Annotated in this window: 54 protein-coding genes, 1 tRNA gene, 1 other RNA gene and 3 pseudogenes (1 of these 59 only partly in view); 13 read left to right on the top strand and 46 right to left on the bottom strand. The window is 63.2% G+C overall.

The features are described from left to right. The 4 genes from NKI16_RS19050 to ssrS all read right to left on the bottom strand — a co-directional run. On the bottom strand, window positions 1-178 hold the 5' end (the start) of the coding sequence (locus tag NKI16_RS19050) for a TerC family protein (protein WP_023678035.1). The gene continues 587 nt to the left of window position 1, outside the view; only the first 178 of its 765 coding nucleotides appear in the window; its start codon is at window positions 176-178; the stop codon falls past the left edge of the window. A 70-nt stretch (window positions 179-248) separates the two neighbouring features. Beyond that, window positions 249-1,073, bottom strand: coding sequence for a TIGR00282 family metallophosphoesterase (locus tag NKI16_RS19045; protein ID WP_023678036.1), 825 nt, complete (start codon window positions 1,071-1,073; stop codon window positions 249-251). An 81-nt stretch (window positions 1,074-1,154) separates the two neighbouring features. Continuing rightward, window positions 1,155-1,742, bottom strand: a complete 588-nt coding sequence (locus NKI16_RS19040) for a 5-formyltetrahydrofolate cyclo-ligase (RefSeq protein ID WP_023678037.1) — start codon at window positions 1,740-1,742, stop codon at window positions 1,155-1,157. A 141-nt stretch (window positions 1,743-1,883) separates the two neighbouring features. Beyond that, window positions 1,884-2,039, bottom strand: a non-coding RNA gene (gene ssrS / locus NKI16_RS19035) — 6S RNA. A gap of 176 nt (window positions 2,040-2,215) precedes the next feature. Here ssrS and NKI16_RS19030 point away from each other — a divergent pair. The 5 genes from NKI16_RS19030 (at window position 2,216) to msrB (ending at window position 6,154) form a co-directional block, all read left to right on the top strand. After that, window positions 2,216-3,055, top strand: a complete 840-nt coding sequence (locus NKI16_RS19030) for an AAA family ATPase (RefSeq protein ID WP_352923599.1) — start codon at window positions 2,216-2,218, stop codon at window positions 3,053-3,055. A 117-nt stretch (window positions 3,056-3,172) separates the two neighbouring features. Continuing rightward, window positions 3,173-3,619, top strand: a complete 447-nt coding sequence (locus tag NKI16_RS19025; protein ID WP_023678039.1) for a GNAT family N-acetyltransferase — start codon at window positions 3,173-3,175, stop codon at window positions 3,617-3,619. Window positions 3,620-3,627: 8 nt separating this feature from the next. Further along, on the top strand, window positions 3,628-4,818 hold the full coding sequence (locus NKI16_RS19020; RefSeq protein ID WP_023678040.1) for a vWA domain-containing protein: 1,191 nt from the start codon (window positions 3,628-3,630) through the stop codon (window positions 4,816-4,818). Next, the gene (locus tag NKI16_RS19015) at window positions 4,819-5,640 is read left to right on the top strand and encodes an MBL fold metallo-hydrolase (RefSeq protein WP_023678041.1); all 822 of its coding nucleotides are present in this window, start codon (window positions 4,819-4,821) and stop codon (window positions 5,638-5,640) included. It abuts the gene before it with no gap. 109 nt (window positions 5,641-5,749) lie between these two features. Continuing rightward, the gene (gene msrB, locus NKI16_RS19010) at window positions 5,750-6,154 is read left to right on the top strand and encodes a peptide-methionine (R)-S-oxide reductase MsrB (RefSeq protein ID WP_352569565.1); all 405 of its coding nucleotides are present in this window, start codon (window positions 5,750-5,752) and stop codon (window positions 6,152-6,154) included. Window positions 6,155-6,157: 3 nt separating this feature from the next. On the opposite strand, the gene NKI16_RS19005 is transcribed toward msrB, so the two are convergent. The 13 genes and pseudogenes from NKI16_RS19005 to NKI16_RS18945 all read right to left on the bottom strand — a co-directional run bounded on the left by NKI16_RS19005 (window position 6,158) and on the right by NKI16_RS18945 (window position 20,780). After that, window positions 6,158-6,472 (bottom strand): hypothetical protein, encoded by a 315-nt coding sequence (locus NKI16_RS19005; protein WP_023678043.1) that lies wholly within the window; start codon window positions 6,470-6,472, stop codon window positions 6,158-6,160. A 66-nt stretch (window positions 6,473-6,538) separates the two neighbouring features. Continuing rightward, the gene (locus tag NKI16_RS19000; RefSeq protein ID WP_023678044.1) at window positions 6,539-6,979 is read right to left on the bottom strand and encodes a hypothetical protein; all 441 of its coding nucleotides are present in this window, start codon (window positions 6,977-6,979) and stop codon (window positions 6,539-6,541) included. 61 nt (window positions 6,980-7,040) lie between these two features. Beyond that, the gene (locus NKI16_RS18995) at window positions 7,041-7,301 is read right to left on the bottom strand and encodes a DUF2312 domain-containing protein (RefSeq protein WP_023678045.1); all 261 of its coding nucleotides are present in this window, start codon (window positions 7,299-7,301) and stop codon (window positions 7,041-7,043) included. A gap of 164 nt (window positions 7,302-7,465) precedes the next feature. After that, window positions 7,466-10,924, bottom strand: coding sequence for a pyruvate carboxylase (gene pyc / locus NKI16_RS18990; protein ID WP_023678046.1), 3,459 nt, complete (start codon window positions 10,922-10,924; stop codon window positions 7,466-7,468). A 231-nt stretch (window positions 10,925-11,155) separates the two neighbouring features. Then, the gene (locus tag NKI16_RS18985) at window positions 11,156-12,286 is read right to left on the bottom strand and encodes a branched-chain amino acid ABC transporter substrate-binding protein (protein ID WP_023678047.1); all 1,131 of its coding nucleotides are present in this window, start codon (window positions 12,284-12,286) and stop codon (window positions 11,156-11,158) included. Between the two features lie 138 nt (window positions 12,287-12,424). Next, the gene (locus NKI16_RS18980; RefSeq protein WP_352782395.1) at window positions 12,425-12,772 is read right to left on the bottom strand and encodes a DUF6867 family protein; all 348 of its coding nucleotides are present in this window, start codon (window positions 12,770-12,772) and stop codon (window positions 12,425-12,427) included. A 19-nt stretch (window positions 12,773-12,791) separates the two neighbouring features. Then, complete coding sequence (locus tag NKI16_RS18975) at window positions 12,792-13,520, bottom strand: ABC transporter ATP-binding protein (RefSeq protein WP_352455032.1); 729 nt, start codon at window positions 13,518-13,520, stop codon at window positions 12,792-12,794. 8 nt (window positions 13,521-13,528) lie between these two features. Continuing rightward, window positions 13,529-14,689: pseudogene (locus NKI16_RS18970) on the bottom strand (ABC transporter ATP-binding protein); the annotation flags it as partial. Further along, a complete protein-coding gene (gene livM, locus NKI16_RS18965; protein ID WP_352574662.1) occupies window positions 14,689-16,317 on the bottom strand; it encodes a high-affinity branched-chain amino acid ABC transporter permease LivM in 1,629 nt (542 codons plus the stop codon). The gene livM and the pseudogene NKI16_RS18970, both read right to left, overlap by 1 nt. A 4-nt stretch (window positions 16,318-16,321) precedes the next feature. Further along, a complete protein-coding gene (locus tag NKI16_RS18960; protein WP_023678052.1) occupies window positions 16,322-17,224 on the bottom strand; it encodes a branched-chain amino acid ABC transporter permease in 903 nt (300 codons plus the stop codon). A gap of 333 nt (window positions 17,225-17,557) precedes the next feature. Beyond that, entirely contained in the window at window positions 17,558-18,559 is a 1,002-nt protein-coding gene (locus NKI16_RS18955; protein WP_352634258.1) for a 4-hydroxyproline epimerase, read from the bottom strand. A 28-nt stretch (window positions 18,560-18,587) separates the two neighbouring features. Further along, complete coding sequence (locus tag NKI16_RS18950; RefSeq protein ID WP_352923596.1) at window positions 18,588-19,838, bottom strand: NAD(P)/FAD-dependent oxidoreductase; 1,251 nt, start codon at window positions 19,836-19,838, stop codon at window positions 18,588-18,590. A 48-nt stretch (window positions 19,839-19,886) separates the two neighbouring features. Beyond that, window positions 19,887-20,780, bottom strand: coding sequence for a dihydrodipicolinate synthase family protein (locus tag NKI16_RS18945; protein ID WP_352569559.1), 894 nt, complete (start codon window positions 20,778-20,780; stop codon window positions 19,887-19,889). 166 nt (window positions 20,781-20,946) lie between these two features. On the opposite strand from NKI16_RS18945, the gene NKI16_RS18940 reads away from it, so the two are divergent. Then, on the top strand, window positions 20,947-21,537 hold the full coding sequence (locus NKI16_RS18940; protein ID WP_502894516.1) for a GntR family transcriptional regulator: 591 nt from the start codon (window positions 20,947-20,949) through the stop codon (window positions 21,535-21,537). Between the two features lie 13 nt (window positions 21,538-21,550). Here NKI16_RS18940 and NKI16_RS18935 read toward each other — a convergent pair whose 3' ends face one another. From NKI16_RS18935 to NKI16_RS18925, 3 genes are all read right to left on the bottom strand, one after another. Further along, complete coding sequence (locus NKI16_RS18935) at window positions 21,551-21,865, bottom strand: hypothetical protein (RefSeq protein WP_023678057.1); 315 nt, start codon at window positions 21,863-21,865, stop codon at window positions 21,551-21,553. 303 nt (window positions 21,866-22,168) lie between these two features. Continuing rightward, window positions 22,169-22,465: a hypothetical protein gene (locus NKI16_RS18930; RefSeq protein WP_352574655.1), complete on the bottom strand. Its 297-nt coding sequence runs from the start codon at window positions 22,463-22,465 to the stop codon at window positions 22,169-22,171. Window positions 22,466-22,714: 249 nt separating this feature from the next. Next, a complete protein-coding gene (locus NKI16_RS18925; protein WP_352471248.1) occupies window positions 22,715-24,211 on the bottom strand; it encodes a CoA-acylating methylmalonate-semialdehyde dehydrogenase in 1,497 nt (498 codons plus the stop codon). 378 nt (window positions 24,212-24,589) lie between these two features. On the opposite strand from NKI16_RS18925, the gene NKI16_RS18920 reads away from it, so the two are divergent. Beyond that, the gene (locus NKI16_RS18920) at window positions 24,590-25,471 is read left to right on the top strand and encodes a LysR family transcriptional regulator (protein WP_023678060.1); all 882 of its coding nucleotides are present in this window, start codon (window positions 24,590-24,592) and stop codon (window positions 25,469-25,471) included. Between the two features lie 37 nt (window positions 25,472-25,508). Here NKI16_RS18920 and NKI16_RS18915 read toward each other — a convergent pair. The 8 genes and pseudogenes from NKI16_RS18915 to rsfS form a co-directional block, all read right to left on the bottom strand. Next, window positions 25,509-26,786: pseudogene (locus NKI16_RS18915) on the bottom strand (D-amino acid dehydrogenase); the annotation flags it as partial. A gap of 117 nt (window positions 26,787-26,903) precedes the next feature. Continuing rightward, the gene (alr, locus tag NKI16_RS18910) at window positions 26,904-28,055 is read right to left on the bottom strand and encodes an alanine racemase (RefSeq protein ID WP_352923593.1); all 1,152 of its coding nucleotides are present in this window, start codon (window positions 28,053-28,055) and stop codon (window positions 26,904-26,906) included. A gap of 29 nt (window positions 28,056-28,084) precedes the next feature. Next, entirely contained in the window at window positions 28,085-28,606 is a 522-nt protein-coding gene (locus NKI16_RS18905; RefSeq protein WP_023678063.1) for an RNA pyrophosphohydrolase, read from the bottom strand. 1 nt (window position 28,607) lies between these two features. Continuing rightward, window positions 28,608-29,804: a divergent polysaccharide deacetylase family protein gene (locus tag NKI16_RS18900; protein ID WP_023678064.1), complete on the bottom strand. Its 1,197-nt coding sequence runs from the start codon at window positions 29,802-29,804 to the stop codon at window positions 28,608-28,610. A gap of 202 nt (window positions 29,805-30,006) precedes the next feature. Continuing rightward, window positions 30,007-31,332: a S41 family peptidase gene (locus NKI16_RS18895; protein WP_023678065.1), complete on the bottom strand. Its 1,326-nt coding sequence runs from the start codon at window positions 31,330-31,332 to the stop codon at window positions 30,007-30,009. Continuing rightward, window positions 31,333-32,676, bottom strand: coding sequence for a murein hydrolase activator EnvC family protein (locus NKI16_RS18890; protein ID WP_023678066.1), 1,344 nt, complete (start codon window positions 32,674-32,676; stop codon window positions 31,333-31,335). Between the two features lie 151 nt (window positions 32,677-32,827). Continuing rightward, window positions 32,828-33,310 carry a 23S rRNA (pseudouridine(1915)-N(3))-methyltransferase RlmH gene (gene rlmH, locus NKI16_RS18885; protein WP_023678067.1) on the bottom strand — a complete coding sequence of 161 codons (483 nt, stop codon included), beginning with the start codon at window positions 33,308-33,310 and terminating at the stop codon, window positions 32,828-32,830. Window positions 33,311-33,371: 61 nt separating this feature from the next. Then, the gene (gene rsfS / locus NKI16_RS18880) at window positions 33,372-33,749 is read right to left on the bottom strand and encodes a ribosome silencing factor (RefSeq protein WP_023678068.1); all 378 of its coding nucleotides are present in this window, start codon (window positions 33,747-33,749) and stop codon (window positions 33,372-33,374) included. A gap of 239 nt (window positions 33,750-33,988) precedes the next feature. Here rsfS and NKI16_RS18875 point away from each other — a divergent pair, with 239 nt between their 5' ends. Further along, the gene (locus NKI16_RS18875; RefSeq protein WP_023678069.1) at window positions 33,989-34,846 is read left to right on the top strand and encodes a mechanosensitive ion channel family protein; all 858 of its coding nucleotides are present in this window, start codon (window positions 33,989-33,991) and stop codon (window positions 34,844-34,846) included. 29 nt (window positions 34,847-34,875) lie between these two features. Here NKI16_RS18875 and NKI16_RS18870 read toward each other — a convergent pair. The 3 genes and pseudogenes from NKI16_RS18870 to NKI16_RS18860 all read right to left on the bottom strand — a co-directional run. After that, window positions 34,876-36,021: pseudogene (locus NKI16_RS18870) on the bottom strand (MFS transporter); the annotation flags it as partial. Between the two features lie 332 nt (window positions 36,022-36,353). Next, on the bottom strand, window positions 36,354-36,941 hold the full coding sequence (locus NKI16_RS18865) for a nicotinate-nucleotide adenylyltransferase (protein ID WP_031212055.1): 588 nt from the start codon (window positions 36,939-36,941) through the stop codon (window positions 36,354-36,356). Between the two features lie 249 nt (window positions 36,942-37,190). Next, a complete protein-coding gene (locus NKI16_RS18860) occupies window positions 37,191-38,471 on the bottom strand; it encodes a glutamate-5-semialdehyde dehydrogenase (protein WP_352621477.1) in 1,281 nt (426 codons plus the stop codon). Between the two features lie 78 nt (window positions 38,472-38,549). Between NKI16_RS18860 and NKI16_RS18855 the strand changes: the two genes are divergently transcribed. After that, on the top strand, window positions 38,550-39,038 hold the full coding sequence (locus NKI16_RS18855) for a hypothetical protein (protein ID WP_352621475.1): 489 nt from the start codon (window positions 38,550-38,552) through the stop codon (window positions 39,036-39,038). Window positions 39,039-39,056: 18 nt separating this feature from the next. Here the strand turns inward: NKI16_RS18855 and proB are convergent, their stop codons facing one another. Together proB and obgE are read right to left on the bottom strand one after the other, a co-directional pair. Next, window positions 39,057-40,184, bottom strand: coding sequence for a glutamate 5-kinase (gene proB / locus NKI16_RS18850; RefSeq protein WP_352621473.1), 1,128 nt, complete (start codon window positions 40,182-40,184; stop codon window positions 39,057-39,059). Between the two features lie 2 nt (window positions 40,185-40,186). Further along, a complete protein-coding gene (gene obgE, locus NKI16_RS18845; RefSeq protein WP_352621471.1) occupies window positions 40,187-41,218 on the bottom strand; it encodes a GTPase ObgE in 1,032 nt (343 codons plus the stop codon). Between the two features lie 172 nt (window positions 41,219-41,390). Between obgE and NKI16_RS18840 the strand changes: the two genes are divergently transcribed. Next, window positions 41,391-42,260: an endonuclease/exonuclease/phosphatase family protein gene (locus NKI16_RS18840; RefSeq protein WP_352621469.1), complete on the top strand. Its 870-nt coding sequence runs from the start codon at window positions 41,391-41,393 to the stop codon at window positions 42,258-42,260. Between the two features lie 10 nt (window positions 42,261-42,270). On the opposite strand, the gene NKI16_RS18835 is transcribed toward NKI16_RS18840, so the two are convergent. From NKI16_RS18835 to NKI16_RS18825, 3 genes are all read right to left on the bottom strand, one after another. Further along, window positions 42,271-42,858 carry a GNAT family N-acetyltransferase gene (locus tag NKI16_RS18835; RefSeq protein WP_023678076.1) on the bottom strand — a complete coding sequence of 196 codons (588 nt, stop codon included), beginning with the start codon at window positions 42,856-42,858 and terminating at the stop codon, window positions 42,271-42,273. A gap of 120 nt (window positions 42,859-42,978) precedes the next feature. Next, window positions 42,979-43,248 carry a 50S ribosomal protein L27 gene (gene rpmA, locus NKI16_RS18830; RefSeq protein ID WP_023678077.1) on the bottom strand — a complete coding sequence of 90 codons (270 nt, stop codon included), beginning with the start codon at window positions 43,246-43,248 and terminating at the stop codon, window positions 42,979-42,981. A 98-nt stretch (window positions 43,249-43,346) separates the two neighbouring features. Beyond that, a complete protein-coding gene (locus tag NKI16_RS18825; RefSeq protein ID WP_352621467.1) occupies window positions 43,347-44,054 on the bottom strand; it encodes a 50S ribosomal protein L21 in 708 nt (235 codons plus the stop codon). Window positions 44,055-44,392: 338 nt separating this feature from the next. Here NKI16_RS18825 and NKI16_RS18820 point away from each other — a divergent pair. Beyond that, window positions 44,393-44,482 (top strand) — tRNA-Ser (locus NKI16_RS18820). A gap of 76 nt (window positions 44,483-44,558) precedes the next feature. On the opposite strand, the gene NKI16_RS18815 is transcribed toward NKI16_RS18820, so the two are convergent. Beyond that, window positions 44,559-45,134, bottom strand: coding sequence for a DUF308 domain-containing protein (locus NKI16_RS18815; protein ID WP_352621465.1), 576 nt, complete (start codon window positions 45,132-45,134; stop codon window positions 44,559-44,561). Between the two features lie 77 nt (window positions 45,135-45,211). Continuing rightward, complete coding sequence (locus NKI16_RS18810) at window positions 45,212-45,808, bottom strand: TetR/AcrR family transcriptional regulator (RefSeq protein WP_352923590.1); 597 nt, start codon at window positions 45,806-45,808, stop codon at window positions 45,212-45,214. A gap of 724 nt (window positions 45,809-46,532) precedes the next feature. Here NKI16_RS18810 and NKI16_RS18805 point away from each other — a divergent pair. Both NKI16_RS18805 and NKI16_RS18800 read left to right on the top strand, forming a co-directional pair. Beyond that, the gene (locus tag NKI16_RS18805; protein WP_352923587.1) at window positions 46,533-47,450 is read left to right on the top strand and encodes an alpha/beta fold hydrolase; all 918 of its coding nucleotides are present in this window, start codon (window positions 46,533-46,535) and stop codon (window positions 47,448-47,450) included. A gap of 174 nt (window positions 47,451-47,624) precedes the next feature. Then, window positions 47,625-47,879, top strand: coding sequence for a hypothetical protein (locus NKI16_RS18800; RefSeq protein ID WP_352594357.1), 255 nt, complete (start codon window positions 47,625-47,627; stop codon window positions 47,877-47,879). Window positions 47,880-47,900: 21 nt separating this feature from the next. On the opposite strand, the gene recQ is transcribed toward NKI16_RS18800, so the two are convergent. The 8 genes from recQ to NKI16_RS18760 form a co-directional block, all read right to left on the bottom strand. Further along, a complete protein-coding gene (recQ, locus tag NKI16_RS18795) occupies window positions 47,901-49,736 on the bottom strand; it encodes a DNA helicase RecQ (protein ID WP_352782390.1) in 1,836 nt (611 codons plus the stop codon). Between the two features lie 360 nt (window positions 49,737-50,096). Further along, window positions 50,097-50,435 carry a cupin domain-containing protein gene (locus NKI16_RS18790; RefSeq protein ID WP_352636897.1) on the bottom strand — a complete coding sequence of 113 codons (339 nt, stop codon included), beginning with the start codon at window positions 50,433-50,435 and terminating at the stop codon, window positions 50,097-50,099. A 24-nt stretch (window positions 50,436-50,459) separates the two neighbouring features. Next, window positions 50,460-51,227 (bottom strand): 2-dehydro-3-deoxy-D-gluconate 5-dehydrogenase KduD, encoded by a 768-nt coding sequence (gene kduD / locus NKI16_RS18785; RefSeq protein ID WP_352644661.1) that lies wholly within the window; start codon window positions 51,225-51,227, stop codon window positions 50,460-50,462. Continuing rightward, window positions 51,224-52,081, bottom strand: coding sequence for a 5-dehydro-4-deoxy-D-glucuronate isomerase (gene kduI, locus NKI16_RS18780; protein WP_352644659.1), 858 nt, complete (start codon window positions 52,079-52,081; stop codon window positions 51,224-51,226). The genes kduD and kduI overlap by 4 nt, the downstream gene beginning before the upstream one ends. A gap of 28 nt (window positions 52,082-52,109) precedes the next feature. Continuing rightward, complete coding sequence (locus NKI16_RS18775) at window positions 52,110-52,886, bottom strand: FadR/GntR family transcriptional regulator (RefSeq protein ID WP_352618125.1); 777 nt, start codon at window positions 52,884-52,886, stop codon at window positions 52,110-52,112. Window positions 52,887-52,896: 10 nt separating this feature from the next. Beyond that, on the bottom strand, window positions 52,897-54,177 hold the full coding sequence (locus NKI16_RS18770; RefSeq protein WP_352782389.1) for a TRAP transporter large permease: 1,281 nt from the start codon (window positions 54,175-54,177) through the stop codon (window positions 52,897-52,899). Window positions 54,178-54,181: 4 nt separating this feature from the next. After that, a complete protein-coding gene (locus tag NKI16_RS18765; RefSeq protein WP_352782417.1) occupies window positions 54,182-54,709 on the bottom strand; it encodes a TRAP transporter small permease in 528 nt (175 codons plus the stop codon). A 103-nt stretch (window positions 54,710-54,812) separates the two neighbouring features. Next, window positions 54,813-55,790 (bottom strand): TRAP transporter substrate-binding protein, encoded by a 978-nt coding sequence (locus NKI16_RS18760; protein ID WP_023678091.1) that lies wholly within the window; start codon window positions 55,788-55,790, stop codon window positions 54,813-54,815. Between the last annotated feature and the right edge of the window lie 238 nt (window positions 55,791-56,028).

Here is a 56,028-nt window from a genome sequence, read left to right as displayed (position 1 = left end):
CGAGCCGCCGGGCGCGGGCCCGCTGCGCTACCGGCAATTTGTTGGTCAGGATCGAGATGAAGATCAGATTATCGATGCCGAGCACGACCTCCAGCACGATCAGCGTCAGCAGCGCGACCCATGCCGTCGGGTCGGAGACAAAGGCGAAATGCGGCGCCAGGAATTCGACTAGCTGCATGGAGGTCGTCCCCTCTACGATCTAGAGCAGTTTCGCCGGCAATTGGGTATTGCAAGCGTCTATATCAATGTCACGACCAGAAGGATGGAGCCGTTTCCTCCAGCCGCGGGCCGCGGCGAAACGGCGCGATCCGTTCGGTCAGGCCGCTACGGTCGGAAATGTCGACGCCGACGCCGCACAATGTCGCCGGTCCGGTCGACGCCTCGAAGCGGCCTTTCGGCACCTTGGACAAGAACCGGTTGAGCGGCTCCTCCTTGTCCATGCCGAGCGAGGAATCGTAATCGCCGCACATGCCGGCATCGGAAATATAACCGGTGCCGCCATTGAGGATCTGGTGATCGCCGGTCGGCTGATGCGTATGGGTGCCGACAACAAGGCTGGCACGGCCGTCGACGAAATGAGCGAAGCACATTTTTTCCGAGGTCGCCTCGGCATGGAAATCGATGACGATCGCATCGGCCTGCTCGCCAAGCGGGCAAGCGGCAAGTTCGCGCTCGCCGGCCTGGAACGGATCGTCGAGCTCGGGATGCATGAACACCCGGCCCATGATGTTGGCGACCAGCACGCGCGCGCCGTTCCTGGCGATGTAGACGCCTGAGCCGCGCCCCGGCGTACCCTTGGGGAAATTAGACGGACGCAGGAAGCGCTCTTCGCGCGGCGCGAAAATCAGCGCATCGCGCTGGTCCCAGACATGGTTGCCGGTGGTGACGACATCGGCGCCGGCCGAGATCGTCTCGCGAAAAATTTCCTCGGTGATGCCGAAGCCGCCGGCGGCGTTCTCGCCATTGACGATGACGAAGTCGAGCTTGAAATCCGAGATCAGGCCAGGCAGTTGTTCCCACACCGCCGTACGTCCTGTCTTGCCGACCATGTCGCCGAGAAAGAGAAGTCTCATATAAGCGTGATCCCGAACCGAAGGTCAGCGAAGCAACAAGCTGCATGACTTTCGGAAAAGACCATGCGTCCAGGAACTTATCTACAATTTCGGCGCGAAGCGACGCAACCCGCTCTCGGTGAGTATTTCCGGAATGATCACGTCATGCGGCTCGTCAGGCACCACGGCCACCTCCTGGCAGTCGAAGGCAATGCCGATCAGCCGCGGCTGCTGCCCCTTGTCGACCAGCCGCGCGATCGCCCGGTCGTAATAGCCGGCGCCGTAGCCGATGCGGTGGCCGCGCGCATCGAAGGCGGCAAGCGGCACCAGCATCAGCTGGGGATCGAGCACCTCGGCTTCCTCGTGTGGCCCGACGGTGCCGAAGCCCATGTCGACCATCGGCGCGCCGCGCACCAGTTCGCGAAAGACGATGATGGTTTTGTCGAGAATGGCCGGCAGGCAGAGCCTTGCCCCCTTTTCGCGCAAGGCAAACATCAGCGGCCGGACGTCGACTTCCGAGCGCATCGGCCAGAAGCCTGAGACGATCTGGCCCGGCGCGACGGTGATCCGGTCGCGCGCCGTCTCGGCCATTTCGAGTGCTGCCTCCACCCGCCAGAAAGGATCGAGCGCGTCGCGGCGCCCGAGGGCTTGGTTGCGGAGATTTTTTTTCAGGTCTTTTGGGGATGTCATGCGCCGACGTTAGAAAAGGTCAGATTTGGATGGAGTTTTACGAGCGACGTTTTGGAGGAGCGGGGCGAACTTTTCGTTCGTGAGAGCACCGCACAAAGCGGCGCGACGACAAGATCCGCCAGACATGGCCTTTTCGATAGGTGACGATCCACACAACCGGTGGAGAGAGCGATCCCGGGAACCTACAAAGTAGGTGGGCGCCGTATGAGAAAACCCACGGGTCTTCCCAGGGACAGCTCCCTAGGGATCATTAAGGCCCCGGGGAAAATGTTCTCCTGCCGGGAAGCGCAGACCGTCTCCGCCAATATAGGCAGACGGCAGACCAAGCGCCAGAGAGACGACATGTTTCGAGTCTTAAATCGACGCAGAACCGCTCGACGAGGGTCGCGCCGGCAAGATCCCCGCTTTGCCAGCAGCGCCTTGCACAGCGAAGGCCGCGTCCTTAGGGTCGCGCGATGAACCCGGGAGCAAAAATGCGTTTCGAAGGCACGGCAGCCTATGTTGCCGACAAGGATCTGATGGTGGCGGTCAACGCGGCGATCGCGCTGGAGCGGCCGTTGCTGGTCAAGGGCGAGCCCGGTACCGGCAAGACCGAACTTGCCCGCCAGATGGCGGCGGCGCTCGGCCTGGATCTGATCGAATGGCACGTCAAGTCGACCACGCGGGCGCAGCAGGGCCTCTATGAATATGATGCCGTCTCGCGGCTGCGCGACAGCCAGCTCGGCGACGAGCGCTTCAACGACATCCGCAATTACATCAAGCGCGGCAAGCTGTGGGACGCCTTTGCTGCCGGCAAGAAAGTCGTGCTTCTGATCGACGAGATCGACAAGGCCGATATCGAGTTCCCCAACGATCTGTTGCAGGAACTGGACCGGATGGAGTTCTTCGTCTACAAGACCGGCGAGACCATCCGCGCCACCGTCCGGCCGATCGTCATCATCACCTCCAACAACGAAAAAGAGCTGCCGGACGCCTTCCTGCGCCGCTGCTTCTTCCACTACATCCGCTTTCCCGACGTCGAGACGCTGCACAAAATTGTCGACGTGCACTATCCCGGCATCAAGCAGAACCTGGTGCGCGCCGCACTCACGCAATTCTATGAAATCCGTGACGTGCCGGGCCTCAAGAAGAAGCCGTCGACCTCCGAGGCACTCGACTGGATCCGCCTGCTGGTCGCCGACGACATCGCGCCCGAAGACCTGCGCGCCGACCCGAAGAACGCGCTGCCGAAACTGCACGGCGCCTTGCTGAAGAACGAACAGGACGTGCATCTGTTCGAGCGCCTGGCCTTCATGGCGAGACGGCAGGGGTGAGGGGCCGGTCGGCCGGAAGCCCACGAAGTCACCGGACAGCGCTTTCCCGGTGCTGGACCGTTGCCTCTAGCCGGGCACGGAGGCAGCTTCAGGTTGCCGACTTCAGAGGGAAACGAAATGACCGAGATCACCGTCCGCCCATTGGCGCAATCTGACCATACCAATTGGCGGCGTCTGTGGACCGCCTATCTCACCTTCTACGAAACCAAGCTGCCGGAAGAGGTTTACGCCGTCACCTGGAAGCGGCTGTTCACGGCGGGCGAGTTCGAGCCGAAAGGTTTCATCGCCACCCTCGACGGCAAGGCCGTCGGCCTGACACACTATCTTTACCATCGCTCCTGCTGGTCGCAGATAAACAACTGTTATTTGCAGGACCTGTTCGCCGACCCCGATGTGCGCGGCAAGGGCGTCGGCGCCGCCCTGATCGAAGCGGTCAAGCAGGAAGCCGGCAAGATCGGCGTCAAGAACGTCTACTGGATGACCCACGAGACCAACACCACCGCACGCAAGCTCTACGACCACGTGGCGCGCAGGACCGGCTTCATCGAGTATGATCTGCTGTAGACGGTGAGATGTTCATCCCCTTCTTCCTCGAACTGAAGGCAGCGCGGGTTCCGGTCTCGCTCCGCGAATATCTGTCGCTGCTGGAGGGGCTGGAAGCCGGGCTGGTCGACTATGATGTCGAGGGCTTTTACTATCTCGCCCGCGCCGCTCTGGTGAAGGACGAGCGCCACATCGACCGCTTCGACCAGGTCTTTTCGCACATCTTCAAAGGTGTCGAGGCGCAGGCTGGCAAAAACCCGGTCGATGTCGCAAACATCCCGGAGGAATGGCTGCGGAGGCTCGCCGAAAAGCACCTGACCGATGAGGAGAAGAAGCTGATCGAGGCGCTGGGCGGCTTCGAAAAGCTGATGGAGACGCTGAAGAAGCGGTTGGAGGAGCAAAAGGGCCGGCATCAGGGTGGTTCGAAATGGATCGGCACCGGCGGCACCTCGCCCTTCGGCGCCTATGGCTACAATCCCGAAGGCGTGCGCATCGGCCAGCACGAGAGCCGCAACCGCCGCGCGGTAAAAATCTGGAACAGGCGCGAGTTCAGGAATTTCGACGATGCCGTCGAACTCGGCACCCGCAACATCAAGGTCGCGCTGAAGCGCTTGCGCCGCTGGATGCGCGAAGGCGCCGAAGAGGAGTTCGACCTGCCCGGCACCATCCACGCCACCGCCGAGCACGGTTATCTTGACGTTAAGACACAACCCGAACGTCGCAATGCCGTGAAGCTGCTGATGTTCTTCGATGTCGGCGGCTCGATGGACGACCATGTCAGGAGCGTCGAGGAGCTGTTTTCGGCCGCCCGCGCCGAGTTCCGCCAGCTCGAATATTTCTATTTCCACAACTGCCTCTACGAAGGCGTGTGGAAGGACAATCGCCGCCGCCATGCCGAGGTGATTCCGACCTTCGATCTCCTCCATAAATATGGCCCCGACTACAAGGTGATCGTCGTCGGCGACGCCTCGATGAGCCCCTATGAGATCGCCCAACCCGGCGGCTCGGTCGAGCATTGGAACAAGGAGGCCGGTGCCGTCTGGCTCGGCAGGCTGCTGCAGCAATGGCCGAACGCCATTTGGCTCAATCCGGAAGACGCGAAGAACTGGGGCTATACCCATTCGATTGCCATGATCCGCGATATCTTTGGCGGCCGCATGTTTCCGCTGACGCTCGCCGGCCTGGAAGCCGCGACGAAGCAACTTTCAAGGAAGCACTGAATGGATCCACGCAAAACAGGACGGTCGACCTGTTTCCTTTGCCTGCAATGCGGTGTCCAGTTCGCGGCGACAGCGACGCCGCCGCGATATTGCCCGATCTGCGAGGACGAGCGGCAATATGTGCGCTGGGAGGGCCAGGCCTGGACCACGCCGGAAGAGCTCGCCGCCGGGCATCGGCTCGTGATCAAGGATGATGCCGGCGTGCTCGCCTTCGGCATCGAGCCGCGCTTCGCCATCGGCCAGCGCGCATTGCTGGCGCAAACGCCGCACGGCAATGTGCTGTGGGACTGCATCTCGATGGTCAGCGACGAGGCATTGGCGGAGATCAACCGCCGGGGCGGCCTGGCCGCCATCGCCATTTCGCACTGCCATTATTATTCGGCAATGGTCGAATGGAGCGCGGCGTTTGGCGGCGTGCCGATTTATCTGCACGCCGATGATCGTCAGTGGATCATGCGGCCGCATCCGGCAATCATCAGTTGGGAGGGCGAGATGCGCGCCATAAACCCGTCGCTGACGCTCATCCGCTGCGGCGGCCACTTTGCCGGTGGCCAGGTGCTGCACTGGAAGCGCGATGCCGGCAATGCCATCCTGGCCGGCGACATCCTGCAGGTGACGCCGACCCGCCGTCATGTCAGCTTCATGTACAGCTATCCGAACTATATCCCGCTCAACGCGACGAAGGTGCACGGCATCAAGGCCGCGCTGGAGCCTTTCGCGTTCGACCATATCTACGGCGCATGGTGGAACCAGAACGTCATCGGAGATGCAAAGGCGGCATTTTCAGCATCGGTTGCGCGCTATCTCGCGGCCATCGCCTGAGGAATTCTTTGCAACGGGATAGGAAATACGGGCAAACGCCGTAACAAATGCCTATTTCAGGCGAAGTTGGGAAGGCAACCCAAATAGCGAGATAAGCTAAGAGGAAAAAATGGACAGCCACACCTACCCCGTTACCCGCACCGATGCCGAATGGCGCGCCCGGCTGACGCCCGAGCAATATGCGGTGATGCGCAACCACGGCACCGAGCGGCCGGGAAGCTGCGCCCTGCTGCACGAGAAGCGCGCCGGCACCTTCTCCTGCGTCGGCTGCGACCAGCCCTTGTTTGAATCCAAGCTGAAATTCGAGAGCGGCACCGGTTGGCCGAGCTTCAACGACCCAGTGCCGGGTTCGCTCGAGACCACCGTCGACCGCAGCTATGGCATGGTCCGCACCGAGTGCCATTGCGCCCGCTGCGGCAGCCATCTCGGCCATGTCTTCGACGACGGCCCGCCGCCGACCGGTCTGCGCTATTGCATCAACGGCGTGGCGCTCAAATTCGATCCGGCCGCCTGATCGTCAGGCCACAACCACCAGGATCAGCCACAACGTGGCGCCAAGCGTCATCAGCGAGGCCATGACGCCACTCGATTTTCCGGCAGTTCGCCAAACGGCAAAGGTCAGGAAGATATTGTAGGGCACCGGCGCGAAATGCACCGCCAGGACGAGCGCAAGCGGCAGCTTCAGCCCGAGCAGAATGAGCGCCGCCACAGATGACGCGACGTTGATCGCTGTGCCGACAACGACCAGGTCGCGCCAGAACAGCCGATCGAGCGGCACGCCGCCGAACCAGCGTGAGCGGAAGAAGGCGGCAACGCGCGACATGATCGTCATCGATCGACCGGCTCCCTCGCTCTGCTCACCAGAGCGATTCTAAGGATTGCGTCTGGAAACCCAGCTTTATTCCTGACCCAGAACTTCGGCAATCGCGCGCTCGAAACGCGAGGCTTCCGTCACCAGCCAGTCGGTCATCGCCGGCCAATTGTCCTCGGCAAAACAATTCACCCGCCACATCGAATTGATGCCGAGGCCGTCGCAACTTTGTTCTGGCCTGAGCTTCAGCCTGTCTTCGATGGCCGGCTGGAACGGCTTCAACCGCGACCAGGCTTGCGTGGCACCGAACTTCTCGTTGCGGCCGAAGAAGACGCCGACATGATTCTGCGCAGGCGCGACGTACATGGAAAGGACCAATGCGAAATCGGGCAGCCCACGCTGCCAGAACCACGGTCCGCGCCTCGCCAGCAGAGCCCTTTCATCCGGATGCCGTTCCGCGAACAGCATCCAGAAGCTGCGTTGGCGGAATTCAGAGGCGCGGCGGGCGCCAAAATCGAATTCGCTCATGGCTGGAATCCATGGTCAGAACCGCTTCTCCCGCGATCGTCTCCGGCGCCGAGGCCGGCCTTTACACCATGCCGAGCGCAGCCTTGTACAGATCGAGGATGGATTCCTCTTCCTGCCGCTCGGCCTGGTCCTTCTTGCGCAGCCGGATAATCGACCGCATCGCCTTGGTGTCGAAGCCGGTGCCCTTGGCCTCTGCGAACACTTCCTTGATGTCGTCGGCAATCGTCTTTTTCTCTTCCTCGAGCCGCTCGATGCGTTCGATGAAGGCGCGCAGCTGGCCGGCGGCAACAGTCTGGCTGGTCTCGATGATGTCGTCGGCCATAGTCTTCTCTCCGCGTCGTTTTCTCACCGCGACTCGGGGTGACCCGAGCGGCGAATTGCAGCGGTTCGATGCCCGACCGGGCGCGGCGGGTCAAGGTGCTATCGATGCGGCATGAAGGGTTGCTGCCAGGCGCCGACAAGGCCCTATCGAGATGCTGGCCTAACTCACCCGAATGCGATCAGCAGATCCTTGGCATCGATCTGGTCGCCGGCCTTGACCAGCACCTCGGCTATGGTGCCGTCGCGTTCGGCATGCAGCGCTGTTTCCATCTTCATCGCTTCGATCGACAGCAGCACGTCGCCGGCCTTCACCGCCTGGCCGGCAGCCACCGCAAGCGCCGAGACGACGCCAGGCATCGGCGCGCCGACATGCGCCTCATTGCCCGGCTCCGCCTTGCGCCGTGCCTTGGCGGCGGAGGCGCCATGCGCCCGGTCCGGCACCTTCACCCGGCGCGGCTGCCCGTTGAGCTCGAAGAACACGGTGACCATGCCCTTTTCGTCGACATCGCCGATGGCAAGGCAGCGCACCACCAGCGTCTTGCCTTTTTCGATGTCGACGAAAATCTCGTCTTCCGGCTTCATGCCGTAGAAATAGGTCGGCGTCGGCAGCACGCTGACCGGCCCGTAGGTCTCCTGCGCGGCGGCAAAATCGGAAAACACCTTCGGATACATCAGCCACGACGCGAACTCGAACTCACTGAGCTTGCGCTCGAGCTTTTCCTCGACCTCCGTGCGACTGGCCTTGAGGTCCGCCGGTTTGAGCAGCGAACCCGGCCGCACCGTGATCGGCTTTTCGCCCTTCAGCACCTTCTTCTGCAATGGCTTTGGCCAGCCGCCCGGCGACTGGCCGAGATCGCCGCGCAACATCGACACCACCGAATCCGGGAAGGCGATGTCCCTCGCCGGATTCTCGACGTCGGCGACGGTCAGGTCCTGGCTCACCATCATCAGCGCCATGTCGCCGACGACCTTGGACGACGGCGTCACCTTGACGATGTCGCCGAACATCAGATTGACGTCGTGATAGGTCTGCGCCACTTCATGCCAGCGTGTCTCCAGCCCGAGCGAGCGCGCCTGTTCCTTGAGGTTGGTGAACTGACCGCCCGGCATTTCGTGCAGATAGACCTCCGATGCCGGCCCCTTCAGGTCGCTTTCGAAGGCTGAATACTGGTTGCGCACCGCCTCCCAGTAGAACGAGATGTTCCTGATCCACTGCGGGTCGAGGCCCGGATCGCGCTCGGTGCCCTTCAGCGCCTCCACGATCGAACCGAGGCACGGCTGCGAGGTGTTGCCGGATAGCGAATCCATCGCCGCGTCGATGGCGTCGACGCCGCTCTCGACCGCCGCCAGCACGGTTGCCGCCGACAGGCCGGATGTGTCGTGGGTGTGGAAGTGGATCGGCAGGTCCGTCGCCTCGCGCAGCGCCTTGAACAGCACGCGGGCAGCGCTCGGCTTTAGAAGCCCAGCCATGTCCTTGACGGCGATGATATGGGCGCCTGCTGCCTGCAATTCCCTGGCCAGGCCGACATAGTATTTCAGATCGTATTTGGCCCGCGCCGGATCGAGTATGTCGCCGGTATAACAGATCGCCGCTTCGATCAGTCTGCCCTCGGCGCCGACCGCATCCATGGCCACGCGCATGTTCTCGACCCAGTTCAGGCAGTCGAAGACCCGGAACAGGTCGATGCCGCCGGCAGCGGCCTGGCGGACGAAATGCTGGACGACATTGTCGGGATAGTTGGTATAGCCAACGCCGTTGGCACCGCGCAGGAGCATCTGCAGCACAAGGTTGGGTGCTGCCTCGCGCACCAGCGACAGCCGCTCCCATGGGTCTTCGGTGAGAAAGCGCATGGCGACGTCGAATGTGGCGCCGCCCCAGCATTCGAGCGACAAAAGCTGTGGCAGCGCGCGCGCATAAGTGCCGGCAATGCCGGCGATGTCATAGGTGCGTACCCTTGTGGCGAGCAGCGACTGATGCCCGTCGCGCATTGTCGTGTCGGTGACCAGCACCTCTTTTTGCTCGCGCATCCACGCGGCGAATTTCTCCGGCCCGAGCACGTCGAGCTTCTGCTTGCTGCCTTGAGGCACATTGCCGTTGAGATATGGCACCACCGGTGGCGCCGCATCGGCCTTTGGCTGCGGCCGGCCGCGCGTCTCGGGATGACCATTGACCGAAACGTCGGCAAGGTAGTTGAGCAGCTTGGTCGCGCGGTCCTGCCGCTTCACACTGGCGAACAGTTCCGGCGTCGTGTCGATGAACTTGGTGGTGTAGGAATTGTCGGCGAAGCTCGAGTGATTGATGATCGCCTCGAGGAACGTGAGGTTGGTCGCCACGCCGCGGATGCGGAACTCGCGCAGCGCCCGGTTCATGCGGGCAATGGTCTCGGCCGGCGTCGGCGCCCATGCCGTCACCTTCTCCAGCAGCGGGTCGTAGAAGCGGGTGATGACCGCGCCCGAATAAGCGGTGCCGCCGTCGAGGCGGATGCCGAAGCCGGTGGCGCCGCGATAGGCGGTGATGCGGCCATAGTCCGGGATGAAATTATGCTCGGGATCTTCGGTAGTGATGCGGCACTGCAGCGCGTGGCCGTTCAGCCTGATGTCCTTTTGCGCCGGCACGCCCGATTCCGCCGTGCCGATGGCAAAGCCGTCGAGGATGTGGATCTGCGCCTTGACGATGTCGATGCCGGTCACCTGTTCGGTGACGGTGTGCTCGACCTGGATGCGCGGATTGACCTCGATGAAATAGAATTTTTCGGTATCGGCATCCTGCAGGAACTCGACTGTGCCGGCGCCGATATAGCTGGTCTCGCGCGCGATCCTCAGCGCGTAGCCGCAAAGCTCCTCGCGCTGTGACATTTCGAGGTAGGGCGCCGGCGCCCGCTCGACCACTTTCTGGTTGCGGCGCTGGATCGAACAATCGCGCTCGAACAGGTGCACGGCGTTGCCATGTGTGTCGCCCAGCACCTGCACCTCGACATGGCGCGCGCGCTCGATCAGCTTTTCGAGATAGACTTCGTCCTTGCCGAAAGCCGCCTTCGCCTCACGCTTGCCTTCCATCACCTCGCGCGCGAGATCGGCCTCGGAGCGGATGGCGCGCATGCCGCGGCCGCCGCCGCCCCAGGACGCCTTGAGCATCACGGGGTAGCCGATCGTCTTGGCGAGTTCCTTTACCGCCGCCATGTCGTCCGGCAAGGGATCGGTAGCGGGAATTACCGGCACACCGACTTCGATTGCGAGATTGCGGGCGGCGACCTTGTTGCCCAGCCTGCGCATCGTATCCGGCTTTGGCCCGATGAAGATGATGCCGGCCTTGGCGCAGGCTTCGGCGAATTCCGGGCTTTCCGACAGCAGGCCGTACCCTGGATGGATGGCATCGGCGCCCGATAGCCTGGCGACGCGGATAACCTCCTCGATCGACAGATAGCTTTCGATCGGCCCCATATCCCTGGCCAAATGCGGCCCGCGCCCGACCTGGTAGCTTTCGTCGGCCTTGAAGCGATGCAGGGAGTATTTGTCCTCCTCTGCCCAGATCGCCACGGTTTTGAGGCCGAGCTCGTTTGCCGCGCGGAAGACGCGGATGGCTATTTCGGAGCGGTTGGCGACAAGGATCTTCGAGATTGCCAAGGACAGGGCTCCGGACGCGGGGAAGGGGACTGCCGGACATGATTAGCGCGAAAATGCTGCAGTGCAAACAAAATCGAAAAGAGGATTAAACCGATTTAATTTGATCTATCGCGCTGACACATTGCGTGTCAATCCGAAGAACGCCTGGGCAGTTCCGATCCAGGCTTTCGGGAACTCTCATAAAAAATGCCCGGCGCGAGGCGCCGGGCATTCTCATGTAGCAACGTCCGGTTATTTGCCGGGTGCGTTCTCGACATAGGTGTACTTGCCGTCGTCACCCTTCTTCCAGGTGTACATGACGTAGTCAGGACGGGTGATATCGCCCTTCGCGTCGTAGCCGATCTCGCCGATCGCGGTCTTCCAGGGGCCGGCCGACTTGATGGTCTCGGCTACCTTCTGAGCGTCATCGGCTGAACCGGTCTTGGTGATGGCGGCCGCGATGATTTCCATCGCTGCGTAGGAATAGAGGGTATAGGCCTCGGGCTCGAAGCCGGCCGCACGGAACTTCTCGACGAGTTCCTTGGCGTTCGGATTCTTGCGCGGATCCGGAGCGAACGTCATCAGCGTGCCCTCGACGGCGTCGCCGGCGATGGAGGCCAATTCGTTCGACACGATGCCGTCGCCGGACATGAAGGTTGCCTTGAGGCCCTGGTCAGCGAGCTGGCGTATGATCAGGCCGGCTTCGGTGTGCAGGCCGCCATAGTAGACGACCGAGACGCCCGCGTCCTTCATCTTGGCGATGAGGGCCGAGAAATCTTTGTCGCCGACATTGATGCCTTCATACATGGCCTCAGTCACGCCGTTGGCTGCGAGCGCCTTCTTGGTTTCGTCGGCGAGGCCCTGGCCATAAGGCGTCTTGTCATGGATGACAGCGATCTTGGCATCCTTAAAGTTCGCGGCGAGATAGTCGCCAGCGACCTTGCCCTGCTGATCGTCGCGTCCGCAGGTGCGGAAGGTGTTCCACATGCCACGTTCCGTCAACTTCGGATTGGTCGCGGCCGGCGTGATCTCAAGGATGCCGTTCTCGGCGTAGACTTCCGACGCCGGGATCGAGACGCCGGAGTTGAAGTGGCCATCGACGTACTTGACGCCGTCGGCGACGAACTTGTTGGCGACCGAGATGCCTTGCTTGGGATCGGAGACGTCGTCGCCGACTTCAAGCTTGAGCTGCTGGCCAAGAACGCCGCCCGCCGCATTGATATCGGCGACTGCCTGTTCGGCACCCTTCTGAAGCTGGGCGCCGAACGCTGCGTTCGGACCGGTGATCGGACCGGCGACGCCGATCAGGATGTCAGCCCACGCGTTGCCGCTGAACGCGACAAGCGCGGTCAGGGCGACGGCAGACAAAAGTGACTTTTTCATTGAAACGCTCCCATTTACCGAGTGGGCGTGGATGTTGCTTTCATGCGATGCCCACTCTTGCTCGCAGAAAGAGTACTTTGCCGATTTTCAGGCACTTGTCACGCCGATTCATCCCTGAAACGCCGTTAATGATAAATGTCAACCTTTTGGTTTCCAGCTCAAAAGAGAGGCTCTTTCGTAAAGCCAATTATACTGCGTTACCATCTGGTTGGTGCGCGTGTATTGGTAGCCGATGAAGCCCAAGATCATCAGCACAATGGTATCGACGATGTAGTAATGCAGCGAGAACATCGTTCCGCCGAACAGCGCGTGATGAATGAACCTTATGCCGATGCCGAGCCCCGGCATGAAGGCGAACAACTGGGCGAAGCTGCGCCACGTCTGCGCACACGCCTTGCCCGTCATCCACGCCGCCCAGCCGCCGAGCAGGCAGGTGACGAAGAAGAACTGCCAGATCGAGGGTTCCTCATAGAGAATGCCCTGCATGATTGATGCCTCCTGAAACTCAGTGATGGCCGCCTTCGAGATAGGCGGCGCGCACTTCCGGATTGGCGAGCAACTCCTTGCCGGTGCCGCTCATCGTCACATTGCCGTTGACCATGACATAGCCGCGCGTGGCGAGTTTCAGCGCGCCGAAGGCGTTCTGCTCGACCAGGAACACGGTCAGGCCTTGAGTCCGGTTCAACTCGCGGATTGCGTCGAATATCTGCTTGACGATCAGCGGCGCCAGGCCGAGCGACGGCTCGTCGAGCAAAAGCAGCTTCGGCCGCGCCATCAGCGCGCGCCCGATCGACAGCATCTGCTGCTCGCCGCCGGACAGCGTGCCGCCACGCTGGGCAATGCGTTCCTTCAGGCGTGGAAACAGCGTGAACACCTTCTCGACGTCCTCGTCATAATGCTCGAGGTTGTCGAGGCTGGCGCCCATTTGCAGGTTTTCCATCACCGTCATGCGCGGGAAAATGCGGCGCCCTTCCGGCGACTGGGCGATGCGCATGCGCGCGATCTCGTGGGTCGGCAGTTGGGTGATGTCGGTACCGGCGAATGTGATGGTACCCGCGCGGGCGCGGGGAGCACCGAAGATGGTCATCATCAGCGTCGACTTGCCGGCGCCGTTGGCACCGATCAGCGCTACGATCTCACCTTGCCTGACGGTGACGTCGACACCGTTCAGCGCCCTGATGTTGCCGTAGTAGGTCTGAACGCCCTTGATATCGAGCAGCGTTGTGCCGGCCATCACTTGCGCCCTCCGCGCCGATTGGAGACGCGCGGCGTCTTCGGCTTCACCGGAGCCTTGGTGGCCGGCTTTGCTGCAGAGGATTTCGCGGCAGAAGATTTCGCCGTCGGTTTGGCTTTGGCCTGCGCTGCCGCCTTGCTTGCTGCGGCACTCGACCTCGCATCGAACTGCCCGGCTTTCGAGGCACCTTTCGACACGGTGACGCGCTCGCCCTCGCTATGGCCGACCGTGTCGGCCACCGGTCCGGCGAGATACGAAGCCGATGTGCCTGGGCCGTGGGCGGCATCCGGACCCGTATCCAATTGCTCGATGACGTCTTCGTCGCCGACTTCGGTGAGCACCGTCTCGACCTCCTCGTCGTCGACGCCAAGATAGGCGGCGATGACGCGCGGGTCGGTTCGCACCGATTGCGGGTTGCCGTCCGAGATTTTGCGCCCGTATTCGAGCACCACGACATGGTCTGAAATCTGCATCACCACCGCCATGTCGTGCTCGATCAAAAGGATCGACGTGCCGGTGTTGTCCTTGATGTCCATCAGCAGCGCATTGAGCCCCGCCGATTCTTTCGGATTGAGACCAGCGGCCGGCTCGTCGAGGCACAGAAGCTCAGGCCCGGTGCACATGGCGCGAGCGATTTCGAGCCGCCGCTGCGCGCCATAGGGCAGATCGCCGGCCGGATCGTCGGCGCGGTCGACAAGATCGGCCTTCTCCAGCCAGTGCTCGGCCAGTTCAACCGATTCCGCCGAGGCCTGTCTGTAGCCGCTAAAGCCGAACAGGCCGAGAATGGTGTAACCGGAGGCCTTCATCAGCTTGTTGTGCTGGGCGACGAGAAGGTTCTCCAGCAGCGTCATGCCCGAGAACAGGCGGATGTTCTGGAAGGTGCGCGCCACCTTGGCGCGCGCCGGGATCTCATGGTTGGGTAAGCGTTCGAGCAGGAACGTGGAGCCGTCGCGCCGGTTGAGTGTGATCATGCCTTCCGACGGCTTGTAGAAACCCGTGATGCAATTGAACACGGTGGTCTTGCCGGCGCCGTTCGGACCGATCAGTGCGGTGATCTCGCCGCGCTTGGCCTGGAAGGAAAGGTCGCCGATGGCGACGAGACCGCCGAACTTCATCGACAAATGCTCGACCTGCAGGATGGCATTGTTCACGGAGGGGCTCGCGTTCATCAGCCGTGTCCCTCCTTGGTGAAGGACCCAGACACCGCCCTGCGCACCTTGAGGAAAGCTGTCGGCTCGCGGCTGCCGACGAAGCCGCGCGGCTTCCACAGCATGACGATGACCATCGCCATACCGAACAGCAGCATGCGATACAGTTCCGGCGTGAAGCCGGACCCGAAACCGGGTATGACCGTAGTGTTGCCCCACCTGAGGCCGGTCTTGAGGAAATCCAGTTCGCGCAGGACTTCGGTGCCGCCGATCATCACCATGGCGGCGACGGCAATGCCGACCAGCGAGCCCATGCCGCCAAGCACGACGATGGCGAGGATGATCGCCGATTCCAGGAAGACGAAGGATTCCGGGCTGACGAAGCCTTGCCGCGCGGCAAAGAACGAGCCAGCGAAGCCGCCGAACATCGCGCCCGTGGCAAAGGCGGTGAGCTTGGTGGTGGTGGTGTTGATGCCGAGCGAACGGCAGGCGATCTCGTCCTCGCGCAGCGCTTCCCAGGCACGGCCGACCGGCATCCGCCTGAGCCTCACGGTGACGAAGGCCGTCAGCAGGCAGAGCCCGAGGATCAAATAGTAGAGGAATATCTTGTAGTAGGCACCCGATTGGGCGATGCCGAGCACCTTCGAGATGTAGTTCGGATCGGAGACGTTGAACGACATCAGGCCGAAGAAAGAGACCTTCGGGATGCCGGAAATCCCGGCCGAGCCGTTGGTCACCTCGCGCCAGTTGATGATCACCAGCCTTATGATTTCGCCGAAGGCGAGCGTCACGATCGCCAGATAGTCACCGCGCAAGCGCAGCACCGGGAAGCCTAGCATCACCCCCCAAAACGCAGCCATTAGGCCGGCGGCGGGCAGCAGGATCCAGAAGGAGAGGCCAAAATGCGTGCCGAGCAGCGCATAGGCGTAGGCACCGACGGCGTAGAAGGCGACATAGCCGAGATCGAGCAGGCCGGCCAAGCCGATAACGATATTCAGCCCCCAGGCCAGCATCACGTAGATCAGGATCTGGATGCCGTAATTGTCGACATATTTCAGCGAGCCCTGGAAACCGGCGGCCATCGACCCGGCATATAGCGCTAGCACCAACACCACCACGATCGGGTAGAGCGCCAGTGCAGTTATGCCCAATGCCGAGAAATGAGCATGAATGAAGGCCCGGAAATGATAAATCAGCCAGGCCAGCGCATAGATGATTGCAAGCGCCCGCACGAACCGCACGAAATCGGAAAGTTCCGGCCCTAAGGCCTCGGTCAGAAAGCCGCTGAGTGCGAGCAGAATAACGGCGACGGCGAGCGCCACGATGAACGCGGGAAAGCGGAAGAATCGCGAAGCCAGGCTGACCGGCAGCAGGCCGGTGGCGACGTCGACGATCTTCTGGTTCGCCAGGAAGGGTTGGCCATAGGCGACGTAAAGGAAGCGTCCGGCCATGGTGGCGATCACGACGCCGGCGAGCAAGCCCCAGCGCTGCACCAGGATCAGTTCGTTGGAGATGTTCTGGTCGGTCTTCAGGCCGATGAACAGCACGAACAGGCCAAGCGAAATGGCGCCGGCATAGAGCGCTTCGCGAAAGGCGCGCTGGACCGGGGTGGCGACGACGGTGCTTTCCGGAGACACGGTAACCGCCATGATCTCAGACCTTTTCGACTTCTGGCCGGCCGAGAATGCCGGAAGGCAGGAAGATCAGCACGATCGCCAGGATGGAAAAGGCGGCGACGTCCTTGTAATCGATCGAGAAATAGGCCGACCACATGCTTTCGATGAAGCCAATCATCAGCCCGCCGAGCACGGCGCCGGGCAGTGAGCCGATGCCGCCGAGCACCGCGGCAGTAAATGCCTTCACACCGGGCGTAAAGCCGTCGGAAAACACCACCACACCGTAGTACATCAGGAACAACGTGCCGGCGACGGCGGCAAGGGCGGCGCCCATGATGAAGGTGATCGAGATGGTGCGGTCGACGTCGATGCCAAGCAGTGCGGCCATCTTGCGGTCCTGCTCGCAGGCGCGCTGCGCCCGGCCGAGCGAGGTCTTGTTGACCAGGTACCAGAACAGCGCCAGCAGGACTATGGTGACCAGGACGATGATGATCTGCTTCAGCGAGACGCTGATGCCTTCGATGTTGTAGACCTTGGACACCATTGGCGGGACCGGCTTGTTGCGCGGCCCTTGGGTCACCTGGACGAAATTGGACAGCGCAATCGACATGCCAATCGCGGTGATCAGCGGCGCCAGCCGGAATGAACCGCGCAAAGGCCGGTAGGCCACCTTCTCGATCGTCCAATTATACAGGCTGGTCAGCAGCATTGCGACGATCATCATGATCAGCAGCGCAACGACGATCGGCAGCGAATAGAACAACGCACCGAGGATAAGGAAAACGATGAGCGCGGTGAAAGCGCCGATCATGAAAATGTCGCCATGGGCGAAATTGATCATGCCGATGATGCCGTAGACCATCGTATAGCCGATCGCGATCAGCCCATAGATCGATCCCAGCGTCAGCCCATTGATAAGCTGCTGGACAAAATACTGCATGCTGTCGTGGCTCCCCTGGAATGTCGCCCATGCAGACGCATTCCTTTTCGTATTTCCCCTAGTCGTAAAGTTTCGAGCCCGGATTGCAACGTGATTTTTCGATCATTATGCGTGTTTTCGCCGCACGCCGTTCGATTGCCCGTTTTGTTCCCGTCCGCCCCCTGGACCATCGCGGACCCTACCATTGGCCTAACGCAATGTCTTTGACGATTCAATCGCAGCATGCGCTCCATTTCGAAGAAATCGCCGTCAAAATAAGTTGATGAGCGGGATCGTTGCGCCGTTGACGTCAATCCGCTTGCGCTCTCTCTTTCCCTTGCGTCAGTGTTTTTTCTATTTGACGACGAAGCCGTGCGCGAACGGGTCGCGGTCGTAGATGAAGATCGTGTTCAATCCGGTCATTCGTGCCCAGCCGCCGATCGACGGAATGATTGCCGGCTTGCCGGCGACGGTGACCTCTTCCTCGACCCTGCCCTTGAACAGCGAACCAATGATCGATTCGTGGACGAAGTCGTCGCCAACCCCAAGCTTGCCCTTGGCGTGAAGCTGCGCCATACGCGCCGAGGTGCCGGTGCCGCAGGGCGACCGGTCGATTGCCTTGTCGCCGTAGAAGACGGCGTTGCGGGCATCGGCTTGCGGGTTGGTCGGCGCGCCGGTCCACAATATGTGCGACAGCGTATTGATGCCGGGATTCTCCGGATGCACGAAGGTATATTTTTCGTTGAGCCGCTGCCGCACCACCGGGCTCCAGGCGATCAGTTCGCCGGCCGAATGGTCGGCCATGTCGCGATAGGTCTTTTGCGGTTCGACGATGGCGTAGAAATTGCCGCCATAGGCGACATCGACGCTGATCTCGCCGAGCCCGGGGCATTCGACCGTCAGTGCCTCGGCATAGAGGAAGGAAGGCACATTGGTGATGCGCACCTCCTCGACATAGTCGCCGACTTGGCTGTACTCCGCTACGACCACGCCCGCCGGCGTATCCAGCCTGAGCACGCCCGGTGTCTTCGGCTTGATCAGCCCATGCTCGACGGCAAAAGTTACCGTGCCGATGGTGCCGTGGCCGCACATCGGCAAGCAGCCCGAGGTTTCGATGAACAGGATGGCGATGTCGCAATCTTCACGCGTCGGCGGATAGAGGATCGAGCCGGACATCACGTCATGGCCGCGCGGCTCGAACATCAGCCCGGTGCGGATCCAGTCATATTCGGCCAGGAAATGCGCTCGCCGCTCCATCATCGTTGAGCCCTTGAGCAAAGGCCCACCGCCGGCGACCAGCCGCACCGGATTGCCGCAGGTGTGGCCGTCTATGCAGAAGAAGGAATTCTTGGCCATGCCGGCTCCCAACTGAATGTCTTCGAACTCAAAACCGTTGCGGGCTGAACGGGCCGAGATCGAGCGATGGATTCTGCCCGAGAACGAGCGCGCGGATCAAGCGCCCGGTCGCCGCAGCCTGGGTCAGGCCGAGGTGACCGTGGCCGAAACCATACACCACCGACGGCGTTTGTTGCGACCGCCCGATCACCGGCAGCGAATCCGGCAGCGACGGCCGGAACCCCATCCATTCGCGTCCATTGGCCGGATCCAGTCCCGGCAGGAATTTCTGCGCCTTTTCGAGCAGCGCTTTCGAGCGCGCATAATTGGGCGGCCGCTCAAGGCCGCCGAGTTCGACCGCGCCGCCGACGCGCAGGCCCGTCTCGAGCGGCGTGATGACGAAGCCATGCCCGGAGAAGATCAATTGCCGCCTTACATCGAAGGCAGTCTTCGGCAACGTCGTGTTGTAGCCACGCTCGGTCTCCAGCGGGATTCCGTCGCCGAGATGTCTCGCCAGCAGATGCGACCAGGCCCCGGCAGCGATGACGACGTGCTTCGCCCGTCGCCGCGTGCCGTCGGCCGTGGTCAAGATCGCGCCGTCCTGTCCCGCCTTGACACGCTCGATCCGGGCCCTTTCGAACCCGGCGCCCAACCTCTCGGCATAGGCCCACAAGGCCTTTCCAAGCAGCTTGGGATCGGCAACGGTTTTCCACCCCGGCACGAACGTTCCCTTGACGAAGCGCGGCGACAGACCGGGCTGCAGGGCTGTGAGAGCGCTCCCCTCGACATGGCTGAAGCCGATGCCGAAGCGCTGCCTTGCCGCCCAGCCGGTCAGCGAGGCCTTGAACTCGGCCTCGCTGTCGTAGAGTTCGAGCGAGCCGTCCTCATGCAGCATCGGCCGTGTGCCGGAACGGTCGAGCAAGCCCATCCATTCCGCCTCGGCGAGCTTCATCATCCCGGCCTGCGCGGCAAGGCCGGCTTCATAGCGGTCGCTTCGGCCGGCGCGCCAGAAGCGGACCAGCCAGGGCAGCAGCTTCGGCAGATACGCGGGTGGGATGCTGAGCGGGCCGAGCGGGTCGGCGAGCCATTTCGGCAACTGCTTGATCATGCCCTTGTGGGCGAGTGGCAGCACATCGGAGAAGGCAAAGGCAGCGGCATTGCCGGAACTGGTTTCCTCACAGATCCCCGTCCGATCGAAGATCGTGACATTTTGGCCCGCCTCTGCCAGAAAGGCGGCGGCGCAGATGCCGATGATGCCGCCACCAATGATGGCGACATCGAGCGTAGCATTATCATTCATTGCCATGCGCCGCGCTGCACATCTGCAAATGCCTTCAAAGCGACTGGATCAGAATGTCGGCAGCTCTGGCCGCACCGCCAGCGCATCCCTGACGATCTTTTCGACTGCCTTGCGCCGCTCGCCCGACAATGGCTGGCGCGGCATGCGCACGCGGTCGTTGGTGTTGATCGCCAACACTTCGGCGAGCTTGATGTTCTGCACCAGATAGGTCGAGACGTCGAGGTCGAGCAGCGGCCGGAACCAGCGGTAGATCTTCAGCGCCTCCTCGCGACGGCCCTGTCTCATCAGCTGGTAGATGGCGACCGTCTCGCGCGGGAACGCGGTGACCAGGCCCGCCACCCAGCCGATGGCGCCGACCGACAGCGCCTCGAAGGCGAGATTGTCTACGCCGGTGAACAGGTCGTAGCGGTCGCCGAGGCGGTTGATGATCTCGGTCGAGCGGCGGATGTCGTCGGAGGACTCTTTTATGGCGACGAAGCGTTGGTCCTTCGCCAACTCCTCCATCTGGTCGACGGTGACGTCGACGCGGTAGGCAAGCCGGTTGGAGTAGATCATCACCGGCAGGTCGCCGGCCGCGGCGACGGCGCTGAGTGCCGCGACCGTCTCTTCGGCATTGGTATGGTAGATCGGACTCGGCACCACCATCAAACCGTTGGCGCCCGCCTTGGCGGCGCGGCGCGCGATCGCCGCCGCCTCGCGTGTACCGGCCTCGTTGACCGTCAACAGCACCGGTTTCTTGCCGGCGATCTTCTGCGCGTTCTTCAGCACCGCGATCTTCTCGTCGTGCGACAGCATCGGGCCTTCGCCGAGCGACCCGCAGACGATGATGCCGTCACAGCCGGCCTCCATCTGCAGCGCAAAGCAGCGCTCCATCTCGGCATGGTCGAGGCCGTCGTCCTCGGTGAATTTGGTCGTAACGGCGGGGAAGACTCCGGCCCACATGTCGATCGCTCCATCTGATATATCAGTCGTATATTTCTTAAGAAGCCGGCTGTCAACATTGAATCTGATATGATATATCAACAATATATCAGGAGATGTCGCATTGGTATATGACAGACCGGGCTCCGAGCCGGCGACCGCGAAGGCCTACCGCAGGCTCGAGCACATGATCGTAACTCTCGAACTGGCGCCGGCGAGCTTCATCACCGAGGGGGCGCTGATCGACAGGCTCGGCCTCGGCCGCACCCCGGTGCGCGAAGCGATCCAGCGGCTGGCCTGGGAGGGGCTGCTCGAGGTCCGGCCGCGTGCCGGCATTGCCATTGCCCCGCTTCACCCTGGCGACTGGCTGCGTGTCCTCGACGCCCGCCGTGGCATCGAGGTGGTGCTTGCCCGCTCGGCCGCCCGCTTCGTCACCCGCGAGGCCGCCGACCTGTTCCATGACGCTGCCCTTGCCATGCAAAAGGCGGTGATTTCAGAAAATGTGTTTTACTTCATCCAGGCCGACAAGGCGCTTGATGAGGCGCTGGCGCTGGCTGCCGACAACCCGTTCGCCGCGCGCCTGGCGGCGCCCTTGCAAACCCACAGCCGCCGCTTCTGGTTTCGCTACAAGGCCGATACCGGCTTGGCCGAATCAGCCGAGCACCATGTCGCGCTGATCCGCTCGATCCTCGCCGGCGACGAAGAGGCCGCGGCCAAGGACGCCAAGCGGCTGATGGCGCTTTTGCGCGGCCATGCCGAGGCGGCTGCTACGCGCTGAGCCTGCCATTTCGTCATGCGCCCTGGCCGGGCAGGGCCATCACGTTTTCCCAATTGTCGCCGGCCGCGACGATGCAGCTTCTGCCGGCGATATCGGTGACGACGATGGTCCAGGTTCCGGTCTCGGCGACAAAGACTTCCATGACCGCCTCATGACCGATCAGCCCCAAAGCAAACTGCCTTTCCTGGAACTTCTCGCTCAAATGGGCGACGATCTCGCCATGTTCAACGCAGTATTGATATTGCGCGCCTGCGGTGTTCGTACCCACCGCCAATGCGCCAGCAAGAACTAGGGTTTTCACCCATCTCAACAGCGATTTGCGTGCCATAGGGCACCTCCTTTGCCATCACGTTCCGGCAAAGGAGGGGTTTGACGGCCTCATTTTGCCGGAGCGATTCAGGCCGGTTCCGACGTCATCATCATCGCGTCGTTCCTTTCTGTGTTCCGGTCTGCCATTGGTGGGAACGATTCCAGATGTTCCCATTATGTTCTCGATATATGGTATCGGCAATGGAAAAGCGCAAGCAGGCGCCCAAGCGGGCGCCTGCAGATCCGTTTTACGGTTGTCGCCGAAAGAATGGGCCACAGGCCGCGCGGCCATGCCGAGGCGCGCAGACCCGTGATAAATCGTTCAGATGCCTGGCAGCGCCGCTGTCGTCATCGCGCTTTCCCAGCCTTCGCCGACTGAAATCACGCAGCTTTGACCTTTTGTGTCGCTGGCGAGGATGGTCCATGTGCCCTTGTCGGAAACGAAGACTTCAAGCACCACATTCGGATTGACGACGCCGACCGCGCTCGGGTTTTCATGAAACTTCTCGCCGAGCGCCTTGACCATATCGGCGCGAGCCGCGCATTGCTCGGCAGCCATTGCCGGTATCGCGGAAACTGCCACTGCAGCGCAAGCTATTGTCGCCATGAGACGTGCCATCTGACACCTCCTTTGCGCCGGACGATATCCCCCGGAGCCGTCACCAGCGCCGTTGGTTGATCTGCCAGCGTCTCCTTCGCGGCAGGACTGCAACCTAAGAAGATTGCTGCCTTCTTGGTTCCATCACATTAGTGTTCATGCCAATGAAGACGGCGACAAAAAAGCCCGGACTCAGAGCCCGGGCCTTTCTCGCGGTCTGTCTTCGCGCGCCCGCAACCGGAAGCGAGGACACGCAAACGGATCGTTCGGTCAGTTCATCGTCGGGATGACGAACTCGGCACCATCCTTCACGCCGGACGGCCAGCGCGACGTTACCGTCTTGGTCTTGGTGTAGAAGCGGAACGCGTCCGGCCCGTGCTGGTTGAGGTCGCCGAAGGAGGACGCCTTCCAGCCGCCGAAGGTGTAGTAGGCGATCGGCACCGGGATCGGCACGTTGATGCCGACCATGCCGACCTGAACCCGCGAGGCGAAGTCGCGCGCCGCATCGCCGTCGCGGGTGAAGATGGCAACGCCATTGCCCATCTCGTGCTCGTTGGCGAGCTTGATGGCGTTCTCGTAGGTCGGTGCGCGCACCACCGACAGCACCGGCCCAAAGATCTCTTCCTTGTAGATGCGCATGTCGGCGGTCACATTGTCGAACAGGCAGCCGCCCATATAGTAGCCGTTCTCGTAGCCCTGCATGGAAAAGCCGCGGCCGTCGACGACCAGCTTGGCGCCTTCCTTGACGCCGGTGTCGACATAGGATTTGACCCGTTCCAACGCCTGCGCCGTCACCAGCGGGCCGAAATCGGCGGAAGAATCCGTCGACGGACCGACCTTCAGGCTCTCGACGCGCGGCACCAGTCTTTCCATCAGCCGGTTGGCGGTGTCGTTGCCGACCGGGACGGCCACCGAGATCGCCATGCAGCGCTCGCCGGCCGAGCCGTAGCCGGCGCCGATCAGCGCGTCGACCGTCTGGTCCATGTCGGCATCGGGCATGATGATCATGTGGTTCTTGGCGCCGCCGAAGCACTGCACGCGCTTGCCGGCCGCGCAGCCGCGCGAATAGATGTACTGGGCGATCGGTGTCGAGCCTACGAAACCGATGGCCTTGATGTCGGGATCGTCGAGGATGGCGTCGACCACTTCCTTGTCGCCGTTGACGACATTAAGGATGCCCGCCGGCAGACCGGCCTCGATGAACAGTTCGGCAATGCGCATCGGCACGCCCGGGTCGCGTTCGGACGGCTTGAGAATGAAGGCATTGCCGCAGGCGATGGCCGGCGCGATCTTCCACAACGGGATCATCGCCGGAAAATTGAACGGCGTGATGCCGGCGACGACGCCGAGCGGCTGGCGCATCGAATAGACGTCGATGCCGGGGCCGGCGCCATCGGTGAACTCGCCCTTCATCATATGCGGCGCACCGATGCAGACCTCGACCACTTCGAGGCCGCGCTGGATGTCGCCCTTGGCGTCGGCGATGGTCTTGCCGTGTTCGCGCGCCAATATCTCGGCCAGCGCGTCATACTCCTTGGCGACCAGCTCGAGGAACCGCATCAGGACGCGTACGCGTCGCTGCGGATTGGTCGCCGCCCAGCCGGGCTGTGCGGCCTTGGCGTTTTCGACCGCCGCGCGCAATTCCGCCTGCGAAGCCAGCGCCACCGTGCCGCGCACCGTGCCGTCCATCGGCTGCATGACGTCCTGCTTGCGGCCGCTGGTTCCGGCGACGCGCTTGCCGCCGATGAAATGACCGTATTCGATCATGGTCTCTCTCCCTGGTTCGTGATGAGGCATTGTCCGCCTTTGCGGGAGCGATGGCAACGCGAGCGAAAACGCAACCGTTGTGCGGAGAATAGATAGCGATTGACGGCAGAGCATCAATTCTCGCAAATAGGAAGAATGCAGGTCCCCAGCAGCAAGGATTGAGATTGAGTTCCTTCACCGCCCCCCTCTGTCCTGCCGGACATCTCCCCCTCAAGGAGGGAGATTGGCTGTCACGCCCGCCTTCGGAAATCTTCACTGCGGCAAGAAAGACGCCTGCGGCGGAACTGCCAATCTCCCCCCTTGAGGGGGAGATGTCCGGCAGGACAGAGGGGGGCGCGAAGGAACGCGGTTTTGATCGTTATCGCCAAGACCACCCTCATGAACTGGGATGATGCCCGTATCTTCCTTGCCGTAGCGCGGGCCGGCCAGATCCTCGGCGCCGCCAGGCGGCTGGAGCTTAATCACGCGACCGTCTCGCGCCGCATTGCCGCCCTCGAGGATGCGCTCAGGACAAAACTGTTTCGCCGGCTTACCACCGGCAGCGAGCTGACGCCGGCGGGCGAGCGTTTCCTCGAGATTGCCGAACGCATGGAGGGCGACATGATCGCCGCGCGCTCGACCGTTTCAGGCGAAGGCGACGACGTCTCGGGCACCGTGCGCATCGGCGCGCCGGACGGCTTTGGCGTCGCCTTCCTGGCCAGGCGCCTCGGCGCGCTGACCGCTCTGCACCGTGAGCTCACCATCCAGCTGGTGCCGGTGCCACGCTCCTTCTCTTTGTCCCGGCGCGAGGCCGACATTGCCATCACCGTCGAACGGCCGACGGAAGGCCGCCTGGTGGCGGGAAAGCTGGTCGACTACACGCTCGGCCTGTTCGCGTCGCGGGCCTACGCCGACACCCATGGCCTGCCCGGAACCGCCGCCGAGCTAGGCCAGCATACGCTGATCGGCTACGTGCCGGACCTGATCGTCAGTCGCTCGCTCGACTACGCGGCCGAATTCAGCCCCGACTGGCGCACCAGCTTCGCTATTTCCTCCGCGCTCGGCCAGGCCGAAGCAGTGCGTTCCGGCGCCGGCATCGGCATCCTGCACACCTTCGTTGCCCGCTCGATGCCGGAGCTGGTGCCTCTCGATATCGTCGCACCCATACGCCGCGCCTACTGGCTGGTCTATCATGAATCGGTCAGGCCGCTGCGCCGCGTCCAGGTCGTCGCGAGCTTCATTACCAAGGCCGTCGAACGGGACAGGGGTTTGTTTGCGTGAGCCTGCCGGCCGCTGGCTGTCTTAGCTGGTGGGCGTCTTACTTGGCGTATCGTCCGGGCCCGAGATCGCCGACGTCGATGTCCGGCACCCGGCTGGAGATGATGTCGGCCAGAACTTTGGCCGAGCCGCAGGCCATGGTCCAGCCGAGTGTGCCATGGCCGGTGTTGAGATAGAGATTGGAGAAATCGGTGCGGCCGATCAGCGGCGGCCCGTCGGGTGTCATCGGCCGCAGCCCGCACCAGAAGGTCGCCGATCGCATGTCGCCGCTGCCCGGAAACAGGTCGCCGACCGAATGTTCGAGCGTGCGCCGCCGCGATTCGTGCAGCCGCAGGTCGAAGCCGGAAATCTCCGCCGTGCCGCCGACCCGGATACGGTCGCCGAGCCGGGTGATCGCTACTTTGTAGCTCTCGTCCATCACGGTCGAGACCGGTGCGGCGGCGGCGTCCTTGATCGGCAGGGTGATCGAATAGCCCTTGACCGGGTAGACCGGGATGGGCCGCTTCAGCATGCGCATGAACCGTGCCGAATAGCTGCCCATCGCCATCACATAGGCATCAGCGACCATCCAGCCCTTGCTGGTGCTGACGTTGGTGATGCGATCGCGCTTCTTGACGACGCGCCGTATCTCCGTGTCGTATTCGAAGGTGACGCCGCGTACCGCGCAAAGCTTGGCAAGCCTGTCGGTGAACATCTTGCAGTCGCCGGTTTCGTCGCCGGGCAACCGCAGGCCACCGACGAATTTTTCGCGCACGCCGGCCAGCCCAGGCTCGGCCGCAATGCAGCCGTCGGGGTCGAGGACCTCGTAGGGGACGCCATAGGCCTTCAGCACCTCGACATCGCCGCCGACGCCGTCGATCTGCTTTTGCGTTCGGAAGAGCTGCAGCGTGCCCTTGGCGCGCTCGTCATAGGCGATGCCGGTCGCCTCGCGCAGCGCCTTCAGCGTGTCGCGGCTGTACTCGGCCAGCGGCACCATGCGCGCCTTGTTCAGCGCGTAGCGTTCAGCCGTGCAATTGCGCAGCATCTTGACCAGCCACATCCACATATGCGGATCGAGGGCCGGTCGCACCACCAGTGGACCGTGCTTCATCAAAAGCCATTTGATGGCCTTCAGCGGAACGCCGGGCCCGGCCCAGGGCGAGGCATAGCCGGGCGAGATCTCGCCGGCATTGGCAAAGCTGGTTTCCAGCGCCGGGCCTTTCTGGCGATCGATCACCGTCACCTGATGACCGGCCTCGGCAAGAAAATAGGCGGTGGTGACCCCGATCACGCCGCCGCCCAGCACGAAGATCTTCATCGTTTGGTTCTCCGCGGCGGCATCTCGTCGGGATTCGAGACCGGGATCATCGCCGCCTCATGTCTGCCGGATTCTGTGGCGTCAGCCAAGTGCCGATGCTTAGGGAAAAGACATGCGTGAGGACAACAACCTTGCGTCCTAGCCATTCACATAGCGCCGGTGGAAACGGTGGCCGAGGCTGGTCAAGACCTCATAGCCGATGGTGCCGGCTTGGCCGGCTACCTGGTCCACCGTCTGCGACGACGGTCCAATGAGTTCGACGAGGTCGCCGGCCTTCAGCCTGCCGGGCGGCAATGCGGAAATGTCGAGGATGATCGAATCCATCGAAACCCGGCCGACGAAGGGCAGCCGCACATTTTCGAGCCAGGCGGAGGAAGCGGCGCGTCGATGCCAGCCATCGCCATAGCCGAGCGAAATCGTAGCCGCGGCAAGCGGAGCCTTGGTGTGGAAAGTGTGACCGTAGCCGACACCGGCGCCGGCCTCCAATATCCGCGTCTGGATGACCTTGGCTTGCAATCGCACCACCGGCAGCATCGGATTGTCCTTCGCCGGCGTCGGATTGACGCCATAGAGAGCGGCACCCGGACGAACGAGGTCGTAGTGATAGCGCTGCCCGAGAAAAATGCCTGATGAATTGGCAAAGGAAGCCGGCGCTTCCGGCAGCATCCGGCGCAGCCGTTCGAATTCCAGCCGCTGCCGCTCGTTGGCCGGCTGCTCGGGTTCATCGGCGCAGGCGAGATGGCTCATCACGAACGTCAGTTCGACACCGTCGAAAGCCTGCGGATCCTGCGCGACTGCCTTCACCTCGGATGGCGTCATGCCGAGCCGCGACATGCCGCTGTCGACCTGGACGGCGGCTGGCAATTTGCGGCCCACCCGCCCCGCCGCTTCACGCCATGCCGAGAGCTGGCTGGCGCTGTTGAGTACGGTGCAAAGCCCTGCCGCAACCGCTTCCCTTTCCGCACCCGGCGGAATGCCGTTCAGCACATAAATGGCCGGGTCTGAGCCGAGCGCCTTGCGCAGCAAGATGCCGCCGGCCAAATGCGCAACAAAGAAAGTATTACAGCCCTCACCCATCAGCGCCGCCGCCACCGGCGCCGCGCCAATCCCATAGCCGTCGGCCTTGACCACTCCAGCAGAGCCGACGCCGCCCAGCCGCGCCTTCAGCCGCCGGTAGTTCTCACGGACGGCGCCGAGATCGATGGTCAGGATCGCCCCTGCCGCGGCTTCGCTGATCGGTTCGCCCAGGGTGACGGTCGGCGGAAGAGATTTGCTGGAGATGTCGTTCATGCCGACCTGTTTTAACGGAAGGCCGGCGGCTACGCCACCAGGTGCCGGAACGCCGCCACCACGTCTTCGTAGACCTTGCGCTTGAACGGCACGATTAGGCCCGGCAATTCCAGCATCGGCCGCCACGCCCACCGGTCGAACTCGGCCTTGTGGCCACCCGGCGGCGGATTGATCGCGATCTCGGTTTCGTCGCCGTGGAAACGGAAGGCAAACCATTTCTGCGTCTGGCCGCGATATCGTCCCTTGAAGGCGACGCCGACCAGATGCGCCGGCAGATCGTATTTGATCCAGTGCGGCGCCTCGGCCAGCAGCGACACCGAGCGCATGCCGGTCTCTTCGTAAAGTTCACGCGCCGCCGCGGGCAGCGGCTCCTCGCCATCATCGATGCCGCCCTGCGGCATCTGCCAGAGCTGCGTCGTTCCAGCGAATTCGCTGTCCGGCTCGGCAATGCGACGGCCGACCCAGACCAGGCCGGCCTCATTGAGGACCATCACCCCTACGCAGGGCCGGTAGGGCAGCGTCTCGGGCTCAACGAGCTTGTTCTTTGCCATCTCAGCCTTTTTCCGGATCTATGGCCACCGCCGAAACCGGCACGATCTCGATGCCACGCTTCTTGGCCTCGGTCACCCAGGAAGACACGGTATCCACCGTCAGGTCGAAAGCCGAGCCGATGCCAACGGCAAACCCTTTCGCCCGTGCCGTCGCTTCCAGCCCATCCAGTTTCTTCAATATGGCGCCGCGGTCCTGCACCGCATCGATCGCCGTATCGCCGCCGACGAACGGCACGCCGTCCTTCAGCGCCAGTTCGGGTGCCAGGCTGCGCGCCGACGAACCGTCGTCGACATAGGCCAGACCACGCTTGCCAAGCTCGGCCATCAACGGCCCCATCGCCGTCGCGTCGGCCGAAAAGCGGGCGCCCATATAGTTCATGACGCCGGTGTAGTTGGTCGTTCGCGACAGCGCCCAGCGTAAATTCTTCAAATTCTCGTCCGGCGTTGCAGCCACGGTCAGCGTGTTACGGCCGGGATTGACGTTCGGATAGTCGAACGGCTCAAGCGGTACCTGCATGATGACCTCATGGCCGCTCTGCCGCGCCACCTGCATCCAGCGGCCGATGCTGTTGCCTTGCGGCGCGAAGGCCAGCGTCACTTCCGCCGGCAGCTTGGCGATGGCTGCCTGCGTGCCGGTCTGCGACACGGCAAGCCCGCCGATGACGAGCGCGACGCGTGCACCGCGAGCCCCGGACCACGGCCGCGCATAGACATCGAACGGGCGCCTGCCGTCGGCGGCGCGGATCGGCAACGGACCGGTTTCGCTGGCCTCGACCAGCGCCTTGTCGGGAATGTGCGCGATCCTGAGGTTCTGGCCGATCGTCGAAGGGTCGCGGATGACGATGGCCGCATTGGGTGGACCGTCGCCCTCTTCGGTCTGGACATGGATGATCTGCGGACCGCCCGTCTTCGGCCCGCTTATGTTGGCCCCCCTTGCGTTGCTTGGCGCAGCCATTTCGGGCGTCGCCTTGGCGGGCGCGGCGACGGTATCCGCCGCCGGCGTCTTCGGCGTCGAAACGGCTACTTCTTGCAGCTTCCGGAACGGCTTGTCTCGCAAGGCGATCGCGCTGGAGACGCCGACCACGGACAGCACGACAAGCGCGGCCGCGACCGCACCGGCGCTGATCCCGCTGCCTGAGCGCGGCAGCCGGATCGCCTGTCCGAGAGGTCGTTCTATGTCCTTGCCGATATCAGCCAAGCCCGCACCCCCCGGCGTGCATCCCCGAAGTAAACCTTCTCCGGAGGCGCAAAATCCAAAATGTCGGCGCGTCCCCTTGCTCCACTGGACGCGCAGCATGCCGGCCGCAGCCCCGAATCAAACTGCCGGAGCCTCGCGGCCCCGGCAGCATCGCATCGCTTCGCTCAGGCAGCCAGACCTGTTTGGCCCGGCTTGCCCGCCCTTACTGGTTCAACACGGCCTTTTGCGGATTCGGCGGGAACGCCGGATCGGTCTTCTGGCCGCGCAGCAGTTGCTCGGCATAGATGAGCTGCAAATCGTCCTTGGGTTCCGGCGGCACATAGGCGGCCGAGCCCGAACCGGTCGTGCTTTCGTCGGCGCCCTTGATATGGCCCTTGAGGTCCGATTCGCCGCGCGTCAGGTCCCTGCCCTGCAGTTCCGCCGGCAGCGGCTGGTCGACCTTGATGTCGGGCGTGATGCCCTTGCCCTGGATCGACTTGCCGGACGGCGTGTAATAGAGCGCCGTCGTCAACCGCAGTGCCCCGTTCTCGCCGAGCGGAATGATGGTCTGCACCGAACCCTTGCCGAAGGACTGCGTGCCGACCACGGTGGCGCGGCGCAGATCCTGCAGCGCGCCGGCAACGATTTCCGATGCGCTGGCCGAGCCGCCATTGACGAGCACGATCAGCGGCTTGCCGCCGATGTCGTCGCCGGCCCGCGCGTCGAAGCGGGTGACGTCCTTCGGATCGCGGCCGCGCGTCGAGACGATCTCGCCACGGTCGAGGAAGGCATCCGACACGCTCACCGCCTGGTCGAGCAAACCGCCCGGATTGAGGCGCAGGTCGAGCACGTAGCCCTTGAGCTTGTCGTTCGGCACCTGCTTCTTGATGGTGTCGATGGCATTCTCGAGGTCGTCATAGGTCTTTTCGGTAAAGGAGGTGATCTTCATGTAGCCGATGTCGTTTTCGACCCGGAACTTGACCGCCTTGACCTTGATGATATCGCGCACGACGGTCAGTTCGATCGGCTTGTCGGCGCCCTGGCGCAGGATGGTGAGCTTGATCGGCGTATTGACCAGCCCGCGCATCTTCTCGACGGCGTCGTTGAGGGTCAGGCCGCGGACCTCCTCGCCGTCGATCTTGGCGATATAGTCGCCGGCGAGCACGCCTGCCTTGGCGGCCGGCGTATCGTCGATCGGCGTGATCACCTTGACCAGGTCGTTCTCCATGGTGACCTCGATGCCGAGGCCGCCGAATTCGCCCTTGGTCTGCACGCGCATGTCCTGCGCTTCTTCGGCATTCATGTAGGAGGAGTGTGGGTCGAGCGACGACAGCATGCCGTTGATGGCATTTTCAACCAGCGACTTGTCGTCGGGCGGCGTCACATAATTCGCCCTTACCCGTTCGAAGATATCGCCGAAGATCGCCAGTTGCTTATAGGTCTCGGAGCCCGCAGCCTTCGCTGTCGAGCCGGGCGCGCCATAGACCAGGCTCATCGCCGATGCACCCATCAGCGCACCGGCAAACAGAAGCGACAGTTTCCGCATCATTCACGTCCTTCCAGAAAAACGGTCCGCCCACCATGGGGCCGGATCGACGGGTTTTCCATCCTTGCGGAACTCGACATAGAGCTCCGGTGTGGCATTTCCATTCTTCGATGCCGAGGTGCTCGCCACCCGGGCCTCTCCCATCGCGCCGACCGGCTCACCTGCGAGCACCGACTGGCCAGACGCGACGCTGATTCTGCTCATCCCCGCCAGGACGACATGATAGCCGTCACCCGCATTCAGGATCAAGAGTTGACCGTAAGAGCGGAAAGGCCCCGCATAAAGCACATTTCCATCCGCCGGCGCTGTGACGATGGCTCCCGATTGTGTCGCAACCATGTCACCGAGCATCACCGCGCCGTTACCGTCGTCGGCCCCGAAGCGCCGCTTGATCCTGCCGGTGACCGGCAGCGCGATCTGCCCTTGAAGCGCGGAAAACGGCGCGGCAGCGGTGAGCCTGTTGCTCTCCGGCACCGGCAGCGAGGCCAATTCCGTCGGCGCCGCAGCCGATGCCGGGCCCTTGTCGGCGTCGGCCGTCTTTTGCTCGGCTGCCTTGGCCGCATCCGCCGCCTTGCGGGCTCTGTCGGCCTCGAGCGAGGCGATCAGTTCTTTCAGGCTGCCGGCCTTGGCTGCCAGCGTCGCGGACCGCTGCTTTTCGGCGGCCAGCGCGGTTTGCGTATCGGCGGCGAGCTTCTGCTTGGCTTCGAGCAGCATGCCGAGCCGCTTTTTTTCCGCCGCCTGCTCGCCGACAGCTGCCGTCAGCCGCGCCCGCTCGGCCTCGATCGAGGCCGTCACCCGCGACTGCTCCTTGAGGTCGGCCAGCAACATGTCGGTCTGGTGGCGCAGTTCCGGCACCACGGCACCGAGCAGGATGGCGCTGCGCACCGACGACAATGCGTCCTCCGGCTTGACCAGGATCGCCGGCGGCGGATTGAGCCCCATGCGCTGCAGCGCGCCGAGCACTTCGGCCAGAACGTCGCGTCTGGCGGCCAGTGAGGCGCGGATCTTCTGCCCCTGCGCCTTCAGCCCTTCCAGCTTGCCGCCAATGTCCTCGATGTCCTGGCCGAGCTTCTGCTCGGTCATCGCCGACTGGATCAGCGCCGCGGTGATCGAGGCGTGGTCCTTCTTGACAGCCGCTATGTCAGCGGCGAGCTTGGCCAGCCGCTCGGACGACAGCGTGATCTCTTTCGATACTTTTTCGTATTCGGCGCGGCTCTGGTCCGGGTCGGGCGCCAGGTCGAGCGTGTTCTCGGCCCGCGCGACGCCGAGCGAAAGCGCGATCGTCGCCACGGCGATGCCGTAGCGCACGCGCCAGGAGCCCGTTCGTGATTTCCAGTCTTCAGACATTGAAGCCCAACTCTATGCGCGGCTTCGTTAACGAACCATCAACCATGTTCGAGCCCCGGCCGTCATCGACAAACCCCATGAGCCCAAACTGTCGATGAGCATTGGGGCAAAAATCCGGGCGGCTGGCATCAATTCGCCGACGGAGCCGACTTCATGAACGATGGTAGGGGTGACCGGAAAGGATCGTGGCCGCCCGGTAAAGCTGCTCGCCCAGCATCACGCGGACCAGCTGATGCGGCCAGGTCAGCGCGCCGAGCGACACCGTCAGATCAGCCAGGTCGCGCAGTGACTGGTCATGGCCGTCGGCGCCGCCAATGGCGATCACCAGCGCCTTGCGCCCGCCATCGCGCAGCGAACCTATGCGACCGGCGAAATCCTCGGAGGAAAGGTTCTTGCCGCGCTCATCCAGCAGCATCAGCGCCGTGCCCGGTTGCAAGTGCGTCTGCAGTTTCTGGCCTTCCTCGCGCCGGCGCTCATTGGCCGTCTGCGCGCGACCTTCGGCAATCTCGACGATCCCGGCGAATTCGAGGCCCACGGCAGGACCGCTCCTGGCAAAACGCTCGAAATAGCGGTCGGCCAACTGCTTCTCGGGGCCGGCTTTCATTCGGCCCACGGCATGAACCGTAATCTTCATCCCTGCCTCGAAGAGCCGCTGATGCATGTCGGACGACGACATGCATCAAGACGAATACGGCTCAGTGGAGGGTCTCCTCCTCGAGATCGGGCGCCTGCCACATCTTTTCGAGATTGTAGAAGTCGCGGACCTCGGGACGGAAGACATGGACGATGATGTCGCCCGAATCGATCAGGACCCAGTCGGCGCCAGCCAGCCCCTCGACGCGTGCAGTGCCGAGCCCGGCATCCTTCAGCGCCTTGAGGAGATGATCGGCAACAGCCGAGACATGACGGTGCGATCGGCCCGACGCGACGACCATGTAGTCGCCGAGGCTCGATTTCCCCTGAATGTCGATTGAGACGATGTTTTCGGCCTTGGAGTCTTCCAGACTGGCAAGGACTGTCTTGATGGCGCGGGACACGGCGTCGTTTACGCTGATCCCGGCCGGCGAAGGCACGATGTCGGCCTTCTTCCGCAGTGCTGTTCTCAGTGTATTTCCTTTCGCAGCAAGAACAACCAAATCACCTCTGAAATCAGGTGACACTGCTTAGATAGGCAGAGTTAGGTTGCAGTTTCAAGACACCGCTCGCAAGCAGGCACCCGGCAGCGGCCGAATATCCGGCTTTTCGGGCCAGAAAATCGGAACCGCCTCGCCCCGCAGCGGTTATCGGCTCATCCACGAACCGGAATCCCGACATGCCGATCGATCCCCAGAACGCTCTCCTCACCGTGCAATCCGGCCTGGCGCAACTCAGCACGCTGATCGTCTCCTACTCGCTTTCGGCGGTCGGCGCCGTCATCCTGCTGGTCATCGGCTACATCGTCGCCGGCCTCGCCGAGCGTTCGATCTATGCCGGCCTCGGCCATATCAGCGGCTTCGACGAAACGCTCCGCCATTTCTTCTCGCAGGTCGTCCGCTACGCCATCCTGGGACTGGTCGTAATCATGGTTCTCGGCCAGTTCGGCGTGCAGACGGCTTCGATCATTGCCGCTATCGGTGCCGCCGGCCTGGCCATCGGCCTGGCGCTGCAAGGCACGCTGCAGAACATTGCCGCCGGCATCATGCTCCTGGCGCTGCGGCCGTTCCGCATCGGCGAATATGTCGAAGTCGGCGCGATATCCGGCACCGTCGAGGAGATCGGGCTGTTTGCCACAACGCTGAGGACGGTCGAAGGCGTCTACGTGCTTGCACCCAACTCGACCCTGTGGAACCAGCCGGTCCGCAATTTCACCCGCAACGGTGTGCGCCGCGGCGACATCACGCTCAGCATCGGCTCCTGGAACGACATCGATTTTGCGCAGAAGACCATGCTCGGTGTCGCCGCCGCCGACCGACGCGTCAGGCGGCAGCCGGCGCCGATCGCCTTTGTCGCGACTGTCGGCGACAGCACCGTCGCCATCACCTTGCGCTACTGGACGGCGGCTGCCGATTTCTTCGCCGCCCAGATCGACCTCACCAAGAGCGTCAAGCAGGCGTTCGATGCCGAAGGCCTTTCAATCCCGGCGCCGGCGCCGCAAGTGCCGCAGCCGGAGGCCTCAGCCACGCAGCAATAGAGCATTTGAACCCGGCCGGCAGATGGCCCTCAAAGCTCTCCGCGCCCGCGCTGATCTTCGGGCGCGAAGGCGAGATCGACAGGCAACGGCGCCTGCGCCGTCATTGGCGCGAAACTGCCGGTCTCGGTGGCGGGCACCGGCCGAACCATGACGACGCGCCAGAGAACGAACAGGCAGTAGGCTGTGGCAATGACGATTGCCACATAGATGAAGGCCTGCGTGCCGTAGACGGCGGAAAGTCCGGTCACAATGCCGGGTACGACGAAGCCGGACAGCGACCAGGCAAACAAAAGCGAGCTCGACAACGCCACCATGTCGTCCTTGCCGGCGCGGTCGCCGGCATGGGCGCTGGCAAGCGAATAGATCGATTCCGAGGCGCCGTCCCAGACCACATAGATGACGAGCAGCACCGCCAGCGCGCCGCCGTCGAAACCGAGGGCAAACAGGCCCGCCGCGGCGGCAAGCGCCGACGCCGCGATCAGCACAAAGCGCCGGTCGGTGCGGTCGGAAATCCAGCCGAGCGGAATCTGCAGGATCAGCGTGCCGACCGGCATTGCCGAAAGCAGCAAGGCGACGTCGGCCTGGCTGTAGCCCTTGGCCGTGGCATGGATCGGCGCAAAACCCGAGATCGTCATCGACAGGCCGCCGACGGCAAGCATACCGGCAACGCCGACCGGGGAGATCCGCCAGGCGCGGCCGAGCGCCACGGACGCCGCTTGCGGCGCCGGCGGCTGCGCAAGCCGCGTCAGCCCGACGGGAAGGATCGACAGCGCGGTGAAGGCAATGCCGATCAGCGGCGCGTCGGCCGCGCGGATATCGATCAACGCCAGCGTCGAGTAGCCGACGCCGAGCCCGGCGACGTAGGCAACGTAGAAGATAGCCATGACCCGGCCGCGGATGGCGTTGGCGACGACATCGTTCAGCCAGCTCTGCGCGACAATGAACAGGCCGCATATGGCAAAGCCGTAGAGTGCCCGTGCAGCGATCCATGGCAATGGGTGCGGCCCCGCGCCGACCGCGGCGTTGGACAGCACGATCAGCGCCGACAGCACCATGAACACGCGGGCATGGCCGACACGCCGCACCAGCGGCCCGGTCAGGATGCAGCCGGCGAGGCCGCCAGCCGAAAGGCCGGTGACGATCAGCCCCGCCCATGTCGGATCAGCGCCATCGACAAAAGGATGCTGGCAATGGCGATCGACGGCGCCGGCTGCCCTAGACCGTTCTTGTCCTGGTCGCGCTCGAGAATCGTCATGACCGAGGATCGCCCATCAAGCAGGTCAAGGCAGCGGCAAAAGCGACATCACCGGACTTGCCTTCTCCCCTTGTGGGAGAAGGTGGATCGGCGCGCAGCGCCGAGACGGATGAGGGGTGCTGGAAGAAATGCAGCGTAAAAAGACCGAGGGATTTTAAGTGCTTAGTTCTTCAAGATAGCGATCATTCCAGCACCCCTCATCCGACCGAGCTTCGCTCGGCCACCTTCTCCCACAAGGGGAGAAGGAGACTCCTATCCCTTCGCCACCTTGCGGATCGCGCTCGACGACAGCGACGAACGCGGGCCGTGGATGAAGGTCCAGGCCGGCGCCGTCATGCGGGCGAGCCGCGGTGCGTCGCCCTCGTCGACGCGGGCATAGTCGAAGGTCTTGGCGACCACCGACGACAGGAACGACAGCGTCGCGCCTGGCCGGTCGACCACCGCGATCGGGAACGTCATGACGATGCGGCGCCAGCGCTGCCAGCGGTGGAAGTCGCGAAGCGAGTCGGCGCCCATGATCCAGACAAAATCGACGCCCGGGTTACGCGCCTTGACCAGCGCCAGCGTGTCGGCGGTGAAGCGGACGCGGTGGGCCGCCTCGAATGCGGTGACCTTGATCTTCGGGTTCTTCGCGATCTTTTCGGATAGCTGCAGCCGCTCGGCCAGCGGCGCCAGGTCTCCGGCATTCTTGAGCGGATTGCCGGGCGTCACCATCCACCACAGCTGATCGAGCGCAAGGCGTCTGAGTGCGATCTCGGCGACCAGCGCATGGCCGGCATGCGGCGGGTTGAACGAACCGCCGAACAGCCCGACCGCCACGCCTTTCCCGGCATGCGGCATGTGCAGATAGTGGGAGGGAACGGGATGCTCAGACGAGGAAAGCATGCGTCAGGCACCCCCCTCTGTCCTGCCGGACATCTCCCCCTCAAGGGGGGAGATTGGCGGCTTCATCGCAGGCGCAAATCTTGCAACGCCGGCGATTGGCGAAATCAGAAATGACAGCCAATCTCCCCCCTTGAGGGGGAGATGTCCGGCAGGACAGAGGGGGGTGGCTGGGCACAAAGCTTCAGGCTCGAACGGCGAACAGCTTCAAGGCCTCACCTGTCCCGACCCGCGTACGCGGTATTTGAACGAGGTCAGTTGCTCGACGCCGACCGGCCCGCGTGCATGCATCTTGCCGGTGGCGATGCCGATCTCGGCGCCCATGCCGAACTCGCCGCCATCGGCAAACTGGGTCGAGGCGTTGTGCAGAAGGATCGCCGAATCGATCTCGTTGAAGAACCGTTCGACGGCCTTTGCATCCTCGGCGATAATCGCCTCGGTGTGATGCGAGGAAAACGTCTCGATATGCTCGATGGCGTCGCCAATGCCGTCGACCAGCTTCACCGCAATGATGGCATCGAGATATTCGGTCACCCAGTCTGCATCGGTCGCGGGCTGGGCATCGGCATAAAGCCTCAGCACCTCGGCATCGGCGTGGATCTCGCAGCCTGCCGCCCGCAAGGCCTCGAGGATCGGCACCAGGTGCGTGCCGGCGACGGCACGGTCGACCAGCAGCGTCTCGGCAGCACCGCACACCCCGGTGCGCCGCATCTTGGCATTGACCGCGATCTTGACCGCCATGTCGAGATCAGCCGATCGGTCGATATAGAGATGGCAGATGCCCTCGAGATGCGCGAAGACCGGCACCCGCGCCTCGTTCTGCACACGCTCGACCAGGCTGCGGCCGCCGCGCGGAATGATGACCTCGAGATTGCCGGAAAGCCCCTTCAGCATTTCGCCGACGGCGGCGCGATCGGTAGTCGGCACCAGTTGGATGGCATCTTCCGGCAGCCCGGCTGCCTTCAGCCCCTCGACCAGGCAGGCATGGATCGCGGCGGAAGAGTTGAGCGAATCCGAACCGCCGCGCAGGATCACCGGATTGCCCGCCTTGAGGCAGAGCGCGCCGGCATCGGCGGTCACGTTCGGCCGGCTCTCATAGATGACGCCGACGACGCCGAGCGGTGTGCGCACCCGTTCGATATGCAAACCGTTCGGCCGGTCCCATGCGGCGATGACATCGCCGACCGGATCGCCGAGTGCGGCGATTTCGCGAATACCGTCGGCCATTGCGCGGATGCGCGCCGGATCCAGCTTCAGCCGGTCCATGGACGAGCCGGAAAGCCCGGACTCGTGGCCATTCGAGACATCGATGGCATTGGCGTCAAGAATGTCCTGCTCACGGGAAACGACCGCGTCGGCCATGGCGAGAAGCGCCGCATTCTTGGCGGCGGTGGTGGCGATGGCCAGCGGTCGGGCGGCGGCGCGGGCCTTACGGCCCGTCCGTGCCATCAAACTGGCTACATCTTCGCCTTTGTGTTTGTTCAGCATCTGACCGCTCCGGTGAAGCTTGGTGGATTTACACGCGGCCGGCCTTCGCGGCAATGGCCGCAAATCTGGGGGAGTAGAATGAAGAGCTTCATAATTCTCGTTGCTGTCGGCGCGATGCTCCTGCCGACAGGCCTTCACGCCGCCGACTACTGCGACGACAAGTTCGAGCCTGGCGAGAGCCCCGACGGGATGGCTTTGATTGGGTACAGCTTGATGGTGCAACTTGCTTTTGCTGAACGCTACTGCGGCGCACCGGCGACACCGCCCTCTCGGATTGCCGTCGTTGTCGAGGAGCTCCATGGATGTGGGCCGCGGGCTCGGCTTGAAGCGGAAATAGAAAAAAGGACGAAGGAGGATACAAGTGCGAAAATAACAACGACCGACGGGCTTATTCGCGATGTCGTCGCCGGGGACGACAAGGACATTTCCCAAATCGAGGTGGATCGACGAGCCAAGGCTGGGATCGAAGCAGAGCTGGGAGGCTGCAGCGAGTTGCTGAGAACTAAACGCGACGTTGAGGAAAGATACCGCAACCCGCCTAAATGGCCGCCTGAACCCCGCAAGTAGGGTGCATGGAGCCCTTTCTCAGTCGGTCGCGCCGCTCACCACAAGGTCATCGCGGTGGATCATCGCCGAACGCGCCTCGTAGCCGAGCACCGTTTCGATCTCTGTCGTCTTCAGGCCAGCGATCCTTACGGCATCGGCGGCATCATAGGCAACCAGCCCGCGCGCGATCTCGCGGCCCTCGGGCGACAGGATCGCCACCGTGTCGCCACGCGCAAAATTGCCGCTGACCAGTTTGACCCCGGCCGGCAGCAGCGACTTGCCGGAGAGCAGCGCGCCGATGGCGCCGGCATCGACGGTCAGCCGGCCGGCCGGTTCGAGCTGCCCGGCGATCCAGGTCTTGTAGCCCTTGACCGGATTGGCGCTCGGCCGGAAGAAGGTGGCACGCTCGCCGCGCTCGATTGCCAGCAGCGGCGACAGCCGCGTGCCCGATGTGATGATCATGGCGGTGCCGGCGGCGGTCGCGATCTTGCCGGCGTCGAGCTTGGTGCGCATGCCGCCGCGCGACAATTCCGAAGCAGCGGCACCCGCCATCGCTTCGATGTCGGGGGTGATGCGGTCGACGACCTGAATGAATCGAGCTTGCGGGTCACGCGCCGGCGGTGCCGTGTAGAGCCCGTCAACGTCGGAGAGCAGCACCAAAAGATCGGCGCCCATCATAGTGGCGACACGCGCCGCCAGCCGGTCGTTGTCGCCATAGCGGATTTCGGAGGTGGCCACCGTATCGTTCTCGTTGATGACCGGCACCGCCTTCATCTTGAGCAGTGTCGAAATCGTCGCCCGCGCGTTGAGATAGCGGCGGCGCTCTTCGGTGTCGCCGAGCGTCAGCAGGATCTGGCCCGATTTCAAGCCATTCTTGCCGAGCGCATCCGACCAGGCGCCGGCCAGCGCGATTTGCCCGACGGCAGCAGCAGCCTGGCTCTCCTCGAGCTTCAGCGCCCGCTTGCCGAGGCCGAGGATGGTGCGGCCGAGTGCAATCGCGCCCGAAGACACGACGAGAATTTCGGCGCCGCCATTGGCCAGCACGGCGATGTCGTCCGCAAGCGAGGCCAGCCACTCGCGCTTCAGGCCCGTCGTGCGGTCGACAAGCAGCGCCGAGCCGATCTTGACGGCAATGCGCCGATAATTTTTCAGCGATTGCGCGGCCATGGCTATGCGTTCCAGCGCGTCTCGACCGGCGCGGCGACGGCTTCGCGTGCCTCCGCCACCACCCCCATCAGCGCGCGCAGCACCGCCTCGACGCCTTCGCCGGTGACCGCCGAAAGCAGCATCGGCGCGCGGCCGGCGGCACGTTTCAGCGAGGCGGCCTTCTTCTTGCGTGCGTCGGCATCGAGTATGTCGACCTGGGAAAGCGCGACGATTTCGACCTTGTCGGTCAGCCCATTGCCGTAGGCTTCGAGCTCGGCACGCACGGTCTTGTAGGCATTGGCCGGATTTTCTTCCTGCGCCGAGACAAGATGCAGAAGGACACGCGTGCGCTCGACATGGCCAAGGAAGCGGTCGCCGATGCCGACACCTTCATGCGCGCCTTCGATCAGGCCCGGAATATCGGCAATGACGAATTCGCGACCGTCGATGCGGGCCACGCCAAGGCCCGGATGCAGCGTGGTGAAGGGATAGTCGGCGATCTTCGGCTTGGCCGCGGTGACCGCCGCCAGGAAGGTCGACTTGCCGGCGTTGGGCAGCCCGACAAGGCCGGCATCGGCGATCAGCTTCAGCCTGAGCCAGATGTTGAGCTCTTCGCCCGGCAGTCCGGGATTGGCGCGGCGCGGCGCCTGGTTGGTCGAGGTCTTGAAGTGCTGGTTGCCGAAACCGCCATTGCCGCCCTTGGCCAACAGAAAGCGCTGGCCGACGACCGTCAGATCGCAGATCAGCGTCTCATTGTCCTCGGCAAAGACCTGTGTTCCGGCCGGCACTTTCAGCGTTACGTCGGCACCCTTGGCGCCGGTCATGTTGCGGCCCATGCCGTGCGTCCCGGTCTTGGCCTTGAAATGCTGCTGGTAGCGATAGTCGATCAGCGTGTTCAGCCCATCGACCGCCTCGACCCAGACATCGCCGCCGCGACCGCCGTCGCCGCCGTCCGGACCGCCGAACTCGATGAACTTTTCGCGCCGGAACGACACCGAACCGGCGCCGCCGTCGCCGGAGCGGATGTAGACCTTGGCTTGATCGAGAAATTTCATCGGATTGTATGGTTTCTGCTATTGGCTTTGCGGGATTGCTCTAAACCAAGGCGGGTCGAAGGGCGAGGGCCGTTTTTGCTACTGTAACGTCGCGCGTAGCTCTGGGCGCGTACCATTTGGTTGACCCTTGCCGAAAAATCGATCCTCGGCTTTCCAAGCGCGAGATGTCGGAATGAAGCTGGTAACTTACAATATCCACTACGGCGTCGGCCTCGACGCCCGCTATGATGTCGGCCGTATCGCCGATGCCGTGCGCGGCGCCGACGTGATCGCGCTGCAGGAGGTCACCCGCGCTAACCCGAAGAATGGCGGCCGCGACATGGTGGCCGACCTCGGCGAGGCGCTGCCCGACTATTTTGCCGTCTACGGCAGCAATTTCGAGGCCGACGCCGGCTCGCGCCTGGAGAACGGCCGCGCCATCACGACCACCTTCCAGCTCGGCAACATGGTGCTGTCGAGGACGCCGATCCATCTGTCGCGCAATCTCCTTTTGCCGCGCAGCCGCAGTGTCGAGGCGATGAACTTCCAGCGCGGCGCGCTGGAGGCGCTGATCGAAACGCCGCTTGGTCCGATCCGCTTCTATTCCACCCATCTCGACCACCGTAGCCCGGTTGAACGGCTGAGCCAGATCCGCTTTCTGCGCCAGCGTCTGTTGAAATACCCGCTCGAGGGCGGCGGGCTCTCCGGCGTCGCCGAGATCGGCTTGCCGGACCTGCCTTGTCCCGAAGCCTTCGTCGTCATGGGCGACTTCAACATGCTGGCCGGATCGCCGGAACATGTCGAACTCGCCGGCCAGCCTGACCATGAATTCGGCATGCCGGTGACCGCCGACCTCGCCATCGATGCTGCCACCCGCCTCGGCGCTGCCGGCGCCGATCTCGTCACCTGGGTCGACCCCAAGCGGCCGGGCGATACCAGCCGCTACAAGCGCATCGACTACATCTTCACCAGCGCCTCGCTTGCCAAATCGCTGAGGCGCCTGTGGGTCGACCGGCAAGCGGCCGGTTCGGATCACTTGCCGGTCTGGCTCGAGATGACGTGAGCCGCATCCATCAAAAATGCACCCAGTTCCGCAGGCTGGTCCAGGTCTTGCGATCGAGGCGGTAGCGCTCGACCGGCACCTGGCCGGCAACGATCGAGTTCAGCATGCCCTGGCCGGCATACTGGAAGCCGCATTTGTGGATGACCCGGCGCGAGGCCGGATTGATAACCCGCGTCGAGGCGTGCAGCACCTGGATCGTGGTTCTCTGGAAGGCAAGGTCGACCAGTGCGTGCGCTGCTTCCGTCGCGTAGCCGCGTTTCCAGTACGGCTCGCCGATCCAGTAGCCGAGCTCCAGCCCACGATCCGTAGTGTTGAGCCCGGCACAGCCGACGAAGGTCTCGGTGCCGGCCAGCGTCAACGCATAGGCGATTCCGGCCCGGCGCGATGCCGTCATGGCCAGGAAAGCGCGTGCCTCCGCCTCGCCATAGGGATGCGGCATGCGAGCCAGCATTTCCGCGACGTGGCGGTTGTCGGCGAGCGCCACCAATTGCTCGATATCGCTTTCACGCGGGGCACGCATGACCAGCCGCTCGGTGACTAGGACCGGGCAATCTATCGTGTAACTTTCGTCGTCTGTCGCTTCCGCTTCGGCAACCATATCAAAGTCCTCCAGGCACAAGAAAAAGGGGAGATGGAAACCCATCTCCCCTGATCCATTTCCTGGCTTGGCCAGACACCGGTTCCCGAGATGGGTGCCGGTGTTCTCGTGCGGAACCGGCTACTCCGCTGCCTTCGTCATCGGGTTCACCGATACGTAGGTTCGGCCATTGGCTTTTTTGTTGAAGGTGACTGCGCCAGCTTCGAGCGCAAACAGCGTGTGGTCCGTGCCAATGCCGACATTGGTGCCGGGATGCCACGTCGTGCCACGCTGACGAATGATGATGTTGCCCGGAATCACGGCTTCGCCGCCGAACTTCTTCACGCCGAGCCGCTTGGAATGGGAGTCGCGACCATTGCGCGACGATCCGCCAGCTTTCTTGTGTGCCATCTAACTACTCCGATGCGCCGCGAGGCGCCTAAACGATCTTATGAACGCGTTCGCGTTCCGTTTCAAGTCCGATCCGGCGACGATTGCGCCGGTTCGTTCTACTTCTTCGCCAATTCCTTGGCCTGCTCGCGCCAGTCCTTGATCTGGTCGGCGCTGAACGGCATGTGCTCGTCGATCTTGGCGACGTCCTTGTCGGACAGCTTGGCGATCTGGGCAAAGGTGGTGATGCCCTGTTCGTTGAGCTGGCCGGCGGCGACCGGGCCGATGCCCTTGATCACGGTCAGGTCGTCCGGCTCGCCCTTCGGCGCCTTGAACAACGGCGCGGCGGCTTCGGCAGCCTTGTCCACGGTCGTCTCGGCCTTGGCTTCCTTCTTCGGCGCAGCCTCTGCCTTCGCTGCTGCCTTCGGCGCGGCTTCAGCCTTCGCCTCGGTCTTGGCTGCAACTTCGGCCTTCGCTTCGGTCTTGGCGGCGGCCTTCTTCGCCGGCTTGGCGCCACCCAGCAGGATTTCGGCAATCCTGACGGTGGTCAAAAGCTGGCGATGGCCGATCTTGCGGCGCGAATTCTGCCGACGGCGCTTCTTGAAGGCGATGACGGTACGGTTCTTGCCCTGCTCGACGACTTCGGCGGTGACCATCGCACCATCGACGAACGGCGCGCCGAACGTGACGTTTTCGCCTTCGCCATGCGCGAGCACGCTACCGATCTCGACGATGTCGCCGACATTGGCTTCGAGTTTTTCGATCTTCAGGAGATCGTTGGCGGCAACGCGATACTGCTTGCCGCCCGTTTTGATGACTGCGAACATTTTTTGCCTTTCGCTGTTCGGTCGGCCTTGATGAACCGCTTCAGGCGGTTCGGCCGTCTTTTTGTCAGTCTGCGGGTTCAAAAAACAAGCGGCGCGGAAGATCCCTCCACGCCGATTGCGCGCTGTCCCTAACCGAAGGTTCGGCTTGAGTCAAGGCAAGCGCCGCGGGCAAGCTGCGAATGGGTTGAGCCCAGTCCTAGCAAATATCGAGCAGCGGCTGCCGGAGGCTCGAAGGAAGCACGGACAGAAGCTGCGGCGCCGGGGCAGATTGGCCCTTGTAACCTGCCTGTCCAGCCGTTATCTAGTGCGCCGCGCCGGCAACGGCGGACCATGACCGCGGAGAGGTGGCAGAGTGGTCGAATGCACCGCACTCGAAATGCGGCATGGGTGCAAGCCCATCGGGGGTTCGAATCCCTCCCTCTCCGCCACTTCGCAATGTGTCCAACCCGGACCCATAGGTAACAGCATCTCTCATCGCGCCGGTAATGGCTTAAGATCGCGGGCCTATGCAGCCTTCCGCCGCAATTGGCTCACGCTCAGCCACACCGCCGAAACCAGGAAGTAGAGGGCGCCTACTGCGGCATAGCCGGCCACGTTGGAGATCGATGGCGGCATCGGCATCCGCGTCTGCGCGATGAAAAACGTGCCTGCCAGTGCCGATTGCCCTCCGCTCAGGACCATCGCCCACTGCGCACCAGAGCTCTTCCAACGGCGGACGGCGGTGCCGAGTTGAAGCAGGCCGGACAGGATCGCCCATAGGCCGAACACGCCGAGCACCCAATTCATGCTCATCTTCAGCGCAACAATGACCGCGAGCGTTGTCGCCACACTGACCACGACGTTGATGGTCTGGGTGCGATTCTCTCCCAATCCTCCGCTGCGCGATGCGTCGACGAAATTGGCGAGAGCATCCCATGCAGGATAAGCCACGAGCAAAACCGCCGCGACCACCCCGGAATTCTGTCCCATCGTAAAGGCAGCCGCCACCCAGACAGCCGAGAACGCCGTCCGAGCGAAGTAATAAAGCTTGAGCCATTGTTCCTGGCTGGCCCGGGAAAGATCGCCACTGTGAACCGTCATTGGATCGTCCTTTCGACTAGTAGGTAGGGACTCTCGACGAACGTCGCAGAGTGATTGCTATTATGGCCAGGTGAGATCTAGGCCCGTATCCGGGGGGAAGCGCGGAGCCGCTCCAGGAGCGGGCCCGTCACGACGGCGAATGCCTTCGGATCGCCATAGGCCCGTGCCGAAAGCATCGCGCCGTGAACGGTCGCCATGAACGCTTCAGCCTCGGCACGAGGGGTACTCATCAGTCGAAATTGGCCGTGCCGCGCACCGCGCTCCATCACCGATGTCAGCCAAGCCGACAGCGAGCGGAAATGCGCCCGGACCTCAAGGCCAACTTCCTCGGGCAGCACGGGGAGCTCGCTTGCCAACAGCGCGCAGATACAAAACGGGGCGCTGGCGTTCGCGATGCAGGCTTCCCAATACCCGGCATAGATCCGCAACTGTTCGAGCGGATCGGATTCGTGAAGTTCGACATTTGCCATCCCCGCTTCAGTTTCTTCGCGATACCGCGCAACCAGCGTCCGAACCAGATCGACCTTGCTTGGGAAATGGTGATGGATGCTCGCCTTACGGATCCCGACCACTTCAGCAATGTCGGCATAACTGAAACCGTTGTAGCCGCCAGCGACGATCAGTGAGCGTGCACAAGCCAGGATGTCCTCAGAGGTGGTAGACAAGTTGCTCATGCTTTTACCTACCTTCTGGTAGGATGGCAGTCAAGCCTCCTTGCAACGCGAGTAGCGTGAAATTGCGTGGCTATGGCGTAGACGTCATTCGATCTTCATTGTTTTCGGCCCGCCATCCATTCAGAAAGCTCCGGGTGTTTGTCGATCGAGGTAGCCATCCCACTTCGAGGACGAGGCAACACCCTCCGGCCGACCGGACCACCGCCAATCGCCGTGCGGCACTAGGCGTTTGCACCGACTGCGCTATCTCACCATCGTTAGCTTGTTCTATCGCTGGTTGAAGACTGGGAGGTTTCCATGGATCGGCGACTATTTTTGACAGGAATGTTTGGCATTGCCGGGGCCGCGGCCCTTGCAAGCACAGTTCGGCCAATCAACGCAGTGGCCGGCGTTCCAACTGCCAGAAGCGGCATTCTCGATGAACTCGAGGCGCCGGATGTCGAGACCTTCGACGACGACGAAACTCAAGCAGAGTTGCAACCAGTCTATCATCGCCGGTGGCACCGGCCGCGCCGGCGCCGCCGGCGCGCTTGGAGAAGGGTCTGTCGCGTTTACTGGCGAAACGGCTATCGGCGCAGGCGGTGCTTCCGCAGGCGCGTCTGGGTCTGGTTTCGATTCTAGCAACTGGCCGGCTTGAACCCTGGCCATCGCGGCCGGGGTTTTCGCCCCAGGCGGCCGTTAGCGCCCTTAGGGAGCTTTCCTAAGGGCGCGGAGGAAGCTGACGGTGTTTGCAGGGTTCAGAGCCACCAGCCTACGACTGGACGATACGACGATTTTCGCAAGGGTCGGAGGCACCGGTCCGCCGCTGCTGCTTCTTCACGGTTTTCCAGAAACGCATCTGATGTGGAGGGATATCGCCGCAGCCTTGGCGCTCCGCTTCACGGTGGTCGCCGCCGACCTTCGAGGCTATGGGCAAAGCGGATGTCCGATTTCCTCTGCCGATCATAGCCCATACGCCAAACGCGCCATGGCCGGCGACATGGTTCAGGCCATGAAGCAAGTGGGGTTTGAGCGGTTCATGGTTGCCGGGCATGATCGCGGCGGGCGGGTTACCTATCGCCTGGCGCTCGACCATCCCGACAAAGTGCTCAAAATCGCCGTCCTCGACATCATCCCCACCGCCGCAACGTGGGATCGGGCGGATGCCAGACTGGCGCTCGGCTTCTGGCCCTGGAGCCTTCTTGCGCAGCCGGAGCCCCTGCCGGAGCGTCTGATCGGCGCGGCTCCCGATGCTGTCATCGACGATGCAATTACGCACTGGGGATCGTCGGCGAAAATGGTCTCCAAAGAGGTCAGGAACGCCTATGTTGATGCGCTTCGCGATCCCGCGCATATTCATGCCATCTGCGAAGAGTATCGCGCCGCTGCGACGATCGATCGTGAACATGACGCGCTGGACCGCGCAAACGGTCGTCGCATCGACTGTCCGCTACTGGCGCTATGGAGTGGCGAAGGCGCCCTGGAGAACTGGTATGCGCAAGAAGGCGGGCCGCTGGCCATCTGGAGGAAATGGGCCGACAGAGTGGCAGGATGCGCTGTCCAAGGCGGGCACTTTTTCCCGGAAGAGCACCCCGACAAGACGGCAGCGGCTCTCTCGGAATTCTTTGAAGACAAACAGGTCGGTCAGCACAGAGTATTGTAGAGGTCACATGCTTCAGTTACGCGGAACCTCGCGAGTGCTTCGCGGCCCTAGATCGAGAACCCTCCGAAAATCCGCCCGTCCGGCATCAATGTGCTTGATAAGGGAATGAAGGCGATCTCCACGTCCACGCCTCTGATATGCAGCCTCATGTTTGTCGGAAGTTGCGCATCGCCTTTGCCGGCATCCTTTGATGCTGCGAAATACGACAAGATGAGTTGCGTCGAGCTCAACGTGGCGATCGGCGCTGTCGCCGACGAAATGTCGGCGACAGCCATCGCTCGTGGCAAAGTCGTCCACACCAACATTCCGGGCTGGCTGCTGGGAGGGCAGCGTGTCGCCTCGACCGTGGCTGCCCGCCAGAGTGCGAAGATCGAGCGCTTGCGGCAGCAGGAGGCTGCGATTGCCGCGGCGAGACGAAGCCGGTGCTGATTGCGTCACTGAAGTGGGTCTTCAGCCCGCCACCCCGGATTGATGCGCAGCGATCGCGCCGAGGAATATCTCGCCGAAATCCTTGAGCTTGGCGGCGCCGACGCCGTTGACCGCGGCGAAGGCGTCCAGATCACGCGGGCAGCGTTCGGCCATATCGATCAGTGTACGATCCGAAAAGATCACGAAGGCCGGCACCTGGCGTTCCCGGGCAAGACGCAGCCGCACAGCCTTGAGCGCGGCCAGCAGCGCCGAATCCAGACCTTCCGTGCCCGCTGCGGCATCCTCAGGACGTATCTTGCCTCGCAATGACTGGCGCGCGTCCACGCGATACCGGAACGAGGCCTCGCCCCGAGCCAGCGCACGGCCCTTCTCGGCAATGGCGAGGCCGCCATGGCCGGCTGGGTCCAATGTCAGGAACCCTCCCGCGACGAGTTGGCGGAGCAGCGACAGCAAGAAACTCTTTTTATGCGCCACACCGGTGCCGAAGCTGGCAAGCCTGTGGTGGTTCCTGGCCAGGACCTTCTCGGTCTCATGGCCGAGCAGGACATCGACGACATGGGCGACGCCGAAGCGCTCGCCGGTCTGTGCGATCGCCGCCAGGATGAGCCGTGCCTCCGCCTCACCATCCGCATGCGGCGCCTGGTCGAGGCAGTTGTCGCAATTGCCGCAAGGCGAAGCACTTTCGCCGAAATAGCCAAGCAGGATCTGACGGCGGCACTGCGTCGTCTCGCAATAACCGATCAGCGTATCGAGTCGGCCATGCGCGCGCCTTTTGTGCTCAGCCGGCGCATCCTCGTCTTCGATGAAAAGCCGGCGCATGCGTATATCGCCGAGACCGAAGAGCATATGTGCCTCGGCCGCCCGCCCGTCGCGGCCCGCCCGCCCGATTTCCTGATAATAGGCCTCCAAGCTGCCCGGCAGGTCGGTGTGGAAGACATAGGCGACGTCCGGCTTGTCGATCCCCATGCCGAAGGCGATGGTCGCCACCATCACCACGCCGGACAAGGTCATGAAAGCATTTTGATTCGCTTCACGCGCGTCCTTGCTCATGCCGGCATGATAGGCGAGCGCGCGTACGCCGTTCCGCTCGAGGAACGCCGCCATCTCTTCGGTCTTTTTGCGTGACAGGCAATAGACGATCCCGCTGCGGCCCGCATGGCGCTGCACGAAGCCGAGCAGTTGGCGCTTGCTGTCCTGCTTGGGCTCAATGCTTAGCTTGATGTTCGGCCGGTCGAAGCCGAGCACCACGGTATCGACGCGCCCGTCGAACAGTTGCGCGGCAATGTCGGTGCGCGTCGTCTCGTCCGCCGTCGCCGTCAACGCAATGATCGGCACTTTCGGGAAGATATCACGTAGTCTCGACAATTCTTCGTATTCGCGCCGGAACGCCGGTCCCCATTGGGAGATGCAATGTGCCTCGTCGATGGCGATCAGCCGGACATCGAGCTTGGTCAACGCCTCGAGCATTCGCACCGTCATTAGCCGCTCCGGTGCAAGATAGAGCAGGCGCGTCTGGCCTGCCGCGACACGGCGCCATGCAGCGACATTGGCGTCGCGGTCGAGCGAGGAATTGATCGTATCGGCCGCCACGCCGGCAAGGCGCAATGCGGCGACCTGATCCTGCATCAGGGCCACCAGCGGCGAAACGACAATGGTGAGCCCGCCCAGCACCAGCGCCGGGACCTGGTAGCAGAGCGATTTGCCGGCGCCGGTCGGCATGACAGCCAGCACATGATGCCCGGCCAGCAGCGCCTCCATCACGGCCGCCTGGCCGAGACGAAAATCATCGAAGCCGAATACATCCTTCAGGACGCGCCGCTTGGAATCCTCTGCCGGGATGCTCGCTGCTACCTGCATTACAGAACTTTCGGGGATACGACCTGCCGAAATTCCCCGGCGAATCGCCAGGTGATTGCCTGGACAGCAGATTCGAACATTTATCGACCCCTCTGGTCCTGTCCGCGGCACCGCCTGAGGCGAACTTCTCTCTCATTGGCCGATATCAGACCGTCGTTCCAGCCCCTATTCGCTTTGGCTGTGAATATCGCACCGCCTCGGAGCGGTTAATCCTATCTTCACTATCATTCGGCAGGTTCAGGTTCTGCGGTGATGTTTTGAGTACCGCGGCGCCACAAGCGCCCAGGCAACACGCCCGCGTCTCTCCGGAGGCGCGGGTTTTTTTCTGAGAACCGGCTGCCTGATCTTCGGGCCCGCAGCTCAGTCGAGGAAATCGGCGCGGTGTGGCGTGAAGCTGTCGACCAGCCGTCCCGCCTGCAGCGCCTTGACGCCATGGACAAGGTTGGAAGGAACGATGAAGCTGCTGCCGGTTTCCAGGACCTCGGTCCTGCCGTCGATGGTGACTTCGAAGCGACCTTCGGCGACGTAGCTCGCCTGGACATGCGGGTGCGAGTGCAATGCACCGACACCACCCTTGTCGAAACCGAATTCGACCATCATCAGTTCATCCGTGTGCAGGAGCACGCGCCTGCGGTTGCCATCCGGCGTCGGCGTCCACGCAGCCTCGCCGGCATGCGAGAAGATTTTGGTTCCGGTCATCGCCAAACTCTCACCTTTTGTTGTTCATCGTGCCAGCCAGCCGCCGTCCACCGGCACCACCGCGCCGTGCATGTAGTTGGACGCTGGCGCCAGCAGGAAGACGGCTGCGTCGCCGATGTCTTCCGGCGCGCCCCAGCGGCCGGCCGGAATGCGCGCCAGGATCGAAGCGCTGCGGTCGGGATCGGTGCGCAGCGCCTCGGTGTTGTTGGTCTCGATATAGCCGGGCGCAATGCCGTTGACGTTGATCCCCTTTGCAGCCCATTCGCACGCCAGCAGCCGTGTGATGCCGAGCACGCCATGTTTGGAGGCGGTGTAGGAGGCGACGCGGATGCCGCCCTGGAAACTCAGCACCGAAGCTATGTTGACGATCTTGCCGCGCCGTCCAGATTCGGCAAGCACGCGCCTGGCAAAACTCTGGCTGAGGAAGAACACCGTCTTCAGATTGACGCCGATGACGTCATCCCAGTCGGCTTCGGTGAGGTCGACCGCATCGGCACGCCGGATGATGCCCGCATTGTTGACCAGGCCGTCGAGCGGCCCGGTGTCGTCCCAGACGCGGTCAAGCATCGCCTGGGCGGCGGCATCGTCGCCAAGGTCGCAGCGGACCGCCTCGAAGCGCCCGCCGGCCGCTTCAATCCTCTCCGCCGTCTCGTCCATCGCCGACCGGCCGACGCCGACCACCGCGCCACCGGCGCGCGCGATCGACACGGCGATGCCCTGGCCGATGCCGGTATTGGCGCCGGTAACGAGGATGCGCTTGCCGGCAAGGCTGAACGCAGAGAGGTCGCTCACTTGAGCTCCTCCATCGCCACCAGGTCGACATCGGTATAGTCGACATTGTCGCCGGCCATCGCCCAGATGAAGGCGTAGTTCGAGGTGCCGGCGCCCGAATGGATCGACCATCCCGGCGACAGCACCGCCTCCTCGTTGCGCATGACGAGATGGCGCGTTTCGTCCGGTTCGCCCATGAAGTGAAACACCCGCGCCGCCTCCGGCAGGTCGAAATAGAGATAGGCCTCCATGCGCCGGTCATGCACATGGCATGGCATGGTGTTCCAGACGGAACCGGGGGCAAGCTGCGTCATGCCGACGACAAGCTGACAGGTCTTTACGCCATCGGCATGGATGAACTGGAAGATCGAGCGCTCGTTGGAAGTCGCCTGGCTGCCGAGATCGAGCCGCTTGGCATCGCCGATGCGGATCAGCCGGTTGGGGTGGCCCTGATGCGCCGGCGCGCTGAGCAGGTAGAACTTAGCCGGCTCAGCCGGATTGGTCGCAGCGAACGACACCTCATCGGTGCCCATGCCGAGATAGAGCATGTCGCGCGCCTGCAGCTCGTAGGATTGGCCGCCGGCTTTCACGACGCCTGCACCGGCGATGTTGACGATGATCATCTCACGGCGGTCGAGAAAATTCTTGGTCCCGGTCGGCTTGATCGCCTGCAGCGGCAGCGGTGCGCCGGCGGGCATGGCGCCGCCGATGATCATGCGGTCGTAATGGGTGTAGGTCAGGCTGATGCTGCCGGGCCGGAACAGGCCTTCGATGAGAAAATTGTGACGGAGCTCGTCCGTGCCCATCGCCGCGGCAGAAACAGGGTCGATGGCGAAGCGGGAGGTGAAATCCGTATGATTGTCAGTGTGATTCATTGCTGTCCCATGGGGCTGCCTCAATTGCTTATTCAGTTGCCGCGGCCTTGACCGAGTCGGCATAAAAAATCTGGCGCGCGTGCAGGCGCTCGCGATAGCGCTGCTGGCTGGCACCGAGATGCGCGCGCATCGCCTCCCGCGCCGCTTCGGCATCGCCTGCCGAGATGGCGTTGAGGATCATCAGGTGTTCGCGCTGCAGGCCGCGCTGGTAGGCGTCGGACTGTGCGAACTCGGTCGACCAGGGCGAGGTCACATCGCAAGGAATAGCGCGCCGGCCGAGCACGTCGAGCATCTCGACATAGAACGGATTGTTGGTGGCGCTGGCGATTGCGCGGTGGAAGGCAAGGTCGGCCGGTCCAGTCGGCTCGCTGTTGAGGAGCAGCCGTTCGAACTCGAAGAAGGCTTCCTGGATTGCCGCTTCCTGCGCGGCGTTGCGCCGGATGGCGGCGAGCCCGGCGGATTCGATCTCGATCGCCAACCTGACTTCGAGCACGTTGAGGGCAATCGAATCCTTGCTGCCCATCTCCGCTGCCAGAGCACCGAACGCTGTCGAGATATGTTCGGTGACGAAAACGCCGGCGCCTTGGCGCGGCTCGACCAGGCCGTCCGCGGCAAGCTTGGCCAGCGCCTCGCGTATTACGGTGCGGCTGACCCCGAAGGTTTCCGTCAGCTGGCCCTCGGTCGGCAGCTTTTGCCCAGGCTGGATCTCGCCCGCCTGCAGCTGCTTGCGGATCGCCGCGACGACGGTTTCCGAAAGCTTCGGTCTTCGTTCGACGCGGAGCCCGACGGCCGTGTCCGATGCCATGTCGCACCCCCTATTTGAAGACGCTCGGCAGCCATAGCGAAATGGCCGGAATGTACGTGACGAGCGCCAGCACCACGAGGCCTGCGCCATAGAATGGCCAGATCGAGCGCATCGATTCCCAGACGGATATCTTGCCCACTGCGCATGCCACGAACTGCACTGCGCCCACCGGCGGCGTGTTCAGCCCAATGCCGAAATTGAGGATCATGATGACGCCGAAATGCACCGGATCGACGCCGTAGGCCTGCGCCACGGGCAGGAAGATAGGCGTGCAAATGATGATCGTCGGCCCCATGTCCATGAACGTGCCGAGGAACAGCATCAAGAGGTTGAGCAGGAGAAGCACAACCAGCGGATCGTCCGAGATCGCGTTCATGGAGGCTATCAACGCTGCCGGCACTTTCAGGAAGGCCATCAGCCACGAGAACGCCGCCGCCATGCCGATGATGAGCAGCACCATGGCCGTGGTGCGCACGGCGCCATGGGTGGCATGAACGAACCCTTCCCAGGTCATCTGCCGGTAAACGAAGACGGTCACGAGCAGCGCATAGATGACGGCGATACAGGAACTCTCGGTGGCGGTGAAGACGCCCGATCGCACGCCGCCGAAGATGATCGCGATCAGCAGCAGGCCGGGCACGGCGACGGCGAAAAGATGCGCGACCGCGGTGAAGCCCGGAAACGCCTCGGTCGGATAGCCGCGGGAGCGCGCCACGAAATAGGCGGTGACCATCAGCGACAGGGCCAGTAGCAGGCCCGGGATGATACCGGCCGTGAACAGATCGGCGATAGAGATCTTTCCGCCTGCCGAGATCGAGTAGATGATCATGTTGTGCGACGGCGGCAGCAGCAGCGCGATCAGTGCCGCCATCGACGTGACGTTGACGGCGTAGTCCGCTCCATATCCACGCGCCTTCATCTGCGGGATCATCAGGCCGCCTACCGCCGCGGCCTCCGCAACCGCTGAGCCGGAAATGCCGCCGAACAATGTAGCGGTTGCAATGTTGACCTGGCCGAGGCCGCCGCGCAAATGGCCGACGAGCGAGCCAGCGAAGGCAACGATCTTGCTGGCGATGCCGCCGCGCACCATCAAGTCGCCGGCGTAGATGAAAAACGGAATGGCCAGCAGCGAAAAGACGCTCATGCCGGAATTCAGGCGCTGGAACACGATGAGCGGCGGCAGGCCCATATAGAGGACGGTGGCGAGGCTTGCGACGCCCAAGCAGAAAGCGATCGGCGTGCCGATAAGCATCAGCAGGGTGAAGACGCCGAAGAGAATCCACAGTTCCATGGCGTCAGACCTTCACGTTGGCGGTGTCGAGTTCGGCCGCGACTTCGGCCGGCGGCAGCTCATCGAGGGCATCGTCGATCGGCGCGCCGGAGAGGCGAAGCACGATGCGCTCCAGCGTGAAGAGCACGATGAGCGCGCCTCCCGCGACAAGCGGGACGTAGTCCCAGCCCCCCGATATGCCGAGTGACGGCAAGACGGAGCCCCAGGTCAATGCGACCAGCTGGCTGCCATACCAGATCATGCCGATGCCGAAGGCGAGCGCGACAAGATCCGAAATCATCCGCAGCCAGCGCTTGCCGCCTTTCGGCAGCATGTAGAGCAGTACGTCGAAGCCAAGATGGTAGTTCTCGCGCACACCGACGGCAGCGCCGAGGAAAATGAACCAGCTCATCAGCATCACCGAGCCCGGCTCGGTCCAGCTCGGCGAGCGGTTCAGAACATAGCGGCCGAACACCTGCCAGGCGACGAAGGCGGTCATCAGCACCAGCCCGATGCCGGCGATCGACAGCGCCGCCGTGCTGACGCGCGACATCACTTGCGCGACGCCGGACAGGAGCGGTGTTGGTCTTGGGCTGGAAGTCACCGGTTTTCTCCCCAGGAGGATGGCGGCACGGAATGTCCGCGCCGCCGCTTGATCACTGCACGGCCTTGATGGCTTCGACCATGGCCTTCAGCTTGTCGTCCTTGACGTGCTTCTCGTAGACCGGCCCCATCGCGTCGATGAAGGGCTGCTTGTCCGGCGTCGTGATCTGCGAACCGGCCGCCTCGACCTTGGCGCGCGATTCCTTGACCTTGGCGGTCCACAGCTCGCGCTGCTTGGCGACGCTTTCCTTGGCGGCCGCCTTGAAGATCGCCTGGTCTTCCGGCGTCAGCTTGTCCCAGCTCGACTTCGCCATGACGAAGGCTTCCGGCACCATCGTGTGCTCGTCGAGCGAATAGTACTTGGCGACTTCCGCATGCTTGGCGGTGTCGTAGCTCGGAAAATTGTTCTCCGCGCCGTCGATGACTCCGGTCTCGATCGCCGAATACACCTCGCCATACGGCATCGGCGTCGCGTTGGCGCCGAGTGCCGCCACCATGTCGACGAAGATGTCGGACTGGATGACGCGGAACTTCATCCCGGCCATGTCGGCCACGGTGTTGATCGGCTTCTTCGAATTGTAGAAGGAGCGCGAGCCGCCGTCGTAAAAGGCGAGCAGCACCAGCCCGACCTGGTCGAACGCCGCCGCGATCTGGTCGCCGATCGCCCCGTCCATGACCTTGTGCATATGCTCTTCCGAACGGAAGATGTAGGGCAGCGAGGGCACGGTGGTCTCCGGGATGAGCCCGTTGAACGGCGCCATCGAGACGCGGTTGAGATCGATCACGCCGGTACGCACCTGCTCGATCGTGTCCTTTTCCTCGCCGAGTTGCGCGGAAGGATAGATCTCGACCACATAGCGGCCGGCCGTGCGCTCCTTCACCAGCTCGCCGAAATATTTGACCGCCTCGACCGTCGGATAGCCGTCCGGGTGCGTGTCGGACGAGCGCAGGACCGTCTGGGCGCTTGCCGATCCGGCCAGCAGTGCGGCGGCAAGTAGCGTAGCTCCCGCCAGTCTTGAAAAATGCAGCATTGGTTTCCTCCCGTTTGAACGATGGCGGCAAGCGCCGTTAGAGCCGGTACGCCTTTTTCGCGAGCGTATAGGCAAGTTCCTGCGCCAGCTCGTGCGCCTCGTCGTGGGGGCGCCGGCGGGGGGGGGCGCCCCGCGCCCCCGATGGGAGATCCGACCACCCCGGCCCCCCCACAGGGGGGGGGGGTGGGGGGGGAGGGGGGGGGGGGGTGGGGGGGGGGGGGGGGGGGGGGGGGGGGGG

This window comes from Mesorhizobium sp. M0698 (assembly GCF_040320455.1).
Classification (GTDB): domain Bacteria; phylum Pseudomonadota; class Alphaproteobacteria; order Rhizobiales; family Rhizobiaceae; genus Mesorhizobium.
Note: the sequence above shows the minus strand (reverse complement) of the source record. Positions and strands in the feature narration are given on the sequence as shown.

Coding starts and splice junctions, on each gene's coding strand:
- NKI16_RS19045 (WP_023678036.1), bottom strand. CDS start 1,073: ATGAGACTTCTCTTTCTCGGCGACATGGTCGGCAAGACAGGACGTACG.
- NKI16_RS19040 (WP_023678037.1), bottom strand. CDS start 1,742: ATGACATCCCCAAAAGACCTGAAAAAAAATCTCCGCAACCAAGCCCTC.
- NKI16_RS19030 (WP_352923599.1), top strand. CDS start 2,216: ATGCGTTTCGAAGGCACGGCAGCCTATGTTGCCGACAAGGATCTGATG.
- NKI16_RS19025 (WP_023678039.1), top strand. CDS start 3,173: ATGACCGAGATCACCGTCCGCCCATTGGCGCAATCTGACCATACCAAT.
- NKI16_RS19020 (WP_023678040.1), top strand. CDS start 3,628: ATGTTCATCCCCTTCTTCCTCGAACTGAAGGCAGCGCGGGTTCCGGTC.
- NKI16_RS19015 (WP_023678041.1), top strand. CDS start 4,819: ATGGATCCACGCAAAACAGGACGGTCGACCTGTTTCCTTTGCCTGCAA.
- msrB (WP_352569565.1), top strand. CDS start 5,750: ATGGACAGCCACACCTACCCCGTTACCCGCACCGATGCCGAATGGCGC.
- NKI16_RS19005 (WP_023678043.1), bottom strand. CDS start 6,472: ATGACGATCATGTCGCGCGTTGCCGCCTTCTTCCGCTCACGCTGGTTC.
- NKI16_RS19000 (WP_023678044.1), bottom strand. CDS start 6,979: ATGAGCGAATTCGATTTTGGCGCCCGCCGCGCCTCTGAATTCCGCCAA.
- NKI16_RS18995 (WP_023678045.1), bottom strand. CDS start 7,301: ATGGCCGACGACATCATCGAGACCAGCCAGACTGTTGCCGCCGGCCAG.
- NKI16_RS18985 (WP_023678047.1), bottom strand. CDS start 12,286: ATGAAAAAGTCACTTTTGTCTGCCGTCGCCCTGACCGCGCTTGTCGCG.
- NKI16_RS18980 (WP_352782395.1), bottom strand. CDS start 12,772: ATGCAGGGCATTCTCTATGAGGAACCCTCGATCTGGCAGTTCTTCTTC.
- NKI16_RS18975 (WP_352455032.1), bottom strand. CDS start 13,520: ATGGCCGGCACAACGCTGCTCGATATCAAGGGCGTTCAGACCTACTAC.
- livM (WP_352574662.1), bottom strand. CDS start 16,317: ATGGCGGTTACCGTGTCTCCGGAAAGCACCGTCGTCGCCACCCCGGTC.
- NKI16_RS18960 (WP_023678052.1), bottom strand. CDS start 17,224: ATGCAGTATTTTGTCCAGCAGCTTATCAATGGGCTGACGCTGGGATCG.
- NKI16_RS18955 (WP_352634258.1), bottom strand. CDS start 18,559: ATGGCCAAGAATTCCTTCTTCTGCATAGACGGCCACACCTGCGGCAAT.
- NKI16_RS18950 (WP_352923596.1), bottom strand. CDS start 19,838: ATGAATGATAATGCTACGCTCGATGTCGCCATCATTGGTGGCGGCATC.
- NKI16_RS18945 (WP_352569559.1), bottom strand. CDS start 20,780: ATGTGGGCCGGAGTCTTCCCCGCCGTTACGACCAAATTCACCGAGGAC.
- NKI16_RS18940 (WP_502894516.1), top strand. CDS start 20,947: ATGATCGTAACTCTCGAACTGGCGCCGGCGAGCTTCATCACCGAGGGG.
- NKI16_RS18935 (WP_023678057.1), bottom strand. CDS start 21,865: ATGGCACGCAAATCGCTGTTGAGATGGGTGAAAACCCTAGTTCTTGCT.
- NKI16_RS18930 (WP_352574655.1), bottom strand. CDS start 22,465: ATGGCACGTCTCATGGCGACAATAGCTTGCGCTGCAGTGGCAGTTTCC.
- NKI16_RS18925 (WP_352471248.1), bottom strand. CDS start 24,211: ATGATCGAATACGGTCATTTCATCGGCGGCAAGCGCGTCGCCGGAACC.
- NKI16_RS18920 (WP_023678060.1), top strand. CDS start 24,590: ATGAACTGGGATGATGCCCGTATCTTCCTTGCCGTAGCGCGGGCCGGC.
- alr (WP_352923593.1), bottom strand. CDS start 28,055: ATGAACGACATCTCCAGCAAATCTCTTCCGCCGACCGTCACCCTGGGC.
- NKI16_RS18905 (WP_023678063.1), bottom strand. CDS start 28,606: ATGGCAAAGAACAAGCTCGTTGAGCCCGAGACGCTGCCCTACCGGCCC.
- NKI16_RS18895 (WP_023678065.1), bottom strand. CDS start 31,332: ATGATGCGGAAACTGTCGCTTCTGTTTGCCGGTGCGCTGATGGGTGCA.
- NKI16_RS18890 (WP_023678066.1), bottom strand. CDS start 32,676: ATGTCTGAAGACTGGAAATCACGAACGGGCTCCTGGCGCGTGCGCTAC.
- rlmH (WP_023678067.1), bottom strand. CDS start 33,310: ATGAAGATTACGGTTCATGCCGTGGGCCGAATGAAAGCCGGCCCCGAG.
- NKI16_RS18875 (WP_023678069.1), top strand. CDS start 33,989: ATGCCGATCGATCCCCAGAACGCTCTCCTCACCGTGCAATCCGGCCTG.
- NKI16_RS18865 (WP_031212055.1), bottom strand. CDS start 36,941: ATGCCGCATGCCGGGAAAGGCGTGGCGGTCGGGCTGTTCGGCGGTTCG.
- NKI16_RS18860 (WP_352621477.1), bottom strand. CDS start 38,471: ATGCTGAACAAACACAAAGGCGAAGATGTAGCCAGTTTGATGGCACGG.
- NKI16_RS18855 (WP_352621475.1), top strand. CDS start 38,550: ATGAAGAGCTTCATAATTCTCGTTGCTGTCGGCGCGATGCTCCTGCCG.
- proB (WP_352621473.1), bottom strand. CDS start 40,184: ATGGCCGCGCAATCGCTGAAAAATTATCGGCGCATTGCCGTCAAGATC.
- obgE (WP_352621471.1), bottom strand. CDS start 41,218: ATGAAATTTCTCGATCAAGCCAAGGTCTACATCCGCTCCGGCGACGGC.
- NKI16_RS18840 (WP_352621469.1), top strand. CDS start 41,391: ATGAAGCTGGTAACTTACAATATCCACTACGGCGTCGGCCTCGACGCC.
- NKI16_RS18835 (WP_023678076.1), bottom strand. CDS start 42,858: ATGGTTGCCGAAGCGGAAGCGACAGACGACGAAAGTTACACGATAGAT.
- rpmA (WP_023678077.1), bottom strand. CDS start 43,248: ATGGCACACAAGAAAGCTGGCGGATCGTCGCGCAATGGTCGCGACTCC.
- NKI16_RS18825 (WP_352621467.1), bottom strand. CDS start 44,054: ATGTTCGCAGTCATCAAAACGGGCGGCAAGCAGTATCGCGTTGCCGCC.
- NKI16_RS18815 (WP_352621465.1), bottom strand. CDS start 45,134: ATGACGGTTCACAGTGGCGATCTTTCCCGGGCCAGCCAGGAACAATGG.
- NKI16_RS18810 (WP_352923590.1), bottom strand. CDS start 45,808: ATGAGCAACTTGTCTACCACCTCTGAGGACATCCTGGCTTGTGCACGC.
- recQ (WP_352782390.1), bottom strand. CDS start 49,736: ATGCAGGTAGCAGCGAGCATCCCGGCAGAGGATTCCAAGCGGCGCGTC.
- NKI16_RS18790 (WP_352636897.1), bottom strand. CDS start 50,435: ATGACCGGAACCAAAATCTTCTCGCATGCCGGCGAGGCTGCGTGGACG.
- kduI (WP_352644659.1), bottom strand. CDS start 52,081: ATGAATCACACTGACAATCATACGGATTTCACCTCCCGCTTCGCCATC.
- NKI16_RS18775 (WP_352618125.1), bottom strand. CDS start 52,886: ATGGCATCGGACACGGCCGTCGGGCTCCGCGTCGAACGAAGACCGAAG.
- NKI16_RS18770 (WP_352782389.1), bottom strand. CDS start 54,177: ATGGAACTGTGGATTCTCTTCGGCGTCTTCACCCTGCTGATGCTTATC.
- NKI16_RS18765 (WP_352782417.1), bottom strand. CDS start 54,709: ATGTCGCGCGTCAGCACGGCGGCGCTGTCGATCGCCGGCATCGGGCTG.
- NKI16_RS18760 (WP_023678091.1), bottom strand. CDS start 55,790: ATGCTGCATTTTTCAAGACTGGCGGGAGCTACGCTACTTGCCGCCGCA.